The sequence below is a fragment of the Gallibacterium genomosp. 1 genome (assembly GCF_000771875.1).
Taxonomy (GTDB): domain Bacteria; phylum Pseudomonadota; class Gammaproteobacteria; order Enterobacterales; family Pasteurellaceae; genus Gallibacterium.
On record NZ_JPXX01000007.1, the window covers coordinates 1 to 57,671 of the forward strand.

The 57,671-nt window shown below is 38.5% G+C and carries 54 protein-coding genes and 1 pseudogene (1 of these 55 running past the window's edge); 20 read left to right on the forward strand and 35 right to left on the reverse strand.

The window, feature by feature from the left end:
- The 4 genes from JP36_RS02270 to hinT form a co-directional block, all read right to left on the reverse strand.
- Nucleotides 1–250: transaldolase family protein (locus JP36_RS02270; RefSeq protein ID WP_039171565.1), on the reverse strand; the 250-nt coding region annotated here is incomplete at its 3' end.
- Nucleotides 251–393: 143 nt separating this feature from the next.
- Nucleotides 394–1,857 (reverse strand): 4-hydroxy-3-polyprenylbenzoate decarboxylase, encoded by a 1,464-nt coding sequence (gene ubiD / locus JP36_RS02275; RefSeq protein WP_039136835.1) that lies wholly within the window; start codon nucleotides 1,855–1,857, stop codon nucleotides 394–396.
- Between the two features lie 13 nt (nucleotides 1,858–1,870).
- A complete protein-coding gene (gene bacA, locus JP36_RS02280; protein WP_039171568.1) occupies nucleotides 1,871–2,677 on the reverse strand; it encodes an undecaprenyl-diphosphate phosphatase in 807 nt (268 codons plus the stop codon).
- A 13-nt stretch (nucleotides 2,678–2,690) separates the two neighbouring features.
- Complete coding sequence (hinT, locus tag JP36_RS02285; protein ID WP_039136831.1) at nucleotides 2,691–3,038, reverse strand: purine nucleoside phosphoramidase; 348 nt, start codon at nucleotides 3,036–3,038, stop codon at nucleotides 2,691–2,693.
- Nucleotides 3,039–3,324: 286 nt separating this feature from the next.
- On the opposite strand from hinT, the gene focA reads away from it, so the two are divergent.
- The 5 genes and pseudogenes from focA to JP36_RS02310 all read left to right on the forward strand — a co-directional run.
- Nucleotides 3,325–4,167 carry a formate transporter FocA gene (gene focA / locus JP36_RS02290; RefSeq protein WP_039136829.1) on the forward strand — a complete coding sequence of 281 codons (843 nt, stop codon included), beginning with the start codon at nucleotides 3,325–3,327 and terminating at the stop codon, nucleotides 4,165–4,167.
- A gap of 40 nt (nucleotides 4,168–4,207) precedes the next feature.
- Entirely contained in the window at nucleotides 4,208–6,520 is a 2,313-nt protein-coding gene (pflB, locus tag JP36_RS02295; protein ID WP_039136827.1) for a formate C-acetyltransferase, read from the forward strand.
- A gap of 207 nt (nucleotides 6,521–6,727) precedes the next feature.
- A complete protein-coding gene (gdhA, locus tag JP36_RS02300; protein WP_039136825.1) occupies nucleotides 6,728–8,065 on the forward strand; it encodes an NADP-specific glutamate dehydrogenase in 1,338 nt (445 codons plus the stop codon).
- 263 nt (nucleotides 8,066–8,328) lie between these two features.
- Nucleotides 8,329–8,595 carry a hypothetical protein gene (locus tag JP36_RS02305; protein ID WP_039136823.1) on the forward strand — a complete coding sequence of 89 codons (267 nt, stop codon included), beginning with the start codon at nucleotides 8,329–8,331 and terminating at the stop codon, nucleotides 8,593–8,595.
- A 25-nt stretch (nucleotides 8,596–8,620) separates the two neighbouring features.
- Nucleotides 8,621–9,055, forward strand: a pseudogene (locus JP36_RS02310) (ABC transporter substrate-binding protein); the annotation flags it as partial.
- Between the two features lie 51 nt (nucleotides 9,056–9,106).
- Here JP36_RS02310 and JP36_RS02315 read toward each other — a convergent pair.
- The 5 genes from JP36_RS02315 to JP36_RS02340 all read right to left on the reverse strand — a co-directional run bounded on the left by JP36_RS02315 (nucleotide 9,107) and on the right by JP36_RS02340 (nucleotide 14,799).
- On the reverse strand, nucleotides 9,107–9,505 hold the full coding sequence (locus JP36_RS02315) for a hypothetical protein (protein ID WP_052119432.1): 399 nt from the start codon (nucleotides 9,503–9,505) through the stop codon (nucleotides 9,107–9,109).
- Between the two features lie 481 nt (nucleotides 9,506–9,986).
- A complete protein-coding gene (gene mglC, locus JP36_RS02325) occupies nucleotides 9,987–10,997 on the reverse strand; it encodes a galactose/methyl galactoside ABC transporter permease MglC (RefSeq protein WP_013746683.1) in 1,011 nt (336 codons plus the stop codon).
- A gap of 20 nt (nucleotides 10,998–11,017) precedes the next feature.
- On the reverse strand, nucleotides 11,018–12,538 hold the full coding sequence (gene mglA, locus JP36_RS02330; RefSeq protein WP_013746682.1) for a galactose/methyl galactoside ABC transporter ATP-binding protein MglA: 1,521 nt from the start codon (nucleotides 12,536–12,538) through the stop codon (nucleotides 11,018–11,020).
- 58 nt (nucleotides 12,539–12,596) lie between these two features.
- The gene (mglB, locus tag JP36_RS02335; protein WP_039171571.1) at nucleotides 12,597–13,589 is read right to left on the reverse strand and encodes a galactose/glucose ABC transporter substrate-binding protein MglB; all 993 of its coding nucleotides are present in this window, start codon (nucleotides 13,587–13,589) and stop codon (nucleotides 12,597–12,599) included.
- A gap of 205 nt (nucleotides 13,590–13,794) precedes the next feature.
- Complete coding sequence (locus tag JP36_RS02340) at nucleotides 13,795–14,799, reverse strand: substrate-binding domain-containing protein (protein ID WP_039171574.1); 1,005 nt, start codon at nucleotides 14,797–14,799, stop codon at nucleotides 13,795–13,797.
- 175 nt (nucleotides 14,800–14,974) lie between these two features.
- Between JP36_RS02340 and galT the strand changes: the two genes are divergently transcribed.
- From galT to JP36_RS02355, 3 genes are read left to right on the forward strand one after another with little or no spacing between them, the layout of a single operon-like run.
- Complete coding sequence (gene galT, locus JP36_RS02345) at nucleotides 14,975–16,018, forward strand: galactose-1-phosphate uridylyltransferase (RefSeq protein ID WP_039171576.1); 1,044 nt, start codon at nucleotides 14,975–14,977, stop codon at nucleotides 16,016–16,018.
- A 13-nt stretch (nucleotides 16,019–16,031) separates the two neighbouring features.
- Nucleotides 16,032–17,186 carry a galactokinase gene (gene galK, locus JP36_RS02350; protein WP_039171578.1) on the forward strand — a complete coding sequence of 385 codons (1,155 nt, stop codon included), beginning with the start codon at nucleotides 16,032–16,034 and terminating at the stop codon, nucleotides 17,184–17,186.
- A complete protein-coding gene (locus tag JP36_RS02355; RefSeq protein WP_039171581.1) occupies nucleotides 17,180–18,205 on the forward strand; it encodes a galactose-1-epimerase in 1,026 nt (341 codons plus the stop codon). Before galK ends, JP36_RS02355 begins: the two co-directional genes overlap by 7 nt.
- Before the next feature lie 52 nt (nucleotides 18,206–18,257).
- Here JP36_RS02355 and thrC read toward each other — a convergent pair whose 3' ends face one another.
- Genes thrC through thrA form a run of 3 tightly spaced genes read right to left on the reverse strand, consistent with a single transcriptional unit; the run spans nucleotide 18,258 to nucleotide 22,976 of the window.
- Complete coding sequence (thrC, locus tag JP36_RS02360) at nucleotides 18,258–19,550, reverse strand: threonine synthase (protein ID WP_039171583.1); 1,293 nt, start codon at nucleotides 19,548–19,550, stop codon at nucleotides 18,258–18,260.
- 18 nt (nucleotides 19,551–19,568) lie between these two features.
- Nucleotides 19,569–20,513, reverse strand: coding sequence for a homoserine kinase (gene thrB / locus JP36_RS02365; RefSeq protein ID WP_039171585.1), 945 nt, complete (start codon nucleotides 20,511–20,513; stop codon nucleotides 19,569–19,571).
- A 15-nt stretch (nucleotides 20,514–20,528) separates the two neighbouring features.
- Entirely contained in the window at nucleotides 20,529–22,976 is a 2,448-nt protein-coding gene (thrA, locus tag JP36_RS02370; protein WP_039171587.1) for a bifunctional aspartate kinase/homoserine dehydrogenase I, read from the reverse strand.
- 306 nt (nucleotides 22,977–23,282) lie between these two features.
- Here thrA and JP36_RS02375 point away from each other — a divergent pair, with 306 nt between their 5' ends.
- Together JP36_RS02375 and JP36_RS02380 are read left to right on the forward strand one after the other, a co-directional pair.
- On the forward strand, nucleotides 23,283–23,972 hold the full coding sequence (locus JP36_RS02375) for a YggS family pyridoxal phosphate-dependent enzyme (protein WP_039136047.1): 690 nt from the start codon (nucleotides 23,283–23,285) through the stop codon (nucleotides 23,970–23,972).
- Nucleotides 23,973–24,051: 79 nt separating this feature from the next.
- The gene (locus tag JP36_RS02380) at nucleotides 24,052–24,393 is read left to right on the forward strand and encodes a DUF305 domain-containing protein (protein ID WP_039136050.1); all 342 of its coding nucleotides are present in this window, start codon (nucleotides 24,052–24,054) and stop codon (nucleotides 24,391–24,393) included.
- A 158-nt stretch (nucleotides 24,394–24,551) separates the two neighbouring features.
- Here the strand turns inward: JP36_RS02380 and mtnN are convergent, their stop codons facing one another.
- The 21 genes from mtnN to JP36_RS02485 all read right to left on the reverse strand — a co-directional run bounded on the left by mtnN (nucleotide 24,552) and on the right by JP36_RS02485 (nucleotide 46,079).
- Complete coding sequence (gene mtnN, locus JP36_RS02385; RefSeq protein ID WP_039136052.1) at nucleotides 24,552–25,244, reverse strand: 5'-methylthioadenosine/S-adenosylhomocysteine nucleosidase; 693 nt, start codon at nucleotides 25,242–25,244, stop codon at nucleotides 24,552–24,554.
- Complete coding sequence (locus tag JP36_RS02390) at nucleotides 25,241–25,909, reverse strand: thiol:disulfide interchange signal peptide protein (protein WP_039136054.1); 669 nt, start codon at nucleotides 25,907–25,909, stop codon at nucleotides 25,241–25,243. The genes mtnN and JP36_RS02390 overlap by 4 nt, the downstream gene beginning before the upstream one ends.
- Nucleotides 25,910–25,912: 3 nt before the next feature.
- The gene (gene recJ, locus JP36_RS02395) at nucleotides 25,913–27,643 is read right to left on the reverse strand and encodes a single-stranded-DNA-specific exonuclease RecJ (RefSeq protein ID WP_039136056.1); all 1,731 of its coding nucleotides are present in this window, start codon (nucleotides 27,641–27,643) and stop codon (nucleotides 25,913–25,915) included.
- A 51-nt stretch (nucleotides 27,644–27,694) separates the two neighbouring features.
- Nucleotides 27,695–28,378, reverse strand: a complete 684-nt coding sequence (gene dsbC, locus JP36_RS02400; RefSeq protein ID WP_039171589.1) for a bifunctional protein-disulfide isomerase/oxidoreductase DsbC — start codon at nucleotides 28,376–28,378, stop codon at nucleotides 27,695–27,697.
- A gap of 3 nt (nucleotides 28,379–28,381) precedes the next feature.
- Nucleotides 28,382–28,975 carry a ribonuclease HII gene (gene rnhB / locus JP36_RS02405; RefSeq protein ID WP_039136062.1) on the reverse strand — a complete coding sequence of 198 codons (594 nt, stop codon included), beginning with the start codon at nucleotides 28,973–28,975 and terminating at the stop codon, nucleotides 28,382–28,384.
- On the reverse strand, nucleotides 28,972–30,162 hold the full coding sequence (gene lpxB, locus JP36_RS02410) for a lipid-A-disaccharide synthase (protein ID WP_039171591.1): 1,191 nt from the start codon (nucleotides 30,160–30,162) through the stop codon (nucleotides 28,972–28,974). Before lpxB ends, rnhB begins: the two co-directional genes overlap by 4 nt.
- A 235-nt stretch (nucleotides 30,163–30,397) precedes the next feature.
- Nucleotides 30,398–31,186, reverse strand: coding sequence for an acyl-ACP--UDP-N-acetylglucosamine O-acyltransferase (gene lpxA / locus JP36_RS02415; RefSeq protein ID WP_039136066.1), 789 nt, complete (start codon nucleotides 31,184–31,186; stop codon nucleotides 30,398–30,400).
- 1 nt (nucleotide 31,187) lies between these two features.
- On the reverse strand, nucleotides 31,188–31,643 hold the full coding sequence (gene fabZ, locus JP36_RS02420) for a 3-hydroxyacyl-ACP dehydratase FabZ (protein WP_013746660.1): 456 nt from the start codon (nucleotides 31,641–31,643) through the stop codon (nucleotides 31,188–31,190).
- Between the two features lie 24 nt (nucleotides 31,644–31,667).
- Complete coding sequence (gene lpxD, locus JP36_RS02425; protein WP_039171592.1) at nucleotides 31,668–32,702, reverse strand: UDP-3-O-(3-hydroxymyristoyl)glucosamine N-acyltransferase; 1,035 nt, start codon at nucleotides 32,700–32,702, stop codon at nucleotides 31,668–31,670.
- Nucleotides 32,703–32,716: 14 nt separating this feature from the next.
- Nucleotides 32,717–33,244, reverse strand: coding sequence for an OmpH family outer membrane protein (locus tag JP36_RS02430; protein ID WP_039171594.1), 528 nt, complete (start codon nucleotides 33,242–33,244; stop codon nucleotides 32,717–32,719).
- A gap of 76 nt (nucleotides 33,245–33,320) precedes the next feature.
- Complete coding sequence (gene bamA / locus JP36_RS02435; protein ID WP_039171596.1) at nucleotides 33,321–35,729, reverse strand: outer membrane protein assembly factor BamA; 2,409 nt, start codon at nucleotides 35,727–35,729, stop codon at nucleotides 33,321–33,323.
- A 54-nt stretch (nucleotides 35,730–35,783) separates the two neighbouring features.
- The gene (rseP, locus tag JP36_RS02440) at nucleotides 35,784–37,124 is read right to left on the reverse strand and encodes a sigma E protease regulator RseP (protein ID WP_039171598.1); all 1,341 of its coding nucleotides are present in this window, start codon (nucleotides 37,122–37,124) and stop codon (nucleotides 35,784–35,786) included.
- A gap of 8 nt (nucleotides 37,125–37,132) precedes the next feature.
- Nucleotides 37,133–37,999, reverse strand: a complete 867-nt coding sequence (locus JP36_RS02445) for a CDP-archaeol synthase (RefSeq protein WP_039171600.1) — start codon at nucleotides 37,997–37,999, stop codon at nucleotides 37,133–37,135.
- A 9-nt stretch (nucleotides 38,000–38,008) separates the two neighbouring features.
- Nucleotides 38,009–38,734 (reverse strand): polyprenyl diphosphate synthase, encoded by a 726-nt coding sequence (gene uppS, locus JP36_RS02450; protein ID WP_039171602.1) that lies wholly within the window; start codon nucleotides 38,732–38,734, stop codon nucleotides 38,009–38,011.
- 56 nt (nucleotides 38,735–38,790) lie between these two features.
- Nucleotides 38,791–39,978: a 1-deoxy-D-xylulose-5-phosphate reductoisomerase gene (gene ispC, locus JP36_RS02455; RefSeq protein WP_039171606.1), complete on the reverse strand. Its 1,188-nt coding sequence runs from the start codon at nucleotides 39,976–39,978 to the stop codon at nucleotides 38,791–38,793.
- Nucleotides 39,979–40,144: 166 nt separating this feature from the next.
- Nucleotides 40,145–40,702, reverse strand: a complete 558-nt coding sequence (gene frr / locus JP36_RS02460) for a ribosome recycling factor (protein WP_021461170.1) — start codon at nucleotides 40,700–40,702, stop codon at nucleotides 40,145–40,147.
- A 198-nt stretch (nucleotides 40,703–40,900) separates the two neighbouring features.
- Nucleotides 40,901–41,629, reverse strand: a complete 729-nt coding sequence (gene pyrH / locus JP36_RS02465; RefSeq protein WP_021461169.1) for a UMP kinase — start codon at nucleotides 41,627–41,629, stop codon at nucleotides 40,901–40,903.
- Nucleotides 41,630–41,754: 125 nt separating this feature from the next.
- The gene (gene tsf / locus JP36_RS02470) at nucleotides 41,755–42,603 is read right to left on the reverse strand and encodes a translation elongation factor Ts (RefSeq protein ID WP_021461168.1); all 849 of its coding nucleotides are present in this window, start codon (nucleotides 42,601–42,603) and stop codon (nucleotides 41,755–41,757) included.
- Between the two features lie 117 nt (nucleotides 42,604–42,720).
- On the reverse strand, nucleotides 42,721–43,470 hold the full coding sequence (gene rpsB, locus JP36_RS02475; RefSeq protein ID WP_021461167.1) for a 30S ribosomal protein S2: 750 nt from the start codon (nucleotides 43,468–43,470) through the stop codon (nucleotides 42,721–42,723).
- A gap of 201 nt (nucleotides 43,471–43,671) precedes the next feature.
- Complete coding sequence (gene radA, locus JP36_RS02480) at nucleotides 43,672–45,042, reverse strand: DNA repair protein RadA (protein ID WP_039136085.1); 1,371 nt, start codon at nucleotides 45,040–45,042, stop codon at nucleotides 43,672–43,674.
- A 2-nt stretch (nucleotides 45,043–45,044) separates the two neighbouring features.
- On the reverse strand, nucleotides 45,045–46,079 hold the full coding sequence (locus JP36_RS02485; RefSeq protein ID WP_039171608.1) for an inorganic triphosphatase: 1,035 nt from the start codon (nucleotides 46,077–46,079) through the stop codon (nucleotides 45,045–45,047).
- 160 nt (nucleotides 46,080–46,239) lie between these two features.
- Here JP36_RS02485 and JP36_RS02490 point away from each other — a divergent pair, with 160 nt between their 5' ends.
- From JP36_RS02490 to JP36_RS02520, 7 genes are all read left to right on the forward strand, one after another.
- Nucleotides 46,240–46,920, forward strand: a complete 681-nt coding sequence (locus JP36_RS02490) for a TIGR00153 family protein (RefSeq protein ID WP_039136089.1) — start codon at nucleotides 46,240–46,242, stop codon at nucleotides 46,918–46,920.
- A gap of 34 nt (nucleotides 46,921–46,954) precedes the next feature.
- Nucleotides 46,955–48,214 carry an inorganic phosphate transporter gene (locus JP36_RS02495; RefSeq protein WP_039136091.1) on the forward strand — a complete coding sequence of 420 codons (1,260 nt, stop codon included), beginning with the start codon at nucleotides 46,955–46,957 and terminating at the stop codon, nucleotides 48,212–48,214.
- Nucleotides 48,215–48,415: 201 nt separating this feature from the next.
- Nucleotides 48,416–49,021, forward strand: a complete 606-nt coding sequence (locus tag JP36_RS02500; RefSeq protein ID WP_039136094.1) for a TIGR04211 family SH3 domain-containing protein — start codon at nucleotides 48,416–48,418, stop codon at nucleotides 49,019–49,021.
- Nucleotides 49,021–50,199 carry a phosphodiesterase gene (locus JP36_RS02505; RefSeq protein ID WP_039171611.1) on the forward strand — a complete coding sequence of 393 codons (1,179 nt, stop codon included), beginning with the start codon at nucleotides 49,021–49,023 and terminating at the stop codon, nucleotides 50,197–50,199. Before JP36_RS02500 ends, JP36_RS02505 begins: the two co-directional genes overlap by 1 nt.
- Before the next feature lie 6 nt (nucleotides 50,200–50,205).
- Complete coding sequence (locus JP36_RS02510; RefSeq protein WP_039171614.1) at nucleotides 50,206–50,964, forward strand: Nif3-like dinuclear metal center hexameric protein; 759 nt, start codon at nucleotides 50,206–50,208, stop codon at nucleotides 50,962–50,964.
- Between the two features lie 76 nt (nucleotides 50,965–51,040).
- The gene (fabI, locus tag JP36_RS02515; RefSeq protein ID WP_039171618.1) at nucleotides 51,041–51,829 is read left to right on the forward strand and encodes an enoyl-ACP reductase FabI; all 789 of its coding nucleotides are present in this window, start codon (nucleotides 51,041–51,043) and stop codon (nucleotides 51,827–51,829) included.
- Nucleotides 51,830–51,899: 70 nt separating this feature from the next.
- Nucleotides 51,900–53,876, forward strand: a complete 1,977-nt coding sequence (locus JP36_RS02520) for an exoribonuclease II (RefSeq protein ID WP_039171622.1) — start codon at nucleotides 51,900–51,902, stop codon at nucleotides 53,874–53,876.
- A gap of 58 nt (nucleotides 53,877–53,934) precedes the next feature.
- Here the strand turns inward: JP36_RS02520 and JP36_RS02525 are convergent, their stop codons facing one another.
- A complete protein-coding gene (locus tag JP36_RS02525) occupies nucleotides 53,935–54,885 on the reverse strand; it encodes a gluconeogenesis factor YvcK family protein (RefSeq protein ID WP_039171626.1) in 951 nt (316 codons plus the stop codon).
- Nucleotides 54,886–54,904: 19 nt separating this feature from the next.
- Entirely contained in the window at nucleotides 54,905–55,483 is a 579-nt protein-coding gene (locus JP36_RS02530) for a thymidine kinase (RefSeq protein ID WP_039171630.1), read from the reverse strand.
- 149 nt (nucleotides 55,484–55,632) lie between these two features.
- Here JP36_RS02530 and dapF point away from each other — a divergent pair, with 149 nt between their 5' ends.
- The 3 genes in view from dapF to xerC are tightly spaced (at most 9 nt apart) and all read left to right on the forward strand, a layout consistent with a single transcriptional unit that may run on beyond the window.
- Nucleotides 55,633–56,457, forward strand: a complete 825-nt coding sequence (gene dapF, locus JP36_RS02535; RefSeq protein WP_039171633.1) for a diaminopimelate epimerase — start codon at nucleotides 55,633–55,635, stop codon at nucleotides 56,455–56,457.
- Between the two features lie 9 nt (nucleotides 56,458–56,466).
- Nucleotides 56,467–57,159, forward strand: a complete 693-nt coding sequence (locus JP36_RS02540; protein WP_039171636.1) for a DUF484 family protein — start codon at nucleotides 56,467–56,469, stop codon at nucleotides 57,157–57,159.
- 2 nt (nucleotides 57,160–57,161) lie between these two features.
- Nucleotides 57,162–57,671: the 5' portion of a tyrosine recombinase XerC gene (xerC, locus tag JP36_RS02545; protein WP_039136111.1), read on the forward strand. Its footprint extends 381 nt past the window's final position; the window shows 510 of its 891 coding nt (coding positions 1–510); its start codon is at nucleotides 57,162–57,164; its stop codon lies beyond the right edge, outside the window.

The window sequence follows — 57,671 nt, forward strand, 5'->3', positions numbered from 1 at the left end:
TTTCCAAACCAATATTTACCGCTAATTTATCTTCTGCATCAATTAATTGTTGTGCTTTATCCGAACTTTTACTTTTTGCATAATCAACAGCTTCATCAATTAACGAAGCATATTGTGGTAGTTGGGAGGCACTTAATACTAATGATGGATTGGTGGTTGCATCTTGTGGTTGGTATTTTTTGATTGCTTCAATATCACCGGTATCGGCAACAACCACTGTCATTTTGCGTAGAGCTTCAAGTTGTGACATAAAATTTACTCCTTAATTTTATTTGAAAAGTGCTGGCATAGTACCACAGAAACAATTACTCTGAGTAGTACGTTTTCTATTATTGCGATTTACGATATTTAATATTAGCGTAACCGCCTGTTTCAAGACTGAAAACATTACTCTTAAAGACCTAATTGTTGCCAAATCTCATCAATTCGTTTCACGACATTCGGATCTTTTTTAATAGGACGCCCCCACTCCCGTTGAGTTTCTCCCTGCCATTTATTGGTTGCATCAATTCCCATTTTGGAGCCTAACCCCGCTACTGGTGAAGCAAAATCAAGATAATCTATCGGGGTATTTTCCACTAATGTAACATCCCGTGCTGGATCGCATCTGGTTGTAATTGCCCAAATTACATCTTTCCAATCGCGTGCATTAACATCATCATCACAAACCACTACAAATTTAGTATACATAAACTGCCGTAAGAATGACCAAACTCCCATCATTACACGTTTAGCGTGGCCAGCATACTGCTTTTTGATCGTCACTACCGCTAAACGATAAGAACACCCTTCCGGTGGTAAGTAAAAATCAACAATTTCCGGAAATTGCTTCTGCAAAATAGGAATAAAAACCTCATTCAATGACTCCCCCAGTACCGCTGGCTCATCCGGTGGACGACCAGTATAAGTCGAATGATAAATCGGGTCTTTACGCATTGTTAGATGAGTGACGGTAAATACCGGAAAGTGTTCCTGCTCATTGTAATAACCGGTGTGATCGCCATAAGGTCCTTCTAATGCAGTTTCATTCGGATCAATATATCCCTCCAGCACAATTTCCGCACCAGCAGGAATCTCCAAATCACAGCTTAATGCTTTCGACACTTCTGTTTTATTACCACGAAGCAAGCCTGCAAAGGCGTACTCAGAAAGCGTATCCGGAATAGGTGTTACTGCACTTAAAATAGTTGCCGGATCAGCGCCCAACGCTACAACAACTGGGAATTTCTCGTCTGGATGGACTTCTTTCCATTCCTGAAAATCTAAAGCACCACCACGATGCGATAGCCAACGCATAATTAATTTATTTTTTCCAATCAGTTGTTGACGATAAATACCGATATTTTGCCGTTTTTTATAAGGCCCTTTTGTAACTGTCAATCCCCAAGTAATTAAAGGGGCTACATCATCCGGCCAACAGTGCATAATCGGTAAACGGTATAAATCCACCTGATCTCCACTTAAAACAACATCCTGACATTCCGGTTTACTGATCGTTTTTGTCGGCATATTTAACACAGGGCGAAATTGTGTAATGCTGCTGAACAGATCTTTTATCCCTTTTGGCGGCTCGGGTTCTTTCAAAAATGCCAACAGCTTGCCCACTTCCCGCAATGTGCTGACATCTTCTTGCCCCATTCCCAATGCAACCCGTTTCGGCGTACCGAACAAATTACATAACACAGGCATATCAAATCCTTTCGCATTTTCAAACAACAATGCCGGCCCACCTTTACGCAAAGTACGATCCGCAATTTCTGTCATTTCCAGATACGGATCAACTTCAACCGTAATGCGTTTAAGCTCCCCCTGTTGTTCCAGCAATGTAATAAATTCACGTAAATTTTTATATTTCACCCTCTGCCCCTTATTAAGCCAACACGATCCAAGCCAATAAAATCGCTAAGATAAAACGGTATATCGCAAAAGAAACGAATGAGATTTTACCAATTAAATGCAAGAATGTTCGAATAGCAATCATTGCCACTACAAATGCGGTAACGAAACCAACCACAAATAACGGTAAATCATCCCACGAAAGAAAAGGAAGGCTTTTATATAAATCTAATGCGGTTGCACCAATCATCATCGGCACAGCTAAAATAAAAGAATATTCTGCTGCAGCTTTTTTACCTACTCCCATCAACAACCCACCGGAAATAGTCGCTCCGGAACGAGAAAAGCCAGGGAATAATGCCAAACACTGGAATAGCCCGATCGCAAATGCCTGACGGTAAGTAATTTGATCCAACTCTTCCGCATATGCCGGTTGCGGACGAAATTTTTCCGCCAAAATCAATAAAATACCACCGGCAACCAAAGCACCGATAACATTATGAATATTGAACCAAGATTTGATCGTGGAATGAAATAGTAACCCCAACACCACTGCCGGGATCATCCCTAAAATAATATGTATTAAATTTAAGTGAGCTTTGTTCCGATCCACTTTCTCACCGAAATGAATACCGATCAATCCGAACATTTTGCGCCAGTACACAAAAATAACTGCCAAAATCGACCCTAATTGAATAATCACTTCAAACGTTGCCGCTTTTTGCCCTTCAAAGCCAAGAAAATGACCGGCAATTATCATATGTCCAGTTGATGAAACAGGTAAAAATTCGGTTAAGCCTTCAACACAACCTAAAATGAAAGCAATTAATAATTCAGACATTCAAAACTCCTGCTTACGGCAACATTTTGCCAAGCTGTTTACCACCAACCAAATGCATATGTAAATGAAACACTTCCTGTCCGCCGTGTTTATTACAATTCACAATGAGGCGATAACCATCCTCATCAATACCTTGTTCTTTTGCAATTTTTGCAGCAATGACAAACAGATGCCCTAAAACTTGTTCATCTTCCGCTGTTACATCGTTGACAGTTGGGATGATTTTATTCGGAATAATCAAAATATGTGTCGGTGCTTGCGGAGCAATATCGCGGAATGCCGTAACTAAATCATCCTGATAGACGATATCTGCCGGAATTTCTTTACGGATAATTTTGCTAAAGATAGTTTCTGTTGCCATAACTTTTCTCCTTAAAAATAACTAATAATATGAAGGTTAAAATAACTCGTCTATTATAAAGGCTTTTTTATAGTTATGCTTGTAAAAGAGAAGAAAACTTCTTTACATTGTTTTAAAACAACTTTTTAACAATATTTCAATAACTTAATTTGAAATTTGATCTGTATCAACGATACCTCAAAACGGTAATTTCTAAACACTGAATTTGCTATTTATTCCCACTAAAACTTCCTATAATTAGCAAAATTTTTGAAAATATAAAATTTTTTTGAAGGAAATCGTGTTTATGAAAGATGCGACAACTATTGCACTGAATCCGGCACAGATGACAGATCTGGCGGAAGATGTTGCCGCTTATAAAGCACAGAAAAAACCTTTTCTCTCTTTTGCCTCCGGTATTTCCGCCGGTGCCTGTATTGCACTTGCCTTTGTGTTTTATACAACAACACAAACCGGATTAACTAATGCTTCGTGGGGATTGGCTAAACTCGTTGGCGGTTTGGTTTTCTCTCTTGGTGTCATTATGGTAGTGATTTTGGGAACAGAACTTTTTACCTCCTCCACACTAACCGCCACCGCTAAAGCTTCCGGTAGAATTACTGCTGTACAAATGCTACGCAACTGGGTTGTTGTTTATTTTGGCAATTTCGTAGGCAGTTTAATCATTGTGGCGTTAATCTGGTTCGCTGGGCAAACAATGGCCGTGGAAGGTCAATGGGGATTAACTATTCTGAAAACTGCACAACATAAAATTCACCATTCTTGGTTAGAGGCTTTTTGCTTAGGTATTTTATGTAATATTATGGTTTGTGTCGCCATTTGGATGGCTTATTCCGGACGGACGGTAACCGATAAAGCATTAATTATGATTTTACCGATTGGGATGTTCGTTGCTTCAGGTTTTGAACACTGTGTAGCAAATATGTTTATGATTCCAATGGGTATTTTGACAGCACATTATAGTGATGCTTCATTTTGGCAACAATTGGGAATTGATGCTTCACAGTTTGCCGATTTAGATTTCTACCATTTTATTGTGAAGAATTTAATTCCTGTCACATTAGGTAACATTATTGGTGGTGCGGTTTGTATTGGCTTATTCCATCGCTTTTTAGCCAAAGCGCACTAAAGCATTTATTTTTATTCATTATTCAATTAAGGAAATGATTATGACTCAATTAACAGAACAACAACAATTAGCTTGGTCAGGTTTCCAAGCTGGTGATTGGCAAGAAAACGTCAATGTACGTGATTTTATTCAACGTAACTACACTCCATATGAAGGTGATGAATCTTTCTTAGCTGGTGCTACTGCTGCTACCACCAAACTTTGGAATAAAGTTATGGAAGGTATTAAAGAGGAAAACCGCACTCACGAACCTCTTGATTTTGATACAGACATTCCTTCAACAATCATTTCTCACCCAGCAGGATATATCGAGAAAGAATTAGAACAGATCGTTGGATTACAAACTGATGCTCCTTTAAAACGTGCCATTATTCCTTTTGGTGGGATCAAAATGGTTGAAGGATCTTGTAAAGTTTATGGTCGAGAATTAGATCCTAAAGTAAAAAAAATCTTTACTGAATACCGTAAAACACATAACCAAGGAGTATTTGATGTCTACACACCAGATATTCTACGTTGTCGTAAATCAGGTGTATTAACCGGCTTACCAGATGCTTATGGACGTGGACGTATCATCGGAGATTATCGCCGTGTTGCCCTTTATGGTATTGATTTCTTAATGGCTGATAAATATAAACAATTCTCTTCACTTCAACCACGCTTAGAAAGCGGTGAAGATCTTGAAATGACCATCCAATTACGTGAAGAAATTGCTGAACAACATCGCGCATTGGGTCAAATCAAACAAATGGCTGCCAGTTATGGTTACGATATTTCCGGACCGGCAAAAAATGCTAAAGAAGCTGTACAATGGACTTACTTCGGTTACCTTGCTGCAGTTAAATCACAAAACGGTGCAGCGATGTCATTTGGTCGTGTCTCTTCATTCTTAGATATTTATATTGAGCGTGACTTAAAAGAAGGCACTTTGACTGAAGAACAAGCTCAAGAGTTGATCGATCATCTTGTTATGAAATTACGTATGGTACGTTTCTTACGTACTCCTGAATACGATCAATTATTCTCAGGGGACCCAATTTGGGCAACAGAATCTCTTGGTGGTATGGGTTTAGATGGACGTACTTTAGTAACTAAAAATACATTCCGTTTCTTAAATACTCTTTACACTATGGGACCATCACCTGAACCAAATATGACAATTCTTTGGTCTGAAAAATTACCGGATAACTTTAAACGTTTCTGTGCAAAAGTTTCTATTGATACCTCTTCTGTTCAATATGAAAACGATGATTTAATGCGTCCAGATTTCAATAGTGATGATTATGCTATTGCTTGCTGTGTGAGTCCAATGGTTGTTGGTAAACAAATGCAGTTCTTCGGTGCAAGAGCAAACCTAGCCAAAACAATGCTTTACTCTATCAATGGTGGTATTGATGAGAAAAACGGTATGCAAGTTGGTCCGAAAACAGAGCCAATCAAAACTGAATATCTTGACTACGATGATGTTATGACCCGTATGGATAGCTTTATGGATTGGTTGGCAAAACAATATGTTACTGCCTTGAACATCATCCACTATATGCACGATAAATACAGTTATGAAGCTGCATTAATGGCATTACACGATCGTGATGTTTATCGCACAATGGCTTGCGGTATCGCCGGATTATCCGTTGCGGCAGACTCACTTTCTGCTATCAAATATGCAAAAGTTAAACCTATCCGTGGCGACATCAAAGATAAAGACGGTAATGTTGTGGCTAAAGATATTGCTATCGACTTTGAAATTGAAGGTGAATATCCACAATTCGGTAACAACGACAGCCGTGTAGATGAAATCGCTTGCGACTTGGTTGAACGCTTTATGAAGAAAATTCAAAAACTTAAAACTTACCGCAATGCAGTGCCTACTCAATCTGTATTGACCATTACTTCCAACGTGGTTTACGGTAAGAAAACCGGTAATACTCCGGACGGTCGTCGTGCCGGCGCACCATTCGGACCAGGTGCAAACCCAATGCACGGTCGTGACCAAAAAGGAGCGGTAGCTTCATTAACTTCTGTGGCTAAATTGCCATTCGCTTATGCGAAAGACGGTATCTCTTATACCTTCTCAATCGTACCAAATGCGTTAGGTAAAGATTACGAAGCACAAAAACGTAATTTAGCAGGCTTAATGGACGGTTATTTCCACCACGAAGCGACCATTGAAGGCGGACAACACTTGAACGTGAACGTAATGAACCGTGAAATGTTGTTAGATGCAATGGAAAATCCGGAAAAATATCCACAATTAACCATTCGCGTTTCCGGTTATGCAGTGCGTTTTAACTCTTTAACTAAAGAGCAACAACAAGACGTTATTACTCGTACTTTCACACAAACTATGTAATTAATAACTATTGATTAAAAAACTGCCTTTCGGGGCAGTTTTTTTATATCTTTTATTCAAAAATTAAACATATTTCAAAAATATCCGGTTTATTTATATCTCATTTAACTTTTCTTATTTTTCTTAAAAAAAACTAGCCTTTTTTTTGCCTTGCTTGCTACACTGACTAACAATTCAAACATAACAACAAAATAGGAAGGCAAACATATGAATGACTTAACACTTTTATTCGAAAAAATTAAACAACGTGATCCGAACCAAGCACCATTTCATCAAGCAGTTGAAGAGGTTTTCGGTAGTCTAGCACCTTTTATCGCCAAACATCCGAAATATGCACAACAAGGCTTACTTGAACGTATCGTTGAACCGGAACGAGTAATAATGTTCCGAGTATCTTGGGTTGATGACAAAGGTCAAGTGCAAGTAAATCGTGGTTATCGTATTCAAATGAACTCCGCCATCGGTCCTTATAAAGGCGGATTACGCTTCCATCCGACTGTTGATCTTGGTGTCTTAAAATTCCTTGCTTTTGAACAAGTCTTCAAAAATGCTTTAACCACGTTACCTATGGGTGGCGGCAAAGGAGGTTCTGATTTTGATCCTAAAGGCAAATCTGATGCGGAAGTAATGCGTTTCTGCCAAGCATTTATGACCGAACTTTCTCGTCACATCGGTGCCGATCTTGATGTACCTGCCGGTGATATTGGCGTTGGCGGACGTGAAATCGGCTATCTATTTGGACAATACAAACGTGTTCGTAATGAATTTGCTTCTGTATTAACCGGAAAAGGTTTACCTTACGGTGGTAGTTTGATTCGTCCGGAAGCCACCGGTTACGGTGTGGTGTACTTCGCACAAAGTATGTTAAAAACCAAAGGACAAAGCATTGAAGGTAAACGCGTGCTTATTTCCGGTTCAGGTAATGTTGCGCAGTATGCAGCTGAAAAAGCGATCCAATTAGGTGCGAAAGTCTTAACCCTTTCCGACTCAAACGGTTTTGTTAAATTTGCTGACAGCGGTATGACAGAAGCTCAATTAGCAGCATTAATTGAATTAAAAGAAGTGCGTCGCGAACGTATTTCTGTTTATGCCAAAGAACAAGGCTTAGAATATTTTGCCAACCAAAAACCTTGGGGAATTCCTTGTGATGTCGCACTACCTTGCGCAACGCAAAATGAATTGGATACAGAAGATGCCAAAACATTATTGAGTAATGGTTGTATCTGTGTTGCCGAAGGGGCGAATATGCCATCTACTTTAGGGGCTGTAAACGTATTTATCGATGCCAAAATTCTTTATGCACCGGGTAAAGCCAGCAATGCCGGCGGGGTGGCAACATCAGGATTGGAAATGAGCCAAAATGCGATTCGTTTATCTTGGAGTCGTGAAGAAGTGGATCAACGCCTTTTCGACATTATGGCAAATATCCACGAAAACTGCGTTGCTAACGGTAGTGAAAACGGCTACATCAACTATGTAAACGGCGCCAATATTGCCGGTTTCCGCAAAGTGGCTGATGCAATGCTAGCACAAGGTATCGTATAACCCTTTTCCACAATTCCTTTTATCTCTTGAAGATGGGTATTTCCCATCTTCTTTTTTTATCATTCTAATTATTCCTTCTTCAAAAAAGATCAACATTATTCAATATTATTTTAAATGCAGATTTCTTATAACATTTCCAATTACCATCATATTTTTATCCCTTTTAGTTATAAAAAATAATAAAAAGTGCTAAATAGCCATCTAGCCGTATAGAAATAAATTTATATAATGCCTTTATGTTTTAGTTTAAATGGACTCTGAAAATGGATTGGCAATACGTTGTTAATGCAATTCCAAAATTTATTGATGCAACCTTACTCACGCTTTATTTAGCGGGAGCCGGTATCCTTTTCTCGCTCATCATCGGCATTATCTGTGCAGTACTGCTGGTGTATCCGATACGAGTTTTATCTCGCATCACTAAAGCTTATATTGAAATCTCTTGCAAGATTGTTTACCACGAAATGACTTTCACTCGTCAAGTTTCAGACCACATTATTTTTATGGATCAAAGCAATATTATTGAATAGAACACTCCAGAACAATTTTTAAGAAGTCGGTAAAATAGATTCCGTCATCACAGATATTCAGCAATTAACTGATAAAACATTATTAGTTAATAAGGGCACTACCGCCGATGCCTTCTTCACAAAAAATTATCCTAATATCAAATTATTGAAATTTGAACAAAATACAGAAACCTTTGATGCCTTAAAAGATGGGCGTGGCGACGCATTAGCACACGACAACACACTATTATTCGCGTGGACAAAAAATAATCCAGGCTATACCGTTGGTGTGCGTAGCTTGGGCGAACAAGAGTTCATCGCTCCGGCAGTACAAAAAAATCAACCTGAATTATTAAAATGGTTAAATGATGAAATCGTAAAACTAACTAAAGAGGGTAAAATTAAAGCCGCTTACGAAAAAACACTACATCCAGTTTACGGCGATACCATCAGCGAATCTGATATTTTGGTGGATTATTAGTAATAGACAAAAAAGGTAAAGGCTTATCCTTTACCTTTCATAACTTCTCATCTACCAGCGATACCAATATCTGTGAGGCCAACGTGGGCCTAAATCGTATGGAGGAAAATCATCATAATAAAATTGCCGCTCAATCTCCATCTGTCGGATTTGTTGCTGAGCCATATAATTTTGTAATGCCAATTTATAACAAGATTGGAACATTGGATCATTCACCCGCTTAGTATATTCCGCTTTGAATGCTTTCTGCTCTTTTTCTGTTAAGCCAATATCCTGATCAAACTGACGCTTCATTAAATATGCCGTTTCTTCATCACACTGTTTTGCCAAAGCAACCTGTAGCGCCTGCTGCTGCCGAATTTGAGCCTCCTCTCTAGCTCGCTGTTGCTCCGGTGTCAAAGCACAAGCGGTTAGGAGGACAACAAGACCCATAATTAATATTCGTTTCATAATCTCACCTTATATCTTCACAAGATTCTGTAAGATTAGAATACTACCAATAACGATTAAAAAACAGTAAATGATTTTATGATAATTAATATTATATTTATGCATCAATTGGTATCCGAATAATCCAAGTAGTAATCCTATAATAAATGCAGGAAACATACTTACTATGTGAGAAAAGACCTCTCCTGTTAGCAAATCTTTATTCCAAAATCCTATAATTGCACCTATCATTTGCAGCATAAACAATGGCTCACTATTTTTGAAAAACAAGTCAAAGCGTGTGAAGCAAAAATTCAAGAAGAGGATCAAGCTGCATTAAAATAATAAAAAACAACCTCCTACTACTTGCCCCATAATATATGAATATGGGGCTTTTTATGCTTTGAATATTTTTTTCTTATATGTTGTAGTTAGGTTATATATTCAAGACAAAAAACCGCATCTAGTCGATGCGGCTTTATTATAACTTGTGGAAGAAAGACTATTTCTTCTTCGCATATTTCAAAGAATCTATTGCTACCGCAAGGATAATGATGGTACCTTTGATAATATATTGCCAATATGGGTTTACGCCGATGTAGGTTAAACCATAGTTGATAACAGTGAAGATGATTACACCGGTGATTACGCCGATAACTGTACCAACCCCGCCGGCAAAAGATACACCACCAACCACGCAAGCGGCGATAGCATCCAATTCATACATAAAGCCGAGGTTATTAGTCGCACTACCGATACGACCACCTTCCAACATTCCGGCAAAACCGTAAAATGCACCGGCAAGTACATAAACGAAAATTAAGTTACGCGCAACGTTTACACCGGACACGCGCGCCGCTTCCGGATTACCGCCGATCGCAAACATATTTTTACCAAAGCGTGTTTTATTCCACACGACCCAGACAAAAAATGCAGCGATTGCAGCATAAATGGTGATGTAGGAGAGTCTGAAATCGCCAAGTTGGAAGAAACCTTGGGTAAATTCAGAGAAAGATTTGCTGAAACCGGCGATCGGAGAAGAGCCAACCGCATCATAGTAAAGTGAGTTTGCACCATAGACGATAATCATCGTTCCTAAAGTCGCAATAAACGGTGTTACATTCAGATAGGCGACGATTAAGCCGTTAATCATTCCGATAACTGCACCGATAGCACAAACAATTAAAATCACAACAGGAATTGGCATTTCGGCAAGATCAGGGAACACACGATTAGTATTATCCAACGCTTGTAACATTGTTGCGGAAACCACCGCTGCCAATCCAACCTGACGACCGGCGGATAAATCCGTACCTTGTGTAATCAAAATACCTGCCATCCCCAATGCAATAATTAAACGCACGGATGATTGTGTCAAAATATTACTGAAGTTCAGTAAACTTAAAAAGGTATCATCTTGTGAAACGATCACCCCTAACAAGATTAAAAGAACAAAATAAATCGCATTTTGTTTCATAAAATCAAGTGATTTTTTTTGTTGAATACCAGCCATAATTCAATCCTTTTATCAACTTATAAATATTTTGCTGCAAGTTGCAAAATCTGTTCTTGCGAGGTTTTTGCCGTTTCGACAATCCCTGCTACCCGACCATTACTCATCACTAAAATTCTATCCGTTACTCCGAGCAACTCCGGCATTTCGGAAGAGATCATAATGATACCTTTATCTTTCTCTGCTAATTGCATCATTAATTGGTAAATTTCAAATTTCGCACCGACATCAATACCGCGTGTCGGTTCATCCATCATTAGAATTTCCGGTTGTGTTAATAACCAGCGCCCGATAATCACTTTTTGTTGATTACCGCCTGATAATGAACCGATATTGGTACGATGTGATGGTGTTTTCACATTCATCGAATCAATTACCCATTGTGTATCGCTTTTCATCTTTGCGGTGCTGAGAAGACCTAATTTACCTAGATACGATTTCATATTAGAAATCAATGAGTTAAATTCGATACTTAAATTAGCATAAATCCCTGTTGAACGGCGTTCTTCTGTGATTAAGGCAAAACCGTTATTAATCGCCTCCAATGCACTTTTATTGCGCATCTCTTTGCCGTGCAGTTTGATCGTTCCGCGCGCTCTTTCACGAATACCAAAAATAGTTTCAACAATATCAGTTCGTTTTGCGCCCACCAAACCGGCAATACCTAAAATTTCACCTTTACGAAGTTCAAAACTGATATCTTGGATAGACGGTTGATTTTTTGCCGTTAGGTGTTCAACAGTAAGAATGGTTTCTTTCGGCACATTGCGTTTTTCAGGGAAACGCTGGGTTAATTCGCGACCAACCATCATCGTTACTAATTGATCCATATTAGTATCTTTAATTTTGACGGTATTGACCCATTTTCCATCACGTAAAATGGTCACTTCATCACAAATCTTAAAAATTTCATCCATTTTGTGAGAAATATAGATAATGCCGCAACCACGATCTTTTAGTTTGGCAATAATTTTGAACAGATGCTCCACCTCTTTTTCAGACAATGATGAGGTCGGTTCATCCATAATAACGATTTTGGCGTTATAGGAGAAAGCTTTTGCAATTTCAATCATTTGCATCTGTGAAACAGATAAATTGGCAACTTTCTCTTTCGGATCAATATCAATATCCAATTCATCAAAAATCGCTTTTGTATCACGATACATTTTCCCGTGATCCACTAAAAAACCATTCAACGGATAACGCCCCAACCAGAGGTTATCCATTACACTTCTTTGACGAACGAGATTCAATTCTTGGTGTACCATCGAAATCCCATTTTCAAGGGCTTCTTTTGAGGTACGGAAATTAACGTCTTTGCCTAAATAGAGAATTTCACCTTCATCTTTCGCGTAAATTCCAAATAGGCACTTTAATAATGTGGATTTTCCCGCACCATTCTCGCCCATTAATGCGTGAACGGAATGTGCGTGAACTGTTAAATTGGCGTGGTCAAGTGCTTTCACACCGGGAAATGATTTGCTGACATTTTTCATTTCTAGCAGCACTTGACTGCTATTTGTTTCGGCTTGTACTACCATATTCAACCCCAAAGCAGGAAAGAGGGGGATTGCTCCCCCACGATCTGGTAATCAGATATTATTTTAAGAAATCACTTAAATTTTCTTGATCGACACCTACATAAGGAATACGAACAACGCGTTTTTCTAATTTCCATTGTGTTCCCTCTGTCGCTTCTTTGCCTTTCGCTAAGTTGCTGGACAAATCAACAACTGCTTGAGCTTGACCAACACCATCATTCAAGACAGTGCCGGCAATTTCACCTTTCTTGATAAGTTGAAGCACTTCAGGCAATGCATCCACACCATAAATCGGTAATTTTTTACCGTGTGCTTTGGTTGCTTCTAATGCGCCCATCGCCATACCATCATTGTTGGAGATGATCACTTCGATATCGTTAGCTTTTGAACTGGACAACCAAGCATCAGTTTTATCTTTCGCCATTGCGGCATCCCACATACCAGTATCCAAGAAGAGTTGTTCGGTTGAAATACCTTTTGCATTTAATTCTTCAACCACATATTTTGTACGAGCCTCCGCATCAGGATGTCCCGGTTCACCTTTTAATAAGGCAAATTGGATTTTACCATCTTTATTTAAATCCCATTCCGGATGTGCATTCCACTGTTTTGCAATCAAATCACCTTGGATAATACCTGATTCTTTTGGATCAGTTCCTACATAGTAGGCCGCATCATAACTGTCAATTGCTTTTTGACCAGGATCTTTATTGAAGAAAACAATCGGCACATTCAAGCCTTTCGCTTTATTAATCACTGTTGGAGCAGCAGACGGATCAACCAAGTTAATTGCCAATGCTTTTACACCTTTAGAAAGTAAAACATCAATTTGATCGTTTTGAATAGATTGTGCATTCTGTGAGTCATTCATCAATAATTTAATGCCTTCCACTTTTTCAGCATCTTTATTGATTTCTTTACGCATCAAAGACATAAAATTATCGTCATATTTGTAAATAGTTACACCGATACGAACATCTTTTGCCTGCGCCATAGTGCTTAATCCTAAGCCTAATGATAATGCAATCGCACTAAGTACAATTTTCTTCATAATACACATCTCCTATTAAATTTACTGGAAATTCATAATCTTAAGAGCAGCTCACTCTTTATTTATACAGTCAAAACTATCGTTATCAACTGTCGGTTATCTTTCCATACCGCTATTGCAGAAATATAACTTCAAATAGCATACAGATTTTTTTTAATATTTGATGTGATCGGTTTCACAAAAATGTAACTTAATTACAATTTTTTTATTTTATACATCTTTCAACAGAAAAACGCCTTACCAAAGTTGGATTAAATTGTATCGGTTCCGGCAGTTCAATATCATTATTAGCTAAACTTAATGCTAACTTACCAGCATAATTTGCCATTAAATCAATAGGATAACGTATGGTGGTTAATTTAGGAATTAAATGATTAGCTATCGGCATATCATCAAAACCAATTAAAGAAAAATCTTTAGGCACAATAATACCGTTTTCACTCAATACCGACATTGCACCTGCTGCCATTGAATCGTTATAGGCAACAACTGCAGTTAAATCACTGTTATAACTTAATAAATTAATCATTGCCTCCTCTCCTCCTTCAAAATTCGGTGAGCTTTTTGTAATAGCCAATTCTTTGATAGGAATTTTATATTTTTTCAATGTATTTAAGTAACCTTGTAGTCTATCAGTTTCATCGTGTATCGGATGATTAGAACCGATGTAACCAATACAACGATGTCCACTCCGAATTAATGTTTCAGTAGCGATTTCTGTTCCTTTGACATTGTCTAAACCTATACAACGGTTCTCGAATCCAGGAACAATACGATTAATAATTACCATTCCTTTAATCGCCGTTAAATATGAAGACAACTCCTCATCTGATAAGGCTTTTGCGTGTATCACCAAGCAGGTGCAACGTTTTCGTAGCAGGTTATCAATCGCTTTGCGCTCTTTATCCGCATTGTGGTATCCCATACCAATCAAAATATTTTTCTGATAACTTTCCGCCACTTGATCTATAGATTTCACTAAAATAGCAAAAAACGGATCTGTTACATCTGTTACAACAACACCAATAGTATCTACAGCGTGTGATGCTAAGGCCTGAGCATTTGCATTCGGTTGATAGTTTAATTCTGCAACTGCTTGTAATACTTTATTTTTTGCTTTTTCGCTAATACTTGGATGATCATTGAGTACACGAGAAACCGTTGCAACTGAGACCCCAGCTACTTTAGCTACATCGCGAATTGTTACCATATTTTTATCCTATACCAATCTTTGTTACATTATTTTCGTAAATAATAACGCTAAATAGATACATCGTACTAAAAATATGTTCTTTTTGTGATCTGGATAACAGTTTATTGCGAAAATAATTGGTATCTTACGCATTAAATTGTAACCGTTTACATTTGATAGCAAGGAATACTTTATGAGCGAAATTTTTGATCCTACAGAACATCCACATCGCCGTTATAATCCATTAAAAGGCGAATATGTGCTGGTTTCACCACATCGAGCAAAACGCCCTTGGCAAGGTCAACAGGAAAAAGCAACAGATGAACAAAAACCAAGTTACGATCCAAGCTGTTATCTTTGTCCGGGAAACAGACGCATCACGGGTGAACAAAATCCGCAATATACCCAACCTTTTGTCTTCAAAAATGATTTTTCAGCACTATTGAATGAAACACCAGCACCACCAATAAGTACTAATCCATTATTTCAATTTAGCCAAGCAACCGGTGAAAGTCGTGTAGTTTGTTTCTCTCCAGATCACAGCAAAACCTTACCGCTGTTGACTGAACAAGAAATTTTTCAGGTTATTCAAGTGTGGCAACAACAACTTAAAGAATTAGGGAAAACCTATCCGTGGGTACAGATTTTTGAAAACAAAGGGGCAGCAATGGGTTGTTCCAATCCTCATCCACACGGCCAAATTTGGGCAAACAGTTTTTTACCGAATGAAATCGCACGTGAAGATCAGATGCAACGTCAATATTTTCAGCAGCATCATTCTGTGTTATTAGTCGATTACGCAAAACAGGAATTAGAACGGAAAGAACGAATTGTTGTTGAAACCGAGCATTGGCTTGCAGTCGTACCGTTTTGGGCAGTTTGGCCATTTGAAACACTGCTCTTGCCTAAAGCTCACGTAGCTCGAATGACGGAATTAAACGACTCACAAAGCCGTGATTTGTCCACTGCTTTAAAACAATTAACAACAAAATATGACAATCTTTTTATGACCTCTTTCCCTTATTCAATGGGCTTTCACGGTGCGCCATTCACTAATCAAGATCAGCAACATTGGCAATTACACGCCCATTTTTACCCACCACTGTTGCGTTCAGCAACAGTGCGTAAATTTATGGTTGGTTACGAAATGCTAGCTGAATCACAACGTGATTTAACCGCAGAACAGGCAGCCGCTCGACTAGCCGCATTATCCACCACCCATTACAGCCAAATTTGATTGAGAGGAATTTATGCAACCTATTGAAATTGCCAAAAAAGTATTTATTGAACGTTTTACCACTCAACCGACATTGCAAGTTTATGCACCCGGTAGAGTAAATTTAATCGGTGAACATACTGACTACAATGATGGTTTCGTTATGCCTTGTGCCATTAATTACGGCACTTCAATTTGTGGGAAACCACGAGATGATCATCATTTTAATGTTTATGCCGCTGATTTAGATGAACAGGATCAATTTTCATTGTTGCAAGAAATTAAACCGAGTGAACGGAAATGGTGTAATTATGTTCGAGGCGTTGTCTATTTTATTCAGCAAGCCTGCCCTAATTTTACACAAGGAGCAGATATTGTAATTAGCGGTAATGTTCCTCTTTCGTCAGGATTAAGCTCGTCCGCCGCATTGGAAGTAGCAACCGGCAAATTCTGCCAACAACTAGGAAATCTACCAGTAACTAATACACAGCTCGCCTTAATTGGTCAAAAAGCAGAAAATATTTTTGTCGGTTGTCAATGCGGTAATATGGATCAGCTTATTTCTGCCTTAGGACAACAACACCACGCAATGATGATTGATTGTCGTAGTTTAGAGACAATTCCAACACCGATTCCGGATAACTTAGCCATTATGATTATAAATTCTCACGTCAAACACGATCTGGTTGATGGTGAATATAATACACGCCGTCAGCAATGTGAAACCGCAGCTAAGTTTTTTGGTGTAAAGGCATTAAGAGATGTGAGTATGGCACATTTTAATGCTTACGGAAAAGAGTTGGAACAACATGCCCCGTTAGCTTATAAACGAGCTAAACATATTGTTACCGAAAATGCTAGAGTATTGGAAGCAGTTGAAGCTCTAAAACAGAACAATATCAAATATTTAGGTGAATTAATGGCTCAATCACACCAATCTATGCGTGATGATTTTGAAATTACCGTACCAGAAATTGATTATTTAGTGGAATTAGCTCAACTAGCTATAGGCAATAGCGGCGGTGCAAGAATGACAGGTGGCGGTTTTGGAGGTTGTATTGTCGCCATTGCGCCATTTGAAAAAGTGGAGTCTGTGCGTAAGATAATCGCCGAAAACTATCAAAAACAGACAGGCTTAAAAGAAGATTTCTATGTTTGTACCGCTTCACAAGGGGTTCATTTATGCTAACTGCAACAAAAATTATCGCCGCAGATAACTTGCCCTATCAATTGGTGACACTCACAAACAAAAACGGAATGCAAGTGCAATTAACCGATTGGGGCGCAACCATTTTATCCATTTTAGTGCCAGTAAAAGGCAAACTTCGTGAAACAGTTTGTAGCTGCCCTCTTTCGAAGTTAGCAGAAAACCAAGCGTTTTTAGGGGCTACTATCGGACGTTTCGCTAATCGTATCAATCAAGGTCAATTCCGCTTGGCAGCAAAAACACAAAAAATAGTGAAAAATCAAGATAATAAGCACACGCTTCATGGCGGTGTAGGCTTTGACAAACGCCGTTGGAAAATTGAACTCATCTCCACACAAACAGCAATTTTATCTCTGTTTTCTGCGGATGGCGATCAAGGCTTTAGCGGTAATTTACAGATTACTCTAAAATATCGCTTAACTGATGATAATGCATTATTCATTGATTTCTTAGCAAAATGTGATCAAGACACCGCATTAAATTTAACAAATCATAGTTATTTTAATCTTGATGAAGGCGTTACTGATGCTCGTCAACATCAATTACAACTGTTTGCCGATTACTATTTGCCGGTCAACGCAGAGGGTATTCCAAATCGTCCATTGACCGCAGTTGAGGCAACACATTTCGATTTTAGAAAAGAAAAAGTCATCGCTACCGACTTTTTAAAAGATGCCGATCAGAAAGCTGTTGGTGGCTACGATCACGCTTTTCTGTTGCAAGGTAAAAATAGTCAACTAAAACCTGCAGCCAAATTAACCTCATCATCTGGTGATTTGACATTACTGCTTTCCACTACTCATAATGCAATTCAGTTTTATAGTAGCAATTTCCTTGCTGGCACCCCAAGCCACACTGGAAAATATCAAAATTATCAAGCCATTGCGTTAGAGCCTGAAGCATTACCAGACACTCCAAATCATCCGGAATGGTATCAGTATGGAGGAATCCAAAAAGCGCTTCAACCTTATTATCAACAAATCGTTTATCAATTTATTTAGCACAAAAAAAGGTGGTCAATAAAAAATGACCACCTTGTATTTTTCTTATTTATCAATTATTTAATAAATCATTATCCAACAAAAACGCTTTCAACTTATCAAAATCTGCCGGCATTGTGATTGATAATAATGGTAAGGCGTTATGTTTAGCCAATGCTTCCGGTAATGCCACTTCAGTCTCTAAAATTCGTTCAACACTTTCTTTAAATTTTGCTGGATGTGCCGTACAAAGGAAAATACCGGTTTCTTCCGGTTGTAAATCCTGTTTAAGCACTCGATAAGCAATAGCACCGTGTGGTTCACAGAGGTATCCGTTAGCAAACATATCCTTCAATGTTTGCTCAGTTTCATTGTCAGTTACACTATCGGAATGCAAGTCATTCAATGACCAATTTTTACGACGGAATAACTCCTCAACGCGTGGCCAGTTATTTGGACGGCTAACATCCATTGCATTGGATAATGTCGCCACTGTAGCGTTCGGTTGCCATTGATGAGAACGCAAATAACGTGGTACGGTATCGTTAGCATTAGTTGCAGCGATAAAACGCTTAATAGGTAAACCTATAGCTTTTGCAATTAATCCCGCAGTTAAATTCCCAAAATTACCGCTTGGTACAGAGATCACCACATTTTGACGTTGCGCTTTCGGTAATTGTGCAACCGCTTCAAAATAGTAACAAATTTGTGCCAATAAACGACTAATATTAATTGAATTAGCTGAATTTAGACCAATTGCCTTACGCAGTTCCTGATCATCAAAGGCCTGTTTGACTAGAGCTTGACAAGCATCAAAATCGCCTTCAATGGCGATAGTACGAATATTGCCACCCAAGGTGCAAAATAATTTTTCTTGCAACACACTGATTTTACCTTTCGGATAAAGAATTACTACATCAATATTTTCCAATCCATAAAATGCGTGTGCCACCGCCGCACCAGTATCGCCTGAAGTTGCTGTCAAAATAGTAATTTTTCCATCTTTACGAACAGTTGCTAATGCTTGAGCCATAAAGCGTCCACCGAAATCCTTAAAAGCCAATGTCGGACCGTGAAACAACTCCAATGCATAAATATGATCTTCAACTTTGACTAAAGGTGCCGAAAAGGTAAACGCTTTTGCTACCATATTTGCTAACTGTTCAGCACTAATTTCATCACCAATTATAGCAGATAAAATTCGTTGACTACGCTCTACCAAAGGCAGTGCTAATAATTCTTCAACATTCTCAAAATACGGCAATGTTTCTGGGAAAAATAAACCTTGATCTTTTCCTAATCCTTGACGCACTGCCTGTGAAAAATTGACTTTCTCTTCCGGATGTTTGATGTTGTATAAATTCATTCTTTTTCCTTTTATTCCTTAACTAAGTTGTCTTGCACCTTGGTTGTCGACCTGACAAATATGCACAAAACCTTCATTATTTTGTAAATAGTGTTTTTCTAAATAATCCGCCACTTTATTTGCGGTGGTTAAATCCGGTGCAATAGCGAACATTGTTGGCCCTGAACCTGAAATACCTGTTGCCAACGCCCCAAGATCCTGTGTTGCCTGTTTCACTTCTGCAAAATTTGGTAATAATTGCTGGCGATAAGGCTCTGCAATGACATCTTTCATCATAATGGCGGCTAAATTTTCTTGATGAGTATGACAAGCGTGTACGAATCCCCCTAAATGTCTGCCGTGAGCAATCACATCTTGACGAGTATAACTTTTCGGCAAAATAGCTCTCGCTTCTGCAGTGGAAACTTTAATTCCCGGATAAGCCAAAACCCAATACCAATGATCAAAAAATGGTAAACGCTGACAAATTGACCCTAGCGACTGCACCATAAACTGCACGCCCCCCATAAAACAAGGAGCAACATTATCGTAGTGAATTGAACCGGAGATTCTGCCTTCCAATTCCCCCATCATCTCTAACAATTCCATATCAGAAAACGGTTCTTGGTGGAATTGATTTAATGCCACCAATGTAGCCACAATTGAACAGGCACTTGAACCCAATCCTGAACCTATCGGCATATTTTTTTCCAAGGTTAAACGTAATGGCTTTAATGTATGATTGCGTAGTTTCAAACGTTCACTAAACAACACATAAGCCTGATAGACAATATTTTTCTGTGGCTCTTTCGGCAATTTACGCACAAAATAACCGACACTTTCAAATTCAAATTGGTTTACACAATCCTCAATTTGAATAATATCACCCAACAATGAACCATCAATCGGTGAAATTGCTGCCCCTAAAGTATCAAATCCAACACTAATATTGGCACTTGAAGCCGGCGCATAAATTCGTAACATAATCAATCCTCTTTATTAACGGCGTAAAGTCCGCAAAATATCTGCAAAAATTCCGGCGGCAGTCACATTATTTCCTGCACCATAACCCCGTAATAATAAAGGAATTGGTGAATAATAACGAGTATAAAATGCTAATGCATTTTCACCATTTTTCACTTTATAGAGTGGATCTTCCGCATCTACCGCTTTGATCGCCACTTTGCACTTACCGTGATTGATTTCACCGACATAACGCAACACTTTGCCTGTTGCCTGTGCCGCTTGCACTCGTTTTGCAAACTCTTCATCCAATTCAGGCAACATTGTCATAAATTCAGCGGTTGATTTACCTTCAGCAAAGCCTTTCGGCAACACACCTTCCACTTCAATATCTTTAAGTTCCAATTCCAAACCGGTTTCACGTGCTAAAATCAATAATTTACGTGCCACATCCTGCCCAGAAAGATCATCACGAGGATCAGGCTCGGTAAACCCTTTTTCTTTAGCTAAACGTGTCACTTCAGATAATGATTTTCCTTGTTCCAGTTCACCGAAAATAAAGGAAAGCGAACCAGATAAAATGCCGTCAAACAACTCAACTTCGTCACCTGCCGCTAATAAATTTTGCAAATTTTCAATCACCGGCAAACCAGCACCAACGTTCGTGTCATAAAGGAAAAGACGTTGATTAACCAAGGCAGTATCACGCAATTTATGATAATACGCCAAACTTGAGGTATTCGCTTTTTTATTAGGTGTCACCACGTGGAAACCAGCATTTAAGAAAGTTAAATAACTATCGGCAATCTCTTGATTGGAAGTACAGTCTACAAAAATCGGATTCAGAACGTGTTGATCTTCCACCGCATCAATAAAACGATGTAAAGAGAAATGTTCATTGGAATTTTCCAATTTTTCACGCCAATCAGTTAAATCCAAACCATCAACATTCAATAAAAGACGCTTTGAATTGGCTATTCCGCAAACACGAATAGCAATATTTTTTTCAGCTAAAAACTGTTGTTGATGAGCGATTTGATCCAATAACTCACCGCCAACCCCACCTGTTCCGACCAAAAAAATACGCAATGATTGTTGACTATTAAACAACGCACGATGTGTTGCTTTTACTCCTTCTATTGCTTTTGATTGTGGCACTACAGTTGAAATAGAACGTTCAGACGACCCTTGAGCAATCGCAACAATGTTGACATTCGCCTGTGCTAATGCAGTAAAGAATTTTGCAGCTATACCACGACTTTTACGCATTCCGTCCCCAACAACAGAGATAATTGCCAAATTATCCAAAATTTCAATTTCATCTAAAGCACCAGAAGACAATTCATTAGCAAAAGCACGTTTTAAGGCACTCTTCGCTTTAGTAGCAGATTTTTGTGGTACACAAAAACTAATACTATATTCTGATGAAGACTGGGTAATTAAAATAACAGAAATGCCAGCTCTTGACATTGTGTCAAAAACACGTGCTGCCATACCAACCATTCCTTGCATTCCCGGTCCGGAAACATTAAACATTACCACGTCATTCAAGTTGGTAATACCTTTCACCTGCAAGGTTTCAGAATGTACATTGCCATCAATCAATGTGCCTGCCGCACTTGGATTACCGGTATTTTTAATCAAACAAGGAATATTAAATTGTGCAATCGGTGCAATAGTCCGTGGGTGAATAACTTTCGCACCGAAATAGGAAAGCTCCATCGCTTCCTGATAAGACATTGTTTCTAATAATTTTGCATCCGGTACTAAACGAGGATCACAAGTGTAAACACCATCCACATCAGTCCAGATTTCACAACAATCTGCATGTAGACAAGCGGCTAAAACCGCTGCGGAATAATCCGAACCGTTGCGACCTAACACCATTAATTCGCCTTTATCATTACCGGCGGTAAATCCTGCCATTAGCACCACACTCTGTTTTGGAATTGACGGTGCATTAATTCGTTTAGTGGATTCCTCAATATCAACAGAAGACTCTAAATATTCCCCTTGTGCTAATAATTGTTTTACTGGATCAATCACATATACTTGGTAACCTTGCGCTTCAAACCAAGCTGCCATCATCGCAATTGACAGTTTTTCACCACGAGAAATGATTGAAGCATTAATATTATCTGGGCATTGAGATTGAGGAGAAAATTGGGAGAGGGCAGATTCTATTTGGTCAAATTCCTTTTGGACAACTTTTCTTAATTTATCATCATCAAATTTTGCATTTTTTTGCTTCAAACCACTCAAAATATTCTCAAAAATTTGCTTTGCTTCTTTGAAATCCTGTTGTTTATCCTCACCTTTATTTGTCTTATCAACCAATGCCACCAAGTAGTTGGTGATCTTCGCTGGGGCAGAAAGTACCGCTGCTGCCTGATCTTTTAAATGTGCTTGCAGAATAAGCTCACCCGCTTGAGAAAAACGTTCCGGATTTGCCAATGATGTTCCGCCAAATTTTAATACTCGCATGATGTTGTCCTCTTTATTGTATTTTGAAAATTATCTAAACCATTACCCATAAAAAAACCCGCATTTTTTAAGATGCGGGTTTAACAATCCTGTTTTTTGAGTGCTAACCCGCCCCACTAATAATAATGGTCATCATAATGTGGGTCATCGTAATAACAGTCATTGTCATGGAAATCTTTATAGCTCATTTTGAATTTCAATAGTGATAATAAGTACCTAAATTCATTCCACTTGTCAAATAAATTTATGAGAATAATTGAAATTTTTTCTATAATAAAAACCGTTTTAGACATTTAGGAGATAAAAATGAATATTGAACAAAATTTAGTGCATATTCGCCAACAAATCGAAGATTGTCATCCTACTCAAAAAGTAATGCTTTTAGCGGTCAGCAAAACTAAACCTTTTTCTGACATCCTCAAAGCTTATTATGCCGGACAATATCAATTTGGCGAAAATTATGTGCAGGAAGGTGTAGAAAAAATTCAACTGGCACAACAACAAAATATCAACGATATTACCTGGCATCTTATCGGTCCATTACAATCCAATAAAACGCGTATTGTGGCAGAACATTTTGATTGGGTACAAACAATTGATCGCGTAAAAATTGCCGAACGTCTAAGCCAACAACGCCCTGATCACCTCCAACCGTTGCAAGTGTTGATCCAAATTAATATCAGTGATGAAAATTCAAAATCCGGTATTGCACCGCAACAAATGGAAGAGCTAGCACAACAAATTATTAAATTACCAAAATTACAACTACGCGGACTTATGGCGATTCCAGCTCCAACAGAAGACATTAACCAACAAATTACCATTTTCAATCAAATGAAATCACTTTTACAACAACTACAACAATGCTTCCCTCAACAAAAAATCGATACATTATCAATGGGAATGACAGACGATATGAGAACAGCAATTGCTTGTGGTTCTACGATGGTACGCATCGGCACTGCTATTTTTGGTAAACGAAATTACTCAATTTAAGGTATTTTGATTCCAGTTAGGGAAAGGCTTATGCTGACAACTGTTTTGATTTTTTATTAACTTAAGCAAAGGAGTAATAATGAAAAAACTACTATCAGCGATTGCTATTTTTGCATTTGCCTCTTATGCCTATGCCGAAATGTCCCATTCCCACCAGATGTCAGCAGCAAATGAAGCTTATATGCAATCTATGGGCGCAATGCACGATTCAATGATGAAAGGCATTGCCCATCAAGATCCAGACGTTGCATTCGCTGCCGGAATGTTGCCACACCATCAAGGTGCAGTAGCAATGGCGGAAGTCGAATTGAAATATGGTAAAGATCCAGAACTAAGACAACTTGCTGAAAATATTATTAAAGCCCAACAAGCAGAAATTAAATTTATGCAACAATGGTTGGAAAAACACGGCGAGAAATAGAAAGCTCCCAATAATAGAAAAAGTGTTGGTCTTAATTATTTTGGTAATTATTACCAACACTCTTGTCCACTATGCCTAAAAAAGTCCGCATCTTAATCAGTTAGAAAACTAACTTTTTGGATACGGATTCTTTTTTGTTCTGTTTTATTTTCAGTGATTTACGCTAACTTTTCCAACACTGCCAACACAATCTTGGATGATTGTTTGACCGCTATCGGTAAAAACTCATCAAAAGAGATATGTGATTCTTTATCTGCCACATCGGAAATGGCGCGAATAACAACAAACGGCACATTAAAAGCGTAACAAGTGTGGGCTATCGCTGCTGCTTCCATTTCCACCGCCGCAACTTCAGGGAAATCCTGACGAATTCGAGCAATCATATTGGCACCATTAATAAATTGATCTCCGGAACAGACTAAACCAATCACAGCATTTTGCACCTGCTCGGTTACCACTGTATTCACAATTTCAATCAATTTCGCATCTGCCGTAAATTTTTCCGGACACGCTGGCAACTGCCCCTTAGCATAACCAAAAGCAGTTACATCAGCATCGTGATAGCACACTTTATCAGAAATAATAATATCGCCGATATTTAATTGTGGATTTAAACCACCTGCCGAACCAGTATTAATAATACAATCCGGTTGGCAAGTTAAAATCAATGCGGTTGTTCCCATTGCTGCTGCGGTTTTACCAATTCCTGATTGCAGTAATGCCACCTGATGACGACCAATTTCCCCCTCGTAAATTGTACAATTCGCTAATCTATTTATCCGTTTATTTTTCATTAAACTTTGTAATATTTCGACCTCTTGTGCCATTGCACCGACAATACCTAGTTTCATTTTTTTCCTCGTTGTTCTTGTACAATTTTTGCTGTTAATGAATCCAAAACCGCCATCGTGTAATCATCATTATAGAGTGTACTACCAGTTAAAACATAACGCCCATTAACCGAAACAAACGGCAAGGTAAATACCCCATATTTTGATGTCGAATTAATAGATTGATTCACTTTAGCGGCAACTAATTCCGAATTAAACACCTCTAAAAAAGTCTCAAGATTAATTTGTTTACGTGTTAACCACTCTTGTAAGAATTTCCCTCGATGGCGATTATTTCGATTAAACTTTTGTTCCGCCGTATCAAAAATAAATAGATCGGCAAGATCCGGATGTCCCATACTCTCTAGAGAGTAATAAACCGCTGCCGAAAAATAACCTCCCGGTGTCGCCGCCGGAATCCATTCAATATCAACTTTATCCGGATTCATTCGTTTATATAAACTCAAATTATCCGCCGCCATTAAACAAATACGACACTCATAGGAAAAGAAAAATTTAATTTTGATCTTATTGTCTGCTGCCGGTTCTTCTTGTATCGGTTGCTTATAGGAAAAATAGTCCTTACCATCTTTAAAAATCGGCAACTGTTCTGCGTAACTCACCGTCGCCGATAACGCAAAAAGCAAAAAATAAAAAATTTGCATTGCCAACTTAATACTGTTCATTATTTATTCCAATATCTCTATATAATTGACTAATAGTTGCACTTGTCTATTACATCTATACTCATTGATTGAAAGATGATAGACCATCCGTGCTGTTTTAATCGATAAATCAGGGAACCGTCTAGTATCGACATTAAACTGAATTGCATCAAACAATCCTCCTCCCTGTATCGGTTCCAGCAACATTTTTAGATGTTTTTCCCCTACAAGTCGTTGCTGTAAGATGCGAAATTCTCCATCAAATTGAGGCTCTGGAAAATGTTGCCCCCACGGACCGGCAAATTGCAACATTTCCGCCGTTGTTACATTCATTTGTTGAGCGCCTAATTCACCATCAGTATAAATAACACCTTGTAATGATTTTTCATTCAACCAAGCTTTTGCATACTGGTTGAACAATCGTTGAAATTCCGGGAAATATCTCTGGTGAATACTCAAACCGGCTGCCATTGCGTGACCGCCGAATTTAATAATGATTTCAGGATGTTGACAATGGATATGATCAAGCAGATCACGAATATGCAAACCTTCTATTGAACGTGCAGAACCACGCAAAATGCCCTCATCTTCCTGTGTAAAAATCGCTGTCGGACGATGAAATTGATCTTTCATTCTTGCCGCTAAAATGCCTAATACGCCTTGATGCCAATCCGGACGATAAAGCGCAATAGCAAAAGTATCTTCCTGATAGATCGGTTTTAACTCACGCAAATAATGCAATGCTTCCTGTTTCATCCCAATTTCTATCTCTTTGCGCGTTTTATTAAGTGTATCCAATTCCAGCGCTAACGCTCGCGCCTGTTCCATTGTTTCTGATAAAAGTAACTCCACGCCAATCGACATATTATCAATTCTACCGGCAGCATTTAATCGGGGAGCAATAGAAAAACCTAAATGACTAGAAACTATTTGTGTAATATCAAGATTAGCAACTTCAATTAAAGCACGAATTCCACAATGGCAATGTTGTGTGCGTATTCTTGCCAAGCCTTGAGAAACAAGAATGCGGTTATTGTGATCCAACGGCACCACATCAGCCACCGTTCCCAATGCGACAAAATCCAATAATTCCGCAAAGTTAGGCTCTTTTTTATCCGCAAAAAGCCCTTGTTGGCGAAAGGCAGCGCGTAACGCCACCATTAAATAGAAAGTCACCCCCACTCCAGCGAGATATTTGGATGGAAAACCGCAATGCACTAAATTAGGATTCACAATAACATCGGCATTTGGTAATTTTTCACCCGGCAAATGGTGATCGGTAACAATCACTTGCACCTGATGTTGTTTTAAATAATCAACACCCTCTAGTGAAGAAACGCCGTTATCAACAGTAATCACTAACTGCGCCTGTTTATCTAGCGCATCTTGCGCCACAGAAACACTCAAGCCATAACCTTGTTCAAAACGATCCGGCACTAAAAAATCAACTGATTGAAACCCTAACTGACGTAAAGCGAATACCGCAACTGCAATACTGGTTGCACCATCCGCATCAAAATCACCGACAATCACAATCCGCTTTTGTTGATGATAGGATTCAATCAATAATTCAGTTGCTTGCTCCAAATGCGTCAATAAAGAGGGCGGCAACATATATTTCAAGGCATAATTTAGTTCCGCTTCAGATGCTATGCCTCGACTGCGATAAATGCGATCCAATAACGGATCTGCATTCACTTGAACTCCGTTTGCAACTTCTCTCCGTTGAATAATTTTTACAGCCTGATCGTTCATACTATTTTTACTGCTCTATCTACTACAATTCTGCTTTTAAGCCTTCAAGTATTACTCTTGTAAAATTTTTAACAACTCTTGCGGAGGCACATAACCTCCCAACAATTCACCACTAGGCAAAATGATACTCGGTGTGCCACGCACGCCATATTGTAAACCTAATTGGTAATGTTTGCTGACGATATTCGGCGTTTTCATTTTGGTCGGCAAATTACCTTTTTCAGCTTCATTCAAAGCATATGATGGATCTTTATCCGTCCAAATACTTTCCATTTGCTGAGCAGCTTGGCTAGATAATCCACCTCTTGGGAAAGCTAAATAACGTACGGTAATGCCCAAATCATTATATTGTTTCAGCTGTTCGTGCAGAATATGGCAATAATGGCAGGTAATATCCATAAATACCGTAACAACATATTTTTCATTTTTTGCTGGATAAACAATCATCTCATTTTTTAAATTTTCTACTTGTGCCACTAATAATTTATTAGAAAGATTAATCGCACTGCTATCGGTTAATTGATATAAATTACCTTGCAATACATATTTGCCATCTTCAGAAACATATAAAATGCCTTGATCGGTAACTGCCGCTTTCAAGCCATTTAATGGCGAATCTTGAACTTCCACTTTTTCAACGCCCAATTTCTTTAATTGCGCAATAATTTTCGCGTTATCGGCGAAAACTGTGGTCACCATAGAAAGTGCCAATAATGCTAATAGCTGTTTTTTCATAATTTATCCTTTTATATATTTTTTTACTGGTGCAAAACTTTGTCGATGTTCAGCCAAAATGCCATATTTTTCAATCGATTCCAAATGCAATTTGGTCGGATAACCTTTGTGACGATCAAAGCCGTATTGCGGATATTTTTGATGCAATAATAACATTTCCTGATCTCGTGCAACTTTTGCCAAAATGGATGCCGCACTGATTTCCGCTACTAAACTATCTCCTTTTACCACTGCTTGTGCTGCTATCTTTAACGCTGATGGAATTCTGTTACCGTCAATCAAGACAAAATCCGGTTGAATGTGTAATCCTTGTACTGCACGGCACATCGCCAACATTGTTGCTTGTAAAATATTAATCCGATCAATCTCTGTTGCTTCTGCTCTACCCAAACTCCACGCTAACGCTTTTTCTTTTATCTCTTCAGCAAGTAACAGACGTTTTTTTTCAGACAATTTTTTAGAATCGGCTAAACCGGCTATCGGTCTTTCTGGATCTAAAATCACTGCTGCTGTTACCACTGCACCGACTAATGGACCTCGACCGACCTCATCCACGCCGGCAATCAGTTTTGCATTCGGATAGACAAAATCGGTCATACTTCAATATTTCCTTCTAAAATATCGCTTACCGCTTCTGCCGCTAATTTATCCGCATCTTGTTGGATAGATCGATGCAAATCGGTAAACGTTTGCCGTAATTCAACACAATAACGGCGATCCTGTTCACTTTCAGAAAAGTAGATTGTCAATTTTTCTGCCAATAATGTCGGCTCACATTGTTCTTGAATCATCTCCGGCACCAACATTTTATTCGCTAAAATATTCGGCAAGGAAATATAATTGGTTTTGACTAGTCGTTTTGCTAACCAATAAGTGCTGCCTTTCATTTTATAGCCAACTACCATCGGTGATTTACATAACATTGCTTCCAATGCTGCCGTGCCGGATGCCAATAATGTCGCTTCCGCCGCAATCATCGCCTGCTTAGCGTGTCCATTTAATAAAATCATTTCCAGATCCGGTGCAGTCTGCTGCAAAATTTGCTCAAACTGTTGACGACGTTTCTCGTTCGCCAACGGTACTAATAATTTGATATCTGGATATTGTTGTTTAAGCAAAATAGCGGTTTTAATAAAAGTTTCCGCCAAAAAAGCAACTTCATTATGGCGACTACCAACTAAAATCGATAAATAACGTTGCTGCGGATCAATTTGTAAAAACTGGCAAGCTTCTAATCGATCAGGTTTCAATGGTAAGGCATCCGCCAAAGTATGCCCTATAAAACGGCAAGGCACTTGATGTTTATCATAAAACGCCTTTTCAAACGGCATAAAAACCAACATCATATTTACTGCCTTAGCAATTTTATGAATTCTATTTTGTCGCCACGCCCATACTGACGGACTCACATAATGCAAGGTTTTAATGCCGTTCTGCTTAAGTTTTAATTCAACATCAATATTAAAATCCGGCGCATCAATCCCGATAAAAACATCTGGTTTTAAGTTTAATAATTGTTCAATCAGTGAGTGGCGTATTTTTAACAAACGAGGTAAATGTTTCACTACTTCCATTAACCCCATAACACTCAACTCTTCCATATCAAAAAGCGACTCAAAACCTTGCTGTTGCATTTTAGTGCCACCGATACCGATAAATTTCGCTTGCGGATAACGAATTTTTAAGGCTTGAATTAATCCTGCACCTAATGTGTCACCGGACACCTCTCCAGCAACAATCGCAATAGTAGGTGCATAATTCGCACTAAGCTGAAGATCCTGCATTCTCTTTCTCCTTATTCAACACGTTTGCTGTTTCAATCTCTTAATTTATAGAAAATCAGATAAAATGTTCTCTATAAATTCTTTGATCTTGAAGGGGCACAATGCTCCCAAATTAAATACATTCTGCCACCGTAAATGGTGAAGTTATAGCTGCTAACAAGTTTTGATAAATAAACCGCACTTTATTGGTATATAAAGTACGGTTTAGATTCAATTAATAATATAAATACAACAATTAACGAATAATGCCACGTGTTGAACGTTTAAAGAAATCAATAAAGAAACTGATTGAGGACTCAGTTGAAGCAATCTGCTCAATTTCCGGCATAATCTCTTCTAAAGTTTTATCACTACGATAGATCAATTTATAAACACTACGAATAACGTGTAGTGTCGACTTATCAAAACCACGCCGTTTCAATCCTTCAATATTGATACCGAATGGACGAGCGTGATTTCCTTGTGCCATCACATATGGTGGCACATCCTGACTTACCATTGAACCACCACCCAACATTACATGCGCACCAACAATAACAAATTGATGGATAGCTGACATTCCGCCTACGATGACGAAATCATCTAATTGAACGTGTCCTGCTAATGTTGCATTATTAGCCAAAATACAGTTATTTTTAATTTGACAATCGTGTGCAATATGCGCATTCACCATAAATAGATTATTATCACCAATTTTGGTGATTCCACCGCCTTGCACTGTGCCTCGATGGATTGTAACGTGTTCACGGATACGGTTATTATTACCAATAACCGTTTCTGTCGCTTCACCAGCATATTTCAAATCCTGATTAATTTCACCAATAGTAGCAAATTGGAAAATATGGTTGTTTTCACCAATTTTCGTTTTGCCTTTTACTACAATGTGTGAATTTAATATAGTATTCGCTCCGATTTCGACTGTTTTCTCTACAATACAAAACGGGCCGATCACCACGTTTTCGGCGATCTTCGCCCCCTCTTCGACAATAGCTGTCGAATGAATCTTGGCACTTGGATGGATCATATTACACTCCTCGTCTGGCACACATCAAATCAGCTTCGCACACCAATTGACCATCAATTGTTGCCACACCTTTAAAACGCATTACACCACGTCTTTCTCGTTCAAATTCAATCGTTAACAGCAATTGATCTCCCGGGAACACTGGTTTTTTAAAACGAGCATTATCAATCGCTGCAAAATAATAAAGCTCATTTTCAGAAAGTTGTGTCGTTTTAAATGCCAATACACCGGCTGCCTGTGCTAATGCTTCAAGAATTAATACTCCAGGGAAAATCGGTTTCTGAGGGAAATGACCGGTAAAACAAGGCTCGTTAACGCTTACATTTTTGATCGCTTTAATCCATTTTCCTTCTTCAAAATCCAGCACTCGATCAACCAACAAAAATGGGTAACGGTGTGGCAAAAGTTGCATAATTTCATCAATATCGACTATTCGTGGTTCTCGTTCGGTTGTCACTGTAGTTGCCCCTTAAAAATAGAGTTAATTGTTGATATTCTTAATTTGTTTTTCTAACGCTTTCAAACGCTTATTCATATCGTTAATGCCCAATGTTAAAGCTGCGGTCTTACGCCACTCCTTATTAGTTTGTAACGGAATGCCTGAAGAATAGACGCCTGGTTTGGTGATCGGACGCATCACCATCCCCATACCAGTAATGGTAACACCATCACAAATTTCCATATGACCGTTAATTACGCTTGCACCACCAATCAAGCAATAACGCCCAACGTGCAAACTGCCTGCCATAATCACACCTCCGGCAACTGCCGTTCCGGTACCGATATGGGCGTTATGTGCAATTTGGCAAAGGTTATCAATAATTACATTATCTTCAATTATGGTGGAATCTAATGCACCACGATCAATACAGGTGCAAGCTCCAATTTCAACACGATTACCGATAATTACGCTACCAGTTTGAGGAATTTTAATCCATTTCCCCTTCTCATTTGCATAACCGAATCCATCACTACCGATAACTGCCGAGGATTGAATTAAACAGTCTTCACCGATCTCAACATTGTGATAAACCGATACATTTGCCCATAATTTTGTTCTTGCACCAATTTTAGCATTTTTACCAATAAAACATCCGGCACCAATACAAACATCATCACCAATGATAGCTCCATCTTCAATTACGGCATTCGCTCCAATGCTGACATTTTTTCCTAATAATGCGCTTGTAGAAATCACTGCGCTTTCTGCAATATCGGCAGAAGGTTGCGGTGTAGTATCCATTAATTGTGCCAAAATTGCATAAGCTACATAAGGATCTTTCACAACAATCACATTCTGATCATCAGCGCAATAAGGCAAATCGGCTTCGCTAACCAACAACACACCAGCTTGGCTTTGTGCAAGTAAAGGTCGAAACTTAGGATTGGAAATAAAAGTTAACTGTTGTGATGTCGCACGCTCCAATGGTGCAATACTCTCAACGAAAATATCGGCGTTACCCTTAAGAGTACCGCCGACTTTTTCCGCCAAATCAATTAGACGGTATTGTTGCATATTCCAGCGAGCTCCTATTTTTTATCTGCTGCCGGTGCAAGTTTAGCCATTACATCTTTAGTAATATTTTTGTTATCTGTAGCAAAAGCAACAGCATTTGCATCAATCACGAAAGTGTATTTTTTCTCTTTAGCAATTTCATTAATTACTTTTTGAATAGACTCAACAACTTTATTATCCTCTTCTGCACGACGAGCATTGATTTTTTGTTGTAATTCACTAGCTTCTTTATCATAGTCAACACGTAATTTGTTGATTTCGTCTTCACGTTTTTTGATATCTGCTTGACGTAAGTTTTTCGCATCTTTCTGTAATTTTTGGATTTTATCCATAATTACTTTTTCTTTCTTCTGTAATTCCTCTACAGGTGTTTTGAATTCAGCATCCAATTTTTTCAATGCCGCTTCACGTTCCGGTGCGTGTTGGAAAATATAAGCAGAATTAATAAATACGATATTTTCCTCTGCATTTGCTGCTGAAGCAAATAATGCACTGCTCGCCAATGCTAAAGTTAATCCTGCAACTTTTAATGATTTTTTCATAAAAAACTCCTAACGATTTTTAAATTATTGAGTATATTAGAGAACTTATCCTTTAATAAGTTCCCTTTTTAATGATTTAGAATGAACCACCAATACTAAATTGGAACTGTTCAATATCATCACCATCATATTTTTTAATAGGTTTTGCATAAGAGAATACCAATGGCCCAATCGGTGATTGCCATTGAAACGAAATCCCTGCTGATGCTCTAATTCGGCTTGGATCGCTATAATCTGGAATACCTTGTGTTGATAATGACTTATCCCAATGTGTATCCCAAACGCTTGCCGCGTCTACGAATAACGAAGTTCTTACTGAAGTTTGATTCTTATCGCTAACAAACGGTGTCGGCATAATCAACTCAACACTTGCGGTTCCCATTACATTACCACCAACCACATCGTCATCAATACCATCTTTATAACAATTAAAGTCTGTATTAACTTTGTTTCCTACTACCGGCTTACATATATTGGTATCGATATACAATGCATTTGGACCTACAGAACCATAAGAAAATCCTCGCAATGAGCCTATACCACCAGCAGTATAATATTGATAAAACGGTAATTTCTTACCACCAAAACCATTAGCATAGTTAATGCCTGCTCGTCCGGAAATTACCCACGAATTATCTCGATTTAATGGATAATAGCCAACAATATTGGCATTCAATTTATAATATTTGTTATCAGAACCCGGAATACTCACTCTACCACCGATAGTTGCTTTCACCCCTTGAGTCGGGAAGAAACCACGATTCAAGCTGTTGTAAACCCAACCTAAGCTAAAATCAAAATCATCATTGGAGAATTCCCAAGAATCCGCTTTGATAGAGTCAAGATAAAGCGCACGATGATATTCAGGATCGATATCTTTTAATTTATTATGTGCGTAACTTAAACCAAGATAGTAAGAGTTATTTTCATTAACAGGAAAACCTAAAGTAGCATCTACACCATAAGAGGTTTTTGAGTAGGATGCTTGGTCATCATTTTTCGAGTTATCATATTTATCGTAGAAAACACTTCCGCCAAGACTGACACCATCTTTAGTAAAATAAGGCTCGTTATAACCTAATGCGATACTCATACCATAATCATTTTTTGTACCTGATAAACTAGCCGATGCCCCTGTTCCCAAGAAATTATCCTGTTTCACGCTAGCGTTATAACTTAAACCGCTTTCAGTACCGTAACCAATACCGAAGTTGATACTTCCGGTATTCCGCTCTTTTACATTATAGATGACATCCATTTGATCATTAGTGCCATTAACCATTTCTGTGCTGCTTTCAACCGTTTCAAAGAAACCAGTACGCTCTAAACGTAATTTACCTTGTTGAATTGCAGAAAGTGAATACAATGCACCTTCCTGTTGACGCATTTCTTGACGCAATGTTTTATCTGCACTGGCATCATTTCCTTTAAATATGATATTTCGCACATAATAACGACGACCTGCATCCACTACATAAGTCAAATTCACTTTATGATTAGCTTCATCAAATTCCGGTACTAAATTCACTTGAGCTGCGGCATAACTATGATTACCTAAAATATTCTTAATGCCGTCTTCCACATCTTTAGCGTTATCGCCGTTAAACAACTCACCAACATAGATTTTTTTCAACAACGGCTGCATTTCATCTGATAAACCGGCAGTATCACCGACAATACGAACACCGCTCACTTCATATTTATCGCCTTCGGAAACGTCAATGGTAATGTTGATGTCTTTCTTGTCTTCGCTAACATCAGTTTTCACATCGATAATATTGAATTTCGGATAACCGTGATTGAGATAAAAAGTTTTTAATGCTTGTAAATCTTTTTGGAATTTTTGTTGATCTAACTTACTGCTGGCAAAGAAATTCCACCAAGACACATCTGGCTGAATTTCCATCTGCTCTAATAAAGTAGAACTATCAAAAGATTTATTTCCTTCAAATTTGATCTGTTTCACCAATGCACGATCACCTTCTACAATCTCTAACTTCACATTAGCTTGATTACCGTTGACGGTATCGACATTAAAATGCACTTTGGCATTATAAAAACCAATAGAATGATAATAATTAACCAGTTCCGTGCTGAATGCGTCCATTTTTTCACGATTCAATAGACTACCTTGTTTAATATTATTAGCATCTAAATTTTGTTGTAATGCGTCTTTTGGAATCGAATCATTGCCAGAAATTTCAAGGCTACTGATCGTAGCCCGTTGAGTTACGTTAACGACTAGTGTATTCCCTTCCTGTGAAGCTTGTACATTAGCAAAAGAACCATTCAAATATAAAGTCCGCACAACATTCGCAATATCTCGATCTGTAATAGTTTGCCCTACTTTAACCGGCAATTGTGCCATAACGGCAGGCTTATTATCCGCCGCTACGCCATCAATACGGATATCTTTTACTACAAACGGTGCAGCAAACGTTGTTGTGCTGCTGAATAATAAAGTGGTTAATAAAAGTTTTTTCATATTGCTTAATCCTGTTGTTCGAATAACAGTAAAATCTCATTTTTTACGGTTGTATTATAAACGCATTATATCATTAAATAATACAAAAACCGTGAGCCATAATAGTAATGCAATCCCAATTCGGTATGCAATATTCTGTATTTTTTCCGATACTGGTCGTTTAGTGATTCCTTCTATTAATAAAAACACTATTTGACCACCATCTAAAACTGGCAATGGAAACAAATTCATCATTCCTAAGTTTACACTGATCAATGCCATAAAACGTAAGAAATAGGTAAAACCATTTTCCGATGATATACCCGCTCCTTGTGCAATCGAAATTGGCCCTCCTAAGCTGTTTAGACCAACCTCACCAGTAAAAAGTTTACCAATAATTTTTAGTGTCGCCCACGACAACTGCTCTACCATTTGCCACGAATGTGAAAATGCGGAAAGCGGATCATACTGCTGCGTTTCAATATATTTTGCATCAACTTGATGTACTGTTGGCATCACACCGATATAAGGCTTTCCTTTTTCGTTTAATTCAGGTTGAATCTTAACTATTTGTGCTTGACCATTTCTTTGAATTGTCAATTCAAAAGGCTGTAATTTATATTGTTGAATTGCTTCAACAAACTGTCGCCAATTCACTTTCTGTCCATTAATTGCCACTATCTGATCACCAACTTTCAAGCCACTTTTTTGTGCCGGAGAATTTTCTGATATTTTAGCAATCACATTTTCAATTTTTGTTGCTTTCGGCTCAATTCCCAATGCCGTCATTGCCGATTGTTCACTTGGATCAAAATGCCAGTTTTCCAAGTGCAACACTTTATTCACAGAATTATCTGATGTGGTATCCCGTAAAGAAATAGTTACGGAAGGTTCCCCCATTTTCGCAGCTAACACTAGATTAACATCTTCCCAGTTATGAATAGCCTGCTGATCAATAGCTGTAATCTGATAATCTTTTGGCAATTTTGCCTGTGCTGCAATAGAGTCAGGACGGATATTATCAATAATAGGACGCAAAGTAGGAATGCCAATCAGATATACGATCCAAAAAGCGAACAGTGCAAATAAAAAATTCGCTAATGGTCCAGCGGCATAAATCAGCAGGCGATTACGTACAGGTTGATAATTAAATGCCTTTTGACGCAATTCCGGTGCAACAGTTTCATTGCTCTCATCCAACATTTTGACATAGCCACCGAGAGGAATAAGAGAAATAGCAAACTCAGTACCATATTTATCCGTCTTGCGCCACAACACTTTACCGAAACCGATGGAAAAACGCTGCACCATTACACCACAACGCCTAGCCACCCAAAAGTGTCCAAACTCGTGTACAAACACAAGAATGGCAATAACAACAATAAACGATAACGTTGTCCACAAAAACGATGGCATAACAATCCTTAATTTAAAACAAAGAAAAAGGCACTGAATACCGGCAATGCGGCAGTCAAGCTGTCAATACGATCCATAATTCCACCGTGTCCCGGAATTAATTGGCTGCTGTCTTTAATACCGCAATGACGTTTAAACATACTCTCACTCAAATCACCAAGAATAGAAACAAACACGGTTAGCACCGACAAGGCAATTAATTGAAAGAATGAAAGATTGCTTTGCTGATAAAACGGTGCAATGCTTAAGAAAATACAAGCCACCACTGCTGACAACAATACACCGCCAATCGCACCTTGCCAGGTTTTACCCGGAGAAACTTTCGGTGCTAATTTATGTTTACCGAATTTTCTACCGGCAAAATAGGCACCGGTATCCGCCGCCCAAACCAATAAAAATACATAAAGCAACAATACAATGCCTTGATACGGATTACTGTTGTAATGATAAAAACGTAATGCCATCAAACTCAAAAAGAAAGGAACGAGCGTAAAAAAGGCAAATAACAGCTGTGCAATGCTTGAATTTCCCCAAAATGCTGTACTTTTCGGATAACTCAACACCAAGCAAAAAGCAATAATCCACCATACCAATGAAGAAACAATCAATAATTCAGACATATTATTCAGAATATTACCAACTGAAATATAATCGCTATTAGCATAAAGGAATAAATAAAGAAATGCCGCAGCAATCGTGGCAATAATCAGGCGAACAATCGGTTGTTTAATATTAGCAAATTGCGTCCATTCCCACACTGCCAAAGTAACCAACAATGCTACAGTACAAGCAAACAGCAATGGAGGAAAAACAAATAATACAATGAAAACAATGGCAACTAATACCAATGCAGACAAAATTCGAGCTTTTAACAAAATAGACTCCTATGATCCTTTTGAAAGGGCTCCGAACCGGCGCTCCCGTTGTTGATAAAAATATAATGCTTGTTCAAACTCTTGCTCTGAAAAATCTGGCCATAAAACTTCTGTAAAATAGAATTCAGCATAAGCCGCTTGCCACAGCAAAAAATTACTGATTCGTTGTTCACCGCTGGTACGGATCAAAAGATCAACCATCGGTTGATTTTCGGTTGTTAAATAATTTGAAAACAGAGATTCATCCACATTTTCCAACTCAATAACGCCACGCTGAACTTCATAACACATATGTTTTGCTGCCTGTAAAATATCCCATCTGCCGCCATAATTAGCAGCAATATTTAGCGTTAATTGGGTGTTATTTTGTGTGAGCTGTTCCGCATAATGAATTCGTTTTTGTAATCCTTCACTGAATCGGGAAATATCGCCAAGAATATTTAATCGAATATTATTCTTATGCAATTTATTCACTTCCAGATCAAGCATTCTAATAAAAAGATCCATTAGTGCATTCACTTCATTCTCTGGCCTCTGCCAATTTTCACTGCTGAATGCATAAAGTGTTAAATATTTGATACCGGTTTGTGCCGCATAATAAACTGCACGTTTAACTGCTTGCGCACCATTTCGATGCCCAAAAACGCGCAATTTACCTTTTTGTTTTGCCCAGCGACCATTGCCATCCATAATGATAGCAACGTGCTGAGGAATTTTTTCCGGATCTAACGACATTTTTCACCAAATAGACTAATTAAAATCGAGCGACAATATACCACGTGAACTATAGATTAAAAACTTAAAATACGATCATTAGCAACTTCTCTGGCGATTTTATCAACATCTAACACATCATCTACTGAATTAATTGCTTGTGAAGGAATTTTTTCGATAACAAATCGATTGATTTCGGCAATTTGAGTAAATTTAAGTCTTTGTTGTAGAAATGCCTCAACCGCTACCTCATTTGCGGCATTCATTGCTGTTGTTGCATATTGTCCAGCAGCAAATGCTTCAATCGCTAACTTTAAATTAGGATAACGTTGAAAATCCGCTTCCATAAAAGTTAACTCAGAAATTTTGGTAAAATCTAATGGTGCTACCCCGGAAACAATCCGTTTCGGGTAAGACATCGCTTCAGCAATAGGTGTCCGCATATCTGGAGTACCCATTTGTGCAATAACACTACCGTCAATATAACGTACCATTGAATGAATAATTGATTGCGGATGAATAATAATTTCCATCTGTTCCGCACTCGCATTAAATAACCAACGAGCCTCAATATATTCCAGCCCTTTATTCATCATTGTGGCAGAATCAACAGAGATTTTTGCTCCCATAGACCAATTAGGATGCGCAATAGCCTGTGCTGGAGTAATAGTTTCAAACTCATCCAACGGTTTAGTTCTGAATGGTCCGCCGGAACCGGTTAGCACAATTTTACTAATACCTAAGCGTTGTAATTCACAAAAACCGATATTTTGTTGTGCTTCCACTGGTAATGATTGAAATATCGCATTATGTTCACTGTCCACCGGCAATAATGTTGCACCATATTGTTTTACTGCATTGAGAAAAACCTGTCCGCAAGTTACTAAAGATTCTTTGTTTGCCAACAAAATACGTTTGCCTGCTTTAATTGCCGACAAAGTCGGTAATAATCCTGCCGCACCAACAATTGCCGCCATTACCATATCTGCTTTTTCGTGTGCCGCCAATTCACAAATCGCTTCTTCGCCCGCCAATACTTCTGTCGCACAACCTTGTCGTTTTAATTTTTCCGCTACCTGTTTAGCAGCATCATGGTTTGCTAAAGCAACAAAAAGCGGTTCAAATTCTAAACATTGCTCTGTGATCAGCTCAACATTACTATTGGCAACTAACGCAAAAACCTGATAATCCTTATTTTGTTTAATGACAGAGAGTGTACTTTTCCCGATTGAGCCGGTAGAACCTAAGATAACGATATTTTTCATAATGTTAGATTGATCTGTTAATAGACGTATTTCAATATTGGATAAGCGCTGTAATATTAATCTTATTAGCCAAGTTTAGGAACAATTCCAATCCCTATTTACATATCTGCTAAAATTTTAATAAAAAATAACTGGTACGAGCCGCACCAGTTACTTCATATTGCAATTAGAAATCCATTAATTCTTTTTCTTTTTCTGCTAATGCTTCATCAACTTTCTTCACATAAAGATCTGTTAATTTTTGGATTTCATCCTGTGCCTTACGTTCATCATTTTCACTGATTTCTTTTTCTTTCAATAATGCTTTAATTTTATCATTTGCATCACGACGAATATTACGAACTGCAACGCGCCCTTGTTCCGCTTCAGCTCGAACAATTTTAGTTAAATCACGACGACGCTCTTCTGTTAATGGTGGGAGTGGAACACGAATTATAGTACCTGCAGATGCTGGATTTAATCCCAAATCTGATGCCATAATCGCTTTTTCTACAGCAGAAATAAGGCTACGGTCAAATACAGTGATAGCAAGTGTACGAGCATCTTCAGCCACTACATTCGCTACCTGACGCAAAGGTGTTGCTGCACCATAGTACTCAACGTGAATACCATCCAATAAACTTGGATGAGCGCGTCCGGTACGAATTTTTGAAATTTGATTTTTTAACGCTTCAACACTTTTTTCCATACGTTGTTGCGCTTCATCTTTAATTGTTTTAATCACACTATGTTCCTTTTATTTTGAATGAAATGACAATTTCTGATGTTTTATTTGCAAAATAATCCATAAGGGTTTACTGCCTTATGGATTTTGTGCAAATATGAATCCAGTTTTTACTCTTTCAATCCTATTCCCGCCATATAGCGGTTGCCAATTTAGAGGATTGCTTGAATTGTAACGAATGCAAAACGATTTTTAAATCTATTTTTTGTCTGTAATTAATGTACCTTCCGGTTCACCGAGGATAACGCGACGCAATGCGCCCGGTTTATTCATATTAAATACACGAATCGGCATTCCGTGATCACGTGCCAATGTAAAGGCTGCCAAATCCATCACTTTTAACTCTTTTTCCAACACTTCCTGATAAGTCAATGTAGAATAAAGTTTAGCATTCGGATTGGTAGCCGGATCACAATCATAAACCCCGTCTACTTTGGTCGCTTTCAATACCACATCCGCTTCAATTTCTATACCACGAAGACAAGCTGCTGAATCAGTGGTAAAGAACGGATTTCCTGTCCCTGCTGAAAAAATAACAACTTGTCCCTGTCTTAATAAACGAATCGCTTGCGCCCAGCTATAAGTATCACACACACCGTTTAATGGAAACGCCGACATCAATTTTGCATTTACATCGGCACGATGTAAGGAATCGCGCATCGCTAAACCATTCATTACAGTCGCCAACATTCCCATATGGTCACCAACAACACGGTTCATACCCGCTTTAGCCAATTTTGCACCACGGAATAAATTCCCCCCACCTAATACAACCGCTACTTGCACACCTAACTCAAGCAAATCTTTAATCTCCATTGCCATACGGTCAAGAATAGAAGGATCAATACCAAAACCCTCTTCTCCTTGCAAAGCTTCGCCACTTAATTTAAGCAAAATACGGTTATAAATCGGTTTTAATTGACTCATTGTGCTTTCCTTTTTTATTTCCAAATAAATTATTTATCATTCTTTTTAATATCACTATAATTTCAAAAATACTAAATAATTTATTTATAAAAAAAGCGAGTTTCCTCGCTTTTTTCACTCATTAATTAGGCTTTTGACATCGCTGCAACTTCTGCTGCGAAATCAGATTCAACCTTCTCAATACCTTCACCTACTTCTAAACGAATGAAGCTAGATACTGTCGCACCTTTTTCTTTTAATAATTCACCAACAGTTTTTGATGGATCCATTACAAATGGTTGACCTGTTAAAGACACTTCGCCGGTAAATTTCTTCATACGGCCTTCTACCATTTTTTCTGCAATTTCACGAGGTTTACCAGATTGCATTGCAATATCAACCTGAATTTGACGTTCGTGAGCAACAACATCTGCTGGAACATCAGAAGGATTTACATATTCAGGACGACTTGCTGCAATGTGCATTGCGATATGTTTCATTAGTTCTTCATCCGCATTGCTTGCTGCAACCAATACACCGATTTTCGCTCCATGTAAGTATGAACCGACAGCATCGCCACTGATTGCGGAAACACGACGAATATTCATATTTTCACCGATCTTCGCCACTAATGCCGTACGTTCATCTTCAAAGTGAGCTTTTAATACATCAATATCTGTTACTTTATTTTCTAACGCATAATCAGCAACTTTGTTTGCCAATGCCAAGAATCCTGAATCTTTTGCTACGAAGTCTGTTTCGCAATTCATTTCAACAGCAACACCATAACCATCTTTAATACGAACGATGATTACACCTTCAGCAGCAACACGACCTGCTTTTTTAGCTGCTTTTGCTTGACCTGATTTACGCATATTGTCGATTGCTAATTCGATATCGCCGTTTGCTTCAACAAGTGCTTTTTTACACTCCATCATACCAGCGCCGGTACGTTCACGTAATTCTTTTACTAATGATGCTGTAATTTCAGCCATTTTTAAATCCTCTCTGTCTACTCGACTTATAAAACAGGGAACTTAAAAAAGTCCCCTGCTAACCAGTTAATTTACTGCGGTTAATAAGGGATTTAACCTTATTATATCCCGATACAATTATTCAGCTTTAGCTTCGGCGTCTGCAGCTAATTCTTCAAAAGCTTCTTCAGCTACTGCACCTTGAGCCTGAGCCTTACCTTCTTTAACAGCTTCTGCCGCTGCAGTTAAGTAAAGTTGAATCGCTCTTACTGCGTCATCGTTACCTGGGATCACGTAATCAACGCCATCCGGATCAGAGTTAGTATCAACAATAGCAAATACAGGAATACCAAGGTTATTTGCTTCTTTAATTGCAATATGTTCGTGGTCTGCTGCGATAACGAATAATGCATCAGGTAAACCACCCATATCTTTGATACCGCCAAGACTTAACTCTAATTTTTCCATCTCACGAGTACGCATTAACGCTTCTTTTTTGGTTAATTTATCAAATGTACCGTCTTGAGATTGAGTTTCTAAATCTTTTAAGCGTTTGATTGATTGACGTACTGTTTTCCAGTTAGTCAACATACCACCTAACCAACGGTGGTTTACATAGAATTGTTGGCAATCTAATGCTGCTGCTTGCACCGGATCGGTTGCTGCACGTTTTGTACCAACGAAAAGAATTTTACCGTTATTTTGTGCAATACGTTTTAATTCTTCTAACGCTGCATTAAACATAGGTAAAGTTTTCTCTAAGTTGATGATATGAACACCATTACGAGGTCCAAAAATGAAAGGTTTCATTTTTGGATTCCAATAACGAGTTTGGTGACCGAAATGAACGCCAGCTTGTAGCATCTCACGCATTGTAACTTGTGCCATAATTTTTTCCTTATTCAATTGGGGTTTAGCCTCCACATATCCCTAAACAACCGACCGTTTGGCACCCCGATTGCTAGTGTCGATATGTGTGTGAATTAAAATTAAACCTTTCAAATTTTTACGACAGAAAGGCGGTGCGTTTTATACCACAAAATACAGTAAAAAACCAATATTATTCGGAAATATTTTATGTATTAATCATTAAAATCCATCCAACACCTGCAAAGCATCACTTAATTTTTTAACTGAAAAAACTTGCATATTTTCAATTGTGTTTTTAGGTCGATTAGCAAATGGCACTATTGCTCTGCGAAAACCGTGCTTAGCTGCTTCACTGATACGTTCCTGTCCACTTGGAACAGGGCGAATTTCTCCTGCCAAACCAACTTCACCAAACACCACCAAATCACGAGGAAGAGAGCGATTACGAAAACTAGAGATTAACGCTAATAATAATGCCAAATCCGCACTGGTTTCTGTCACCTTCACGCCACCAACAACATTGACAAAAATATCCTGATCTGCCATTTGTAAACCACCGTGTCGATGAAGCACTGCTAATAATAATGCTACACGGTTATGATCCAATCCAACCGCCACACGTCGAGGATTTGCCAACAAAGAATGATCTACTAATGCCTGAATTTCCACTAAAAGAGGTCGAGTTCCCTCCCATAATACCACTACGGAACTGCCCGGCGTTTGTTCTTCACCACGGCTTAGGAAAATAGCTGATGGATTTTTAACCTCTTTTAATCCCTGTTCTGTCATTCCAAATACACCCAGTTCATTTACTGCACCGAAACGATTTTTTTGGCTGCGAAGTGTACGAAAACGAGAATCTGCTTCTCCTTCTAATAAAATTGAACAGTCGATACAATGTTCCAACACTTTCGGCCCAGCTAATGTACCGTCCTTTGTCACGTGACCTACCATAATAATCGCCACCTGATTCATTTTGGCATAACGCGTTAAATAAGAGGCGCATTCCCTAACTTGAGAAACACTTCCCGGTGAAGATTGAATGTCTGCCAGATGCATTACCTGAATAGAATCAATTACCATTATTTTCGGTTTTATCTGATCAGCTGTGATACAAATTTGCTCGACCGAAGTTTCTGATAACATTTGTAAATTATCCATCGGTAAATTCAGGCGTTTCGCCCTCATTGCCACTTGCTGTAATGATTCCTCACCCGTAACATAGAGAGTCGGCATTGATTGTGCTAAACCGCACATCACTTGTAATAACAATGTACTTTTACCAGCTCCCGGATGTCCACCAATTAAAATTGCACTGCCCGGCACAATGCCACCACCTAAGACACGATCAAACTCATTAAAACCGCTACTGAAGCGAGGTAATTCCGACAAACTAATATCAGACAATTTTTGTACTTTACTGCCACTTGCTCCGGCATAACCACTAAAGCGATCATTCTTATTATTTGTGGATGCAATCCTTACTTCTGTTATCGTATTCCACGCGTGGCAAGCACTGCATTGCCCCTGCCAACGAGCATATTCCGCACCACAATCATTACATACATAAGCTGTTTTTACTTTTGCCATACTTATTTCAATGTCATTTTTAATAGATTAATCATTTTTTGTAGATATCTTCCTTGAGAAGTTAATTCCACCAGCCGTTTCAATACGATGTGATTATCCTGCTGCTCCACGTGTTGAGCAATAATTTTTCGGATTTGTTGATATACAAATAAGTTTATTTCAATCATTTCTGTCGCATCTTCTTTGTCTAAAAATTGTGCAAACAACGCTTCTTGCTCACAACTATGTTGATAAAGCGTGAAAAATAATCCAATTAATGCTGTTGTTTCCATTTGATTTTCTGATATGAGATCGAGATCGAGTTTTTCTAAATTTTTTAATAATTTCAGTTCATATTGAAATAATGCCTTTAATTGTTGCTGTGGTGATTGAAATACCTGTTCAAGAAATTGTCGCCATTCATCGATTGTCATTAGTGTAGCTTTTGGAGTTATTCCAGCTAGTCGATAACCTCTTTCTGCTTTACTAATCTGCCCTAATCTCATTCCATCTAAAAAAAGAAAATGCTGCACAAAATTCAGTACATCCTCTACATTTCCGGATTTTAATTCAAATTCAACCTCACAAATCGGCGCTTTCGCATTATTCGCCTTAATTTCCCCTTGATCGATAGCAATTTCCAATTGTGTACCATTACCAGTTTCCAGTAAATAATATTCCCGCAGAAAATCAGTATAAAAAATAGGTTGGAGTGAACGTTGCAATTCCTCATAAGGACGAGCTAATGTCAATTCAGAAAATTGACTAAATAACTTCAAGTCCGGCTGCCGTTGCGATAAACGAACATTATATTCCGGACGCATATGCAATCCACCTTGTGCTGTACCGGCTGTTTTTAAGGTCATCGTATAAACACTATCTTCATTACGAACTCGTAACCCCATTTTTTGTTGTGAAAAAAAATTGTCTTCTGTATCAAAATAACAATTTTGACTAGCGGTCTGATAATGTTTTAATAAACGAAAATGACTCAATTCTTGCTTTAAACCATTGATAACTTCTTGATTTGTCGTTAATTTCAATTCTATTTCTTGCATTTTTTCGATTCCCTTACTTAATTTTATCAATTTCGTTACTTTAACAAATTTTGCTATCACTGTATAAAATAAAATCTTGTCAGTAGGAAATAGTCTATTGTAAAATTCGCGCAGCTTTTATCTGGCATTACAGCCAACAAACCCAATTAAGGAGATGTCTATGGCAATCAATAATATTCTTGGTCTATTTGCCCAATCCCCCCTTAAACCATTACAAAAGCATTCCACTAAAGTTAATGAAGCATGTGCAATGTTAGTTCCCTTCTTTGAAGCCTGTTATGCCAATGATTGGGATACTGCACAGCAAATTCGTAATAAAATTTCAGAATTAGAAAAGCAAGCTGATTTATTAAAACGTGAAATTCGTTTAAAACTGCCTCGTGGTATTTTTATGCCTGTCGAACGTGGTGATTTGCTGGAATTAGTCACACAACTGGATAAATTGGCGAACTATGCAAAAGATATTTCAGGTCGTGTAATTGGTCGAAAATTACACGTTCCAGAACAAATTCAAACTGAATTTTTAGCTTATGTGCGCCGTAGTTTGGATTCCAGTGATCAAGCTCGTCGAGTAATTGATGAAATGGATCAACTGCTTGAAACCGGTTTCAGAGGACGTGAAGTAAATTTCGTAAACGATATGATCAATGAATTGGATAAAATTGAAGATGATACCGATCATATGCAGATTGTTCTACGTCGCACCCTTCTTGATCTAGAGGCTTCTTATAATCCAATTGATATGATGTTCTTATACAAAATTATCGAGTGGGTCGGAGTATTGGCAGATCAAGCACAGCGTGTTGGTTCTCGCATTGAATTAATGTTAGCGCGTTCATAATGCAATAACGCGACTTTAATAATTAGGGTTCATTATGGAAACATTATCTAATTACAGCACTCTGCTAGTTATCTTGACTGCCGTCTTTGGCTTTTTAATGGCATTTGGAATTGGAGCCAATGATGTTTCAAATGCTATGGGAACTTCTGTCGGCTCAAAGGCAATTACACCACGTCAAGCAATTATAATTGCAATTATTTTTGAAGGTGCCGGTGCTTATTTAGCCGGTGGTGAAGTAGCGGAAACCATTAAAGATGGTATTATCGATCCAACACTCTTTATTCATCAACCGGATATTCTGGTGTTAGGAATGATGGGTGCTTTGCTCTCTGCCGGTTTCTGGTTAGTGTTGGCTTCACGCTTGGGTTGGCCTGTTTCCACCACACACACTATTATCGGTGCGATTGTCGGTTTCGCCTGCGTAACCATAGGCAGTGATGCTGTAGAATGGAGCAGTCTATTAGGTATTTTCGGTAGCTGGATTATTACCCCTTTTATCGCAGGTATTATCGCTTATCTCATTTTCGTCAGCACGCAAAAATTGATTTTTGATACCGACAGCCCATTATTAAATGCAAAACAGTTTGCACCGTTTTATATGGGTTTAACCATTTTTATCATTTCATTAGTTACCATTAAAAAAGGCTTAAAACATATTGGCTTACATCTCTCTAATGGAGAAACTTTCCTTATTTCATTAGCACTTAGTGTTATCGCCATTATCGGTTGTTTTATCTACTTACGCAGTCAATCTTTTGAAAAGAAAGCCAGTGCCGGCTTCGGTGCGGTAGAAAAAGTATTCCGTATCTTAATGTTATTAACCGCCTGCTCTATGGCATTCGCTCACGGTTCAAATGATGTTGCCAACGCAATTGGTCCACTCTCTGCTGTCGTTTCCATTATTGATCACGGAGGCGTTATTGCCGGCAAAACGACAATGGCGTGGTGGGTATTACCATTAGGTGCGTTGGGTATTATCGCTGGTTTGGCAGTGATGGGGCAACGTGTAATGGAAACCATCGGTACAGGTATTACCGATTTAACACCAAGTCGTGGTTTCGCTGCACAGTTTGCAACAGCAACCACCGTTATTTTAGCATCCGGCACCGGTTTACCAATTTCCACAACACAAACCTTAGTCGGAGCAGTTTTAGGAGTTGGTTTTGCTCGTGGTATCGCAGCATTAAACCTAACCGTTATCCGCAATATTATCTCTTCGTGGATTATTACATTGCCTGCCGGAGCAGTTTTCTCTATTATAATTTTCTATATCCTTAAAGCGATATTATTGTAAAATAATCTCCATAATTGAGGCTAAATATACTAATTAAATATTTAGCCACTTTCTTGTTTTATTACTATTGCTTCAATACACAGAGCAACACATAAAGTATTACACGATAAATTACCCTGATTGGGAAGGATTATGACTTTCCCAAATTAATTAAATTACACCACTATGAGCGACGTGATTTCAACCATTTAGGAGTTATTGATGAAGAAAATTATCTCTCTACTTCTCATCTTACTTGCTTTTTTAGGCATCGGTTTCAGTGCAAATGCAGAAACTCAATATGTATCAGAAAATTTGAATACCTATTTGCGTAAAGGAGCAGGTGATCAATTCAAACTCGTCGGTACAATTAAATCAGGTGAAGCCGTCACTATTTTAAATAAAAAAGATAAATACACTCAAATCAGGGATAGCCGTAATCGTGAAGGTTGGATTTTAACCAGTGAGCTGACGCCGAAGGCAAGTAGTAAAGAACAACTGCCGGTTTTGCAAAAACAGATTGATGAGTTGACGTTAAGACTGAATCGGATTAATAACGACTGGCAACAACGTACCAACGAAATGCAACGTCGAACTCAACAAGCTGAAAAACAGAGCAGCGAATTATTAGAGCAGAATTCTCAACTTAATCGACAGGTCGAAATTCTCAAAAATAAGAATAAAGATCTTGAAGCAATGTTAGATTCTGAGAAACGTGGATTGATTATCCGTTGGTTTATTTACGGCGGTTCTGTGCTTGCTGTCGGTTTAATTTTAGGCCTGATTATTCCTATGATTATTCCGAGAAGACGTAGAGATCGTTGGTAATGACAGAAGAAATTAAAATCTATTTAGTTGGTGGTGCAGTGCGTGACCGTCTTTTAGGATTACCGGTCAAAGATAGAGATTGGTTGGTCGTTCACGCTACTCCTGAATGGCTATTACACCAAGGCTATATCCAAGTGGGAAAAGATTTTCCGGTTTTCCTCCACCCACAAACAAAAGAAGAATATGCCTTAGCGCGTACTGAACACAAAAATGGTCGAGGATATACCGGTTTTTATTGTGATTTCTCCCCTGATATTACGTTAGAACAAGATCTAAAACGTCGTGATTTAACCATTAATGCTATTGCTCAAGATACTGACGGCAATTTATATGATCCTTTTCACGGCATTCAGGATCTAAAACAACGTAAATTACGCCATATATCTCCGGCTTTTTGCGAAGATCCATTGCGAATTCTACGTGTTGCTCGTTTTGCAGCACGTTTTTATGCATTTAATTTTACTATTGCGCCGGAAACCATCGATTTAATGAAGTCTATGGTAAAACAGGGAGAATTAGCTGATCTCACCGTTGAACGAATTTGGCTAGAAACTGAAAAAGCATTATTATCGCCACGTTGTGATGTCTATTTTTCAATATTACATAAAATAGGTGCCACTTCACTGTTTCCCGAATTTAAACCGCTTTTTCAAAGCAAATGCAAATTACTGACACAAAGTTTGAAACGGCTCAATCTATTGTTGGAAGATCAAAATGATGATCAAGCACCTCTCTTTCGTTTTGTATTGCTCTGTGCCTTATTAGTCAGTTCAGAAACATTATCGGCAATACAGCGAAAACAGTTGATAGAAAAGGTGCAACAATTATGCCAACGTTACAAAATACCTAACCATTACAGCGAATTAGCCAAACTTGCAATGCAGTTTATCTTGCCTTTTTCGCAAACAGAACACCTCAGTGCCAACGATGTGATAGATTTGCTTGATCAGTTAGACTGTTGGCGCAAACCGCAGAGATTGGAACAACTTAATATTTTATATCGTGCTATATTTACCGATTTCGGTTTAGCGCAACAAAAACAGTGGCAACATTGGTATCAACAAGCGAAAAGTGTTGATATTCAACAAATTATTGCAGACGGTTTTCAAAAACAGGCCATCAAAAAAGAGCTATATCGCCGTCGCGTCGCCACCATTTCACAATACTTTAACGGATAAAACGCTATGTTAAACAATCTGGAATTAGAATCTATTTTAAATCAATTACTTAACAGCACAAAAATTAATGATTATGCCCCGAACGGTTTGCAGATCGAAGGTAAATCCGCTATCCGTAAAATCGTTACCGGCGTTACCGCTTCACAAGCTTTAATTGACTATGCCGTCAGTGTTAATGCCGATGCCATTTTGGTTCATCACGGCTATTTTTGGAAAAATGAAAATCCGTGTATCCGTGGAATGAAAGGCAAAAGAATTAAAACCCTATTACAAAATGAGATCAATCTTTACGCTTATCATCTGCCGTTGGATATTCACCCTACCTTAGGCAACAATGCGCAGTTAGCAAACTTATTGGGTATCGAGAATTTGCAGCCGCTGGAAGATGTTCCCAACTCTATTCCGATGTGGGGAACATTGCCACAAGCGATAAGCGGAGCTGAATTTGCACAACGCATTAATCAGCTTTTAAAGCGTGAATGTTTGCATTGCGCCAATCAACCAGAAAAACCGATTCAAAAAATCGGAATTTGTACCGGTGGCGGTCAAGGTTATATCGATTTAGCGGCAAGCAAAGGTTGCGATGCTTTTATCAGCGGTGAGGTTTCCGAACAGACCGTGCATTCCGCCAGAGAGCAGGATATTCAGTTTTTTGCCGCCGGTCATCACGCCACCGAACGTTACGGCATTAAAGCATTAGGTGAATGGCTGCAACAACATTATGCGCTCGAAGTGCTATTTAAAGATATTGATAATCCGGCTTGATTCGGTCTGATTTGTTCCAATCTTGATTTCTGATATAATCCGCTCGTTTTTTGCAATAATAAAGATAGGAAAAATTATGGGATTTTTAACAAATAAACGTATTTTAATTGCCGGTGTGGCAAGCAATCGTTCTATTGCTTATGGTATTGCACAGGCAATGCACCGCGAAGGCGCAGAATTAGCATTTACTTATCAAAATGACAAATTAAAAGGTCGTGTTGAAGAGTTTGCTAAAGAATTAGGTTCTTCTATTGTCATTCCTTGCGATGTTGGTACCGATGAAAGCATTGAAAACTGTTTTACCGAATTACACAAACATTGGGATAAATTTGACGGTTTTGTACACGCGATCGCATTTGCACCGGGCGATCAACTTGACGGCGATTATGTGAATGCGGTAAATCGTGAAGGTTTCCGTATCGCTCACGACATCAGTGCCTACAGCTTTGTGGCAATGGCGAAAGCGGCGCGCGCAAATCTCAATCCGGGTGCAGCATTGTTGACGCTCTCTTATTTAGGATCTGAACGCGCTATTCCTAACTATAACGTAATGGGCTTGGCAAAAGCTTCGCTTGAAGCCAACACTCGCTATATGGCATCTGCGTTAGGTAAAGAAGGCGTGCGTGTTAATGCGATTTCTGCCGGTCCAATCCGCACATTAGCGGCTTCCGGTATTAAAAACTTCAAGAAAATGTTGGGTCATTTTGAAAATACAGCACCATTACGTCGTACCGTTACCATTGAAGATGTTGGTAACACTGCAGCATTCCTTTGCTCCGACTTGGCAGCAGGTATCACCGGTGAAGTGGTTCACGTTGATGCTGGCTTTAGCACCGTTGCAATGAGTGAATTGGAACTTGCCTAATTTAACACTTACTGACTTTTGCTCCGTTAGAACATAACGGAGCAAATTTTTTTCTTAAACTGGACATTTTATGCTTCTTGATAATCCTCTTCTTAGCCAACTCAAACAACAAATCCGTGACAGCAAACCGCACGTTGAGGGCGTGGTAAAAGCCACTGATAAGGCTTTCGGTTTTTTAGAATGTGATAAAAAAAGTTATTTTATTCCGCCGCAAGCAATGAAAAAATTGATGCACGGCGACAAAATTAAAGCATTAATCGACACTGTCGGTGATAAAGAGCAGGCAGAGCCTGACAGTCTGATTGAACCGATGTTAACCCGTTTTATAGCCAGAGTTCGTTTTAACAAAGAGAATAAATTACAACTTTTGGTTGATCATCCCAATATTAAATTGGCGATTCCTGCCAATCAGCATAAAAAAGTGAAGGAAACACTGAACGCCGGAGATTGGGTTGTCGCTGAATTAAAAACGCACCCATTGCGTGATGATCGTTTTTTCTTTGCGCAAGTTACCCAATTTATCTGTCACGCTGATGACCCGAAAACCGCGTGGTGGGTAACGCTTGCCCGTCATCAACAACCTCGTACCGCAGTTGCCGGTTTAGCGGAATATCCTTTTGAGGAAACAGCGATCCGTCAAGATCTTACCGATCTGAATTTTGTCACCATTGACTCGGAAACCACCGAAGATATGGATGATGCATTAACCATCAAACCGATTCTTGAAAATCAGCAGCAAATTGGCTGGAAACTTAGTGTTGCCGTTGCTGATCCGACTGCCTATATTCCACTGAATTCACAAATTGAAGCTGATGCGAAACAACGCTGTTTTACTAACTATCTTCCCGGCTTCAACATTCCAATGTTGCCGCGCGAATTATCGGACGATCTCTGTTCATTGATGGAAAATGAAAAGCGTCCGGCATTGGTATGTGAGATTGAAACTGATATGCAAGGTGCTGTGATTGCCGAGCCAATTTTTACTTTGGCGTGGATTCGTTCCAAAGCAAAATTGGCATATGATGCGGTTTCCGATTATTTGGAAAATCGTGAAAACAGCTGGCAACCACAAAATGAAGTGGTTAAAACACAAATCGATTATTTGCATCAATTCAGTTTGGCTAGAATTGAATGGCGTACTAAAAATGCGATTATGTTTAAAGATCGTCCGGATTATAACTTCATTCTGGATGAGAACGGTGCTGTAGCGGAAATTCGTGCCGATCATCGCCGTATTGCCAACCGTATTGTTGAAGAGTGTATGATTATTGCCAACAGTTGCGCTGCTAAATTCTTAGCGCAACACCAAGCAGCAGCCATTTTCAATACGCATAGCGGTTTTGACAGCAAATTCTTAAGTGCCGCCAGTGCTTTTTTACTTAACCATCTGGCAACCGATGATAATAGCGATCAGCTTACGCCACGTTACGCACCCGAACAATTAGCAACGCTGTCGGGTTATTGTGATATGCAACACGATTTGGATCGTCTTGGCGCAGAATATCTGGAAGCAAGATTACGCCGCTATCTTACTTTTGCAGAATTTAAAGCAGAAGTCGCACCGCATTTCGGTTTAGGTTTAGCCGAATATGCAACTTGGACATCACCAATTCGTAAATATTGCGATATGGTCAATCACCGTGCGATAAAAGCGATTCTTCAGCAACAAACTCCGGCTAAAGTTGAAGACTCAGTATTGGCGCGCTTGCAGGAAGCACGTAAACAAAATCGGATGGTTGAACGTGATATCGCCGACTGGCTTTATTGCATTTATCTTGCCGACAAAGTAGCTGAAAAGACAATTTATCCGGCACAAATTATTGATATTATGCGTGGTGGTTTACGAGTACAGCTACTTGAAAACGGTGCGACGATCTTTGTTCCTATGTCATTAATTCACAACGAAAAAGAAGAAATTGAAGTTAATAGTGATGATATTGCACTTTATATTAAGGGCGAACGTCGCTATCAACTTACCGATAAACTCAATATTCAATTAACTGAAGTGAATTTAGACACCAGAAGTATTATCGGACAACCGGTCTAAGCAACTATAATCGACTATATAATCGACTAAAAGTATATGTACACAACGTGCATATACTTTATTCCTCAAACCGTTTCTGTTGAATTCTTACCATTTCCAGCATATCTTCCAATGCCATACTTAATAAGGCTCTATCGTGGCGATAACTGATATCATCGGCATTCAATTTGCGGCTTAAAATACAATATTGTCGGCGAAAATCACTTGGTAATGAAAGATCGGCATCAGTAATAATGCCATCAATCACTTTACTACCAATATAATTATGAATCCAATCAATGCGTTGTACTAAATTTAATTGTGCTGACGGACTAAGCTCCAAGCCGAGATTATCAATAAAAATTTTTACTGCCGTACTCTGTTGCAATGCTGTTTTAATTTCCGACAACAACAACGGCGGTATAATGCTGGTAAAGAAACTACCCGGCCCCAATAGAATAACTTCAGCACGATTAATCGCGGTTACCGCCTCCTCCGTTGCCGCCACATCAGGTTCAATACTTAACTGCAGCGGAATCGCATCCAGTTTATCTACATTGACTTCACCGACCACTTTTTCACCGTTTGCCAGCTGCGCCGCTAAATGCGCCGGCTGTTCCGACATTGGAATAATAAAAGGCTCAACGTGAAGCAGTTCACGGATCAAATTTACGGCATCTAACGGTCTTACCTTAATATTTTCCAATGCTTTTAACATTAAATTGCCTAAATTATGCCCGGCAAGCTCGCCTTCGCCCTCAAAACGGTATTCAAACAGTTCTGAAGCCGTGGTCGGCGTGGTGATAATCTGATTAAGACAATTACGCAAATCACCCCAAGCAATGCCGCCGAATTGCAATCGAATACGTCCTGTTGACCCACCGTTATCGGTAGTTGTTACAATTCCGGTCAAACGAGAACGCATAAAACTTAGAGCGGACATTACTCTTCCCAAGCCGTGTCCGCCGCCGATCGCAACAATATGTTTTGTTTGATTTAGATTTGGCGTAACAATTGATGAAAACGTCATAACAAAATCCTGTTAGAAATTAACAACCCATTTTTTCTTTATAATGACGGCGACAAACTGACAAATAATGATCATTACCACCAATTTGAATCTGATGTCCCTCTTTGATCACTTCGCCCTGCTCGTTTAAGCGTAATACAAAATTGGCTTTACGACCACAATAACAAATAGTTTTCAGTTCTTCCAGTTGATCCGCCCACGCTAACAAATAACGACTTCCCTCAAATAGCTCCGCCTGAAAATCAGTTCTTAAGCCGTAACATAACACTGGAATATTTAATTTATCAACCACTTCACTAAGCTGATAGACTTGAGCTTTAGTTAAAAACTGAGCCTCATCTACTAAAATACAATCGAGGTGTTGCTGTTGATTAACACTTTCAATTTCTACGAATAAATTCGTTTGGTGCTCAAATAGCTGTGCCTTCTCTTCAATTCCGATACGAGAAGTCACTTTACCAACACCATAACGATTATCGATCGCTGCGGTATAAACCAAGGTATTCATTCCCCGTTCACGATAATTATAAGAAGATTGCAATAAAGTAGTTGATTTTCCTGCATTCATTGAAGAGTAATAAAAATAGAGTTTTGCCATAACTAAAATCCATTATTTTTTTGCACATTAGTATAGCGTATTAAGCCTCAATAAACAGCTTTACCAATGGATTTGATAATTGATCCGCTTAGACTTTATCAACCGAACTCTCTATAATAATCACATTAAATTTTAAGCTAGAGGTAAATATGCAGTTTTCTAAAATGCACGGCTTAGGCAACGATTTTATGGTCGTTGATGGCATTACACAGAGCGTCTATTTTTCTGAAGATGTTATCCGTCGTTTAGCAGATCGAAATCGTGGGATTGGTTTTGATCAACTATTACTAGTAGAACCACCTTACGATCCGGAATTAGATTTCCATTATCGGATTTTCAATGCAGATGGCAGCGAAGTGGAGCAGTGCGGTAACGGTGCCAGATGCTTTGCCCGTTTTGTTCGTCTTAAAGGCTTAACCAATAAAAAAGAGATTAATGTCAGTACAGCAAAAGGTAAAATCATTTTAATAGTCAATGATGATGAAACAGTGCGTGTTAATATGGGTGAGCCAATTTGGGAGCCGGCAAAAGTGCCTTTTATTGCCAACAAATTTGAGAAGAACTACATTTTACGCACCGATATTCAAACTGTACTTTGTGGTGTCGTTTCAATGGGTAATCCACACTGTGTGTTGCAAGTTGAAGACGTGAAAACCGCCAATGTTGAGCAACTTGGACCTTTGCTTGAACATCACGAACGTTTTCCAGCTCGTGCCAATATCAGTTTTATGCAGGTGCTTAACCGTAAACAAATTAAATTACGCGTTTTTGAACGTGGTGCTGGCGAAACTCAGGCTTGCGGAACCGGTGCTTGTGCGGCGGTGGCGGTCGGTATTATGCAAGGGCTGCTCGACAATCAAGTCGAAGTCGAATTACCGGGAGGAAAACTTACTATTGAATGGCAAGGTGTTGGTTATCCACTCTATATGACTGGTGATGCAACTTTTGTTTACGACGGCAATATTCAGCTTTAAGGGGAAATTATGAGTGAAATCAATGCTGATTTTGAGCAACAAATTCACGATTATTTAAATGATCATTCCGACTTTTTCGCTCGTCATTTGTTATTATTGGATAAAATGCAAATTCCTCATCAACGTAAAGGGATGATTTCCTTAGTGGAAGCACAATTGGGGCGGCAACGTGAAAAAATCGCAACACTAGAGCAACAGCTCTATCAAATTGGCAATACCGTACAGCAGAATGAAGAGCTTTTTTTTAGTTTGTTGCCTTTGCAAAAATTACTATTACAAGCAGGTAATTTTACAAAAGCCAATCAAAATCTTAACCAATGGGCAAAAGCATTAGAATTAAAAAGTGCAAAAATTTTATTACTCAAAGATGTTTGGGAAGAACAAAATGAGATTAAAGCGCAATATTGGATCGATAGAAAAGCTTTTGAAATCATTCGATTAGAACGTTTCGGTTTGCAATCTTTTTATCTCGGAAAACTTACTAATCGAGAAAAATCATTGTTATTTTTACCTGAAGAACTGACTGTCGGTTCCGTTGCTCTCTGTTTATTAAAACAGAATCATCAACCTTATCATTCGGTATTAGTGTTTAGCTCACATAATGAAGATCACTTCTATCGTAGTCAAAAAACTGATTTTTTAGAAACCATTGTTGATTTAATTGAACCATTAATCGAACAATGGTTAACAAAGAAAGCATAGTTATGTTACAAGATTGGTTAGAAAAATATTGGGATTATCTGCGTATTGAACGTCAGCTAAGTGCGAAAACGTTGCAAAGTTACCAACAACAAATTGTTGCTTGTGTTGAATTATTAACTAATGAAGGCATTACTGATTGGCGACAAGTGGACGGGAGCGTGATTAGATTTATCCTGACACAAGGGAAAAAATCAGGTTTGCACGAACATAGTTTGGCGTTACGTCTTTCCAGTCTGCGCGGTTTCTTTCAATTTTTATTACGCAATCAACAAATTAAGGTCAACCCAACTGATGGAATTTCCGCCCCAAAGGCTGGCAAACGACTACCCAAAAGTATTGATGCAGAATCTATTTCTCAATTACTTGATATAAAAAGTAAAGATCCACTTTCACTGCGTGATAAAGCTATTATGGAATTGATGTACAGTTCTGGTTTACGTCTTTCCGAATTAAGAGGACTCAATTTGGAAGACATTAATTTTAAAGCGAGAGAATTAAAAGTTTTAGGTAAA

Coding starts and splice junctions, on each gene's coding strand:
- hinT (WP_039136831.1), bottom strand. CDS start 3,038: ATGGCAACAGAAACTATCTTTAGCAAAATTATCCGTAAAGAAATTCCG.
- uppS (WP_039171602.1), bottom strand. CDS start 38,734: ATGTCGTTAGATCCGGAAAAAATTCCTCAGCACGTTGCTATCATTATG.
- pyrH (WP_021461169.1), bottom strand. CDS start 41,629: ATGAGTCAATTAAAACCGATTTATAACCGTATTTTGCTTAAATTAAGT.
- JP36_RS02495 (WP_039136091.1), top strand. CDS start 46,955: ATGGAAACATTATCTAATTACAGCACTCTGCTAGTTATCTTGACTGCC.
- bacA (WP_039171568.1), bottom strand. CDS start 2,677: ATGTCTGAATTATTAATTGCTTTCATTTTAGGTTGTGTTGAAGGCTTA.
- radA (WP_039136085.1), bottom strand. CDS start 45,042: ATGGCAAAAGTAAAAACAGCTTATGTATGTAATGATTGTGGTGCGGAA.
- JP36_RS02530 (WP_039171630.1), bottom strand. CDS start 55,483: ATGGCAAAACTCTATTTTTATTACTCTTCAATGAATGCAGGAAAATCA.
- JP36_RS02340 (WP_039171574.1), bottom strand. CDS start 14,799: ATGGTAACAATTCGCGATGTAGCTAAAGTAGCTGGGGTCTCAGTTGCA.
- JP36_RS02490 (WP_039136089.1), top strand. CDS start 46,240: ATGGCAATCAATAATATTCTTGGTCTATTTGCCCAATCCCCCCTTAAA.
- thrA (WP_039171587.1), bottom strand. CDS start 22,976: ATGCGAGTATTAAAATTTGGCGGAACATCATTGGCAAATCCGGAACGT.
- mglC (WP_013746683.1), bottom strand. CDS start 10,997: ATGGCTGGTATTCAACAAAAAAAATCACTTGATTTTATGAAACAAAAT.
- ispC (WP_039171606.1), bottom strand. CDS start 39,978: ATGAAAAATATCGTTATCTTAGGTTCTACCGGCTCAATCGGGAAAAGT.
- JP36_RS02500 (WP_039136094.1), top strand. CDS start 48,416: ATGAAGAAAATTATCTCTCTACTTCTCATCTTACTTGCTTTTTTAGGC.
- pflB (WP_039136827.1), top strand. CDS start 4,208: ATGACTCAATTAACAGAACAACAACAATTAGCTTGGTCAGGTTTCCAA.
- JP36_RS02430 (WP_039171594.1), bottom strand. CDS start 33,244: ATGAAAAAATCATTAAAAGTTGCAGGATTAACTTTAGCATTGGCGAGC.
- JP36_RS02355 (WP_039171581.1), top strand. CDS start 17,180: ATGCTAACTGCAACAAAAATTATCGCCGCAGATAACTTGCCCTATCAA.
- mglA (WP_013746682.1), bottom strand. CDS start 12,538: ATGGTAGTACAAGCCGAAACAAATAGCAGTCAAGTGCTGCTAGAAATG.
- JP36_RS02520 (WP_039171622.1), top strand. CDS start 51,900: ATGCTTCTTGATAATCCTCTTCTTAGCCAACTCAAACAACAAATCCGT.
- JP36_RS02390 (WP_039136054.1), bottom strand. CDS start 25,909: ATGAACAGTATTAAGTTGGCAATGCAAATTTTTTATTTTTTGCTTTTT.
- JP36_RS02380 (WP_039136050.1), top strand. CDS start 24,052: ATGAAAAAACTACTATCAGCGATTGCTATTTTTGCATTTGCCTCTTAT.
- galK (WP_039171578.1), top strand. CDS start 16,032: ATGCAACCTATTGAAATTGCCAAAAAAGTATTTATTGAACGTTTTACC.
- tsf (WP_021461168.1), bottom strand. CDS start 42,603: ATGGCTGAAATTACAGCATCATTAGTAAAAGAATTACGTGAACGTACC.
- JP36_RS02315 (WP_052119432.1), bottom strand. CDS start 9,505: ATGAAACGAATATTAATTATGGGTCTTGTTGTCCTCCTAACCGCTTGT.
- mglB (WP_039171571.1), bottom strand. CDS start 13,589: ATGAAGAAAATTGTACTTAGTGCGATTGCATTATCATTAGGCTTAGGA.
- rnhB (WP_039136062.1), bottom strand. CDS start 28,975: ATGACCGATTTTGTCTATCCGAATGCAAAACTGATTGCCGGCGTGGAT.
- lpxA (WP_039136066.1), bottom strand. CDS start 31,186: ATGATCCATCCAAGTGCCAAGATTCATTCGACAGCTATTGTCGAAGAG.
- JP36_RS02485 (WP_039171608.1), bottom strand. CDS start 46,079: ATGCAAGAAATAGAATTGAAATTAACGACAAATCAAGAAGTTATCAAT.
- JP36_RS02525 (WP_039171626.1), bottom strand. CDS start 54,885: ATGACGTTTTCATCAATTGTTACGCCAAATCTAAATCAAACAAAACAT.
- dapF (WP_039171633.1), top strand. CDS start 55,633: ATGCAGTTTTCTAAAATGCACGGCTTAGGCAACGATTTTATGGTCGTT.
- dsbC (WP_039171589.1), bottom strand. CDS start 28,378: ATGAAAAAACAGCTATTAGCATTATTGGCACTTTCTATGGTGACCACA.
- thrB (WP_039171585.1), bottom strand. CDS start 20,513: ATGTTACGAATTTATGCGCCGGCTTCAAGTGCCAATATTAGTGTTGGA.
- rpsB (WP_021461167.1), bottom strand. CDS start 43,470: ATGGCACAAGTTACAATGCGTGAGATGCTACAAGCTGGCGTTCATTTC.
- fabI (WP_039171618.1), top strand. CDS start 51,041: ATGGGATTTTTAACAAATAAACGTATTTTAATTGCCGGTGTGGCAAGC.
- rseP (WP_039171598.1), bottom strand. CDS start 37,124: ATGCCATCGTTTTTGTGGACAACGTTATCGTTTATTGTTGTTATTGCC.
- JP36_RS02375 (WP_039136047.1), top strand. CDS start 23,283: ATGAATATTGAACAAAATTTAGTGCATATTCGCCAACAAATCGAAGAT.
- JP36_RS02305 (WP_039136823.1), top strand. CDS start 8,329: ATGGATTGGCAATACGTTGTTAATGCAATTCCAAAATTTATTGATGCA.
- galT (WP_039171576.1), top strand. CDS start 14,975: ATGAGCGAAATTTTTGATCCTACAGAACATCCACATCGCCGTTATAAT.
- recJ (WP_039136056.1), bottom strand. CDS start 27,643: ATGAACGATCAGGCTGTAAAAATTATTCAACGGAGAGAAGTTGCAAAC.
- lpxD (WP_039171592.1), bottom strand. CDS start 32,702: ATGCAACAATACCGTCTAATTGATTTGGCGGAAAAAGTCGGCGGTACT.
- thrC (WP_039171583.1), bottom strand. CDS start 19,550: ATGAATTTATACAACATCAAACATCCGGAAGAGAAAGTCAATTTTTCA.
- JP36_RS02510 (WP_039171614.1), top strand. CDS start 50,206: ATGTTAAACAATCTGGAATTAGAATCTATTTTAAATCAATTACTTAAC.
- focA (WP_039136829.1), top strand. CDS start 3,325: ATGAAAGATGCGACAACTATTGCACTGAATCCGGCACAGATGACAGAT.
- lpxB (WP_039171591.1), bottom strand. CDS start 30,162: ATGCAGGATCTTCAGCTTAGTGCGAATTATGCACCTACTATTGCGATT.
- mtnN (WP_039136052.1), bottom strand. CDS start 25,244: ATGAAACTAGGTATTGTCGGTGCAATGGCACAAGAGGTCGAAATATTA.
- JP36_RS02540 (WP_039171636.1), top strand. CDS start 56,467: ATGAGTGAAATCAATGCTGATTTTGAGCAACAAATTCACGATTATTTA.
- gdhA (WP_039136825.1), top strand. CDS start 6,728: ATGAATGACTTAACACTTTTATTCGAAAAAATTAAACAACGTGATCCG.
- JP36_RS02505 (WP_039171611.1), top strand. CDS start 49,021: ATGACAGAAGAAATTAAAATCTATTTAGTTGGTGGTGCAGTGCGTGAC.
- bamA (WP_039171596.1), bottom strand. CDS start 35,729: ATGAAAAAACTTTTATTAACCACTTTATTATTCAGCAGCACAACAACG.